Origin of the sequence: Pseudomonas cichorii (genome assembly GCF_015471405.1) — a bacterium.
Classification (GTDB): Bacteria; Pseudomonadota; Gammaproteobacteria; order Pseudomonadales; family Pseudomonadaceae; genus Aquipseudomonas; species Aquipseudomonas serbiensis.
Genome location: NZ_BLVZ01000007.1, coordinates 284,137 through 341,807 on the forward strand (window position 1 = coordinate 284,137; position 57,671 = coordinate 341,807).

49 protein-coding genes and 1 pseudogene (2 of these 50 only partly in view) are annotated in these 57,671 nt (G+C 57.6%); 33 read left to right on the forward strand and 17 right to left on the reverse strand.

From position 1 onward, the window contains the following. The 5 genes and pseudogenes from JL015_RS13205 to JL015_RS13225 all read left to right on the forward strand — a co-directional run. Positions 1–7,303 (forward strand): annotated as a pseudogene (locus JL015_RS13205) (calcium-binding protein); its annotated part reaches 5,744 nt to the left of the window's first position; the annotation flags it as partial. A 141-nt stretch (positions 7,304–7,444) separates the two neighbouring features. After that, the gene (locus JL015_RS13210; RefSeq protein WP_201018753.1) at positions 7,445–7,624 is read left to right on the forward strand and encodes a hypothetical protein; all 180 of its coding nucleotides are present in this window, start codon (positions 7,445–7,447) and stop codon (positions 7,622–7,624) included. 398 nt (positions 7,625–8,022) lie between these two features. Further along, entirely contained in the window at positions 8,023–8,652 is a 630-nt protein-coding gene (locus JL015_RS13215; protein WP_201018754.1) for a hypothetical protein, read from the forward strand. Positions 8,653–9,263: 611 nt separating this feature from the next. After that, complete coding sequence (locus JL015_RS13220) at positions 9,264–11,147, forward strand: methyl-accepting chemotaxis protein (protein ID WP_201018755.1); 1,884 nt, start codon at positions 9,264–9,266, stop codon at positions 11,145–11,147. A gap of 202 nt (positions 11,148–11,349) precedes the next feature. Beyond that, entirely contained in the window at positions 11,350–11,817 is a 468-nt protein-coding gene (locus JL015_RS13225) for a hypothetical protein (RefSeq protein ID WP_201005866.1), read from the forward strand. Here the strand turns inward: JL015_RS13225 and yacG are convergent. Genes yacG through pilB form a run of 5 tightly spaced genes read right to left on the reverse strand, consistent with a single transcriptional unit; the run spans position 11,811 to position 16,428 of the window. Further along, positions 11,811–12,020, reverse strand: a complete 210-nt coding sequence (gene yacG / locus JL015_RS13230; protein WP_095067745.1) for a DNA gyrase inhibitor YacG — start codon at positions 12,018–12,020, stop codon at positions 11,811–11,813. The genes JL015_RS13225 and yacG overlap by 7 nt on opposite strands. After that, entirely contained in the window at positions 12,017–12,640 is a 624-nt protein-coding gene (gene coaE / locus JL015_RS13235) for a dephospho-CoA kinase (protein ID WP_201018756.1), read from the reverse strand. Before coaE ends, yacG begins: the two co-directional genes overlap by 4 nt. Further along, positions 12,637–13,509: a prepilin peptidase gene (locus JL015_RS13240; RefSeq protein WP_201018757.1), complete on the reverse strand. Its 873-nt coding sequence runs from the start codon at positions 13,507–13,509 to the stop codon at positions 12,637–12,639. The genes coaE and JL015_RS13240 overlap by 4 nt, the downstream gene beginning before the upstream one ends. Position 13,510: 1 nt before the next feature. After that, positions 13,511–14,728 carry a type II secretion system F family protein gene (locus JL015_RS13245; protein WP_201005863.1) on the reverse strand — a complete coding sequence of 406 codons (1,218 nt, stop codon included), beginning with the start codon at positions 14,726–14,728 and terminating at the stop codon, positions 13,511–13,513. 2 nt (positions 14,729–14,730) lie between these two features. After that, on the reverse strand, positions 14,731–16,428 hold the full coding sequence (pilB, locus tag JL015_RS13250; protein WP_201018758.1) for a type IV-A pilus assembly ATPase PilB: 1,698 nt from the start codon (positions 16,426–16,428) through the stop codon (positions 14,731–14,733). Positions 16,429–16,654: 226 nt separating this feature from the next. Between pilB and JL015_RS13255 the strand changes: the two genes are divergently transcribed. Both JL015_RS13255 and JL015_RS13260 read left to right on the forward strand, forming a co-directional pair. Beyond that, positions 16,655–17,047: a pilin gene (locus tag JL015_RS13255; RefSeq protein ID WP_201018759.1), complete on the forward strand. Its 393-nt coding sequence runs from the start codon at positions 16,655–16,657 to the stop codon at positions 17,045–17,047. Between the two features lie 35 nt (positions 17,048–17,082). Further along, positions 17,083–18,522, forward strand: coding sequence for an O-antigen ligase family protein (locus JL015_RS13260; protein WP_201018810.1), 1,440 nt, complete (start codon positions 17,083–17,085; stop codon positions 18,520–18,522). A gap of 6 nt (positions 18,523–18,528) precedes the next feature. On the opposite strand, the gene JL015_RS13265 is transcribed toward JL015_RS13260, so the two are convergent. Beyond that, positions 18,529–19,077 carry a DUF1523 family protein gene (locus JL015_RS13265; protein WP_201018760.1) on the reverse strand — a complete coding sequence of 183 codons (549 nt, stop codon included), beginning with the start codon at positions 19,075–19,077 and terminating at the stop codon, positions 18,529–18,531. Between the two features lie 122 nt (positions 19,078–19,199). Between JL015_RS13265 and JL015_RS13270 the strand changes: the two genes are divergently transcribed. From JL015_RS13270 to JL015_RS13330, 13 genes are all read left to right on the forward strand, one after another. Then, entirely contained in the window at positions 19,200–20,198 is a 999-nt protein-coding gene (locus tag JL015_RS13270; protein WP_201018761.1) for an ATP-grasp domain-containing protein, read from the forward strand. Positions 20,199–20,250: 52 nt separating this feature from the next. Continuing rightward, on the forward strand, positions 20,251–21,387 hold the full coding sequence (locus JL015_RS13275) for a trypsin-like peptidase domain-containing protein (protein WP_201018762.1): 1,137 nt from the start codon (positions 20,251–20,253) through the stop codon (positions 21,385–21,387). A gap of 68 nt (positions 21,388–21,455) precedes the next feature. After that, entirely contained in the window at positions 21,456–22,589 is a 1,134-nt protein-coding gene (locus JL015_RS13280) for a phosphoribosyltransferase domain-containing protein (RefSeq protein WP_201018763.1), read from the forward strand. Further along, positions 22,582–23,340: an HAD family hydrolase gene (locus tag JL015_RS13285; protein ID WP_201018764.1), complete on the forward strand. Its 759-nt coding sequence runs from the start codon at positions 22,582–22,584 to the stop codon at positions 23,338–23,340. The genes JL015_RS13280 and JL015_RS13285 overlap by 8 nt, the downstream gene beginning before the upstream one ends. Then, complete coding sequence (locus JL015_RS13290; RefSeq protein ID WP_201018765.1) at positions 23,333–24,427, forward strand: cysteine protease StiP domain-containing protein; 1,095 nt, start codon at positions 23,333–23,335, stop codon at positions 24,425–24,427. Before JL015_RS13285 ends, JL015_RS13290 begins: the two co-directional genes overlap by 8 nt. After that, the gene (locus JL015_RS13295; RefSeq protein ID WP_201005848.1) at positions 24,427–25,377 is read left to right on the forward strand and encodes an HpcH/HpaI aldolase/citrate lyase family protein; all 951 of its coding nucleotides are present in this window, start codon (positions 24,427–24,429) and stop codon (positions 25,375–25,377) included. Before JL015_RS13290 ends, JL015_RS13295 begins: the two co-directional genes overlap by 1 nt. Further along, positions 25,378–26,082, forward strand: coding sequence for an HAD-IB family hydrolase (locus JL015_RS13300; RefSeq protein WP_201018766.1), 705 nt, complete (start codon positions 25,378–25,380; stop codon positions 26,080–26,082). 47 nt (positions 26,083–26,129) lie between these two features. Then, positions 26,130–26,723: a TerD family protein gene (locus tag JL015_RS13305; protein ID WP_201018767.1), complete on the forward strand. Its 594-nt coding sequence runs from the start codon at positions 26,130–26,132 to the stop codon at positions 26,721–26,723. Beyond that, complete coding sequence (locus JL015_RS13310) at positions 26,720–27,904, forward strand: TerD family protein (RefSeq protein ID WP_201018768.1); 1,185 nt, start codon at positions 26,720–26,722, stop codon at positions 27,902–27,904. The genes JL015_RS13305 and JL015_RS13310 overlap by 4 nt, the downstream gene beginning before the upstream one ends. Before the next feature lie 52 nt (positions 27,905–27,956). Next, positions 27,957–28,406: a tellurite resistance TerB family protein gene (locus JL015_RS13315; RefSeq protein ID WP_201005840.1), complete on the forward strand. Its 450-nt coding sequence runs from the start codon at positions 27,957–27,959 to the stop codon at positions 28,404–28,406. 29 nt (positions 28,407–28,435) lie between these two features. Beyond that, a complete protein-coding gene (locus tag JL015_RS13320; protein ID WP_201018769.1) occupies positions 28,436–29,470 on the forward strand; it encodes a TerC/Alx family metal homeostasis membrane protein in 1,035 nt (344 codons plus the stop codon). A 27-nt stretch (positions 29,471–29,497) separates the two neighbouring features. Further along, a complete protein-coding gene (locus tag JL015_RS13325) occupies positions 29,498–30,073 on the forward strand; it encodes a TerD family protein (protein WP_201005834.1) in 576 nt (191 codons plus the stop codon). Between the two features lie 39 nt (positions 30,074–30,112). Further along, positions 30,113–30,691 (forward strand): TerD family protein, encoded by a 579-nt coding sequence (locus tag JL015_RS13330; RefSeq protein ID WP_201005832.1) that lies wholly within the window; start codon positions 30,113–30,115, stop codon positions 30,689–30,691. Between the two features lie 167 nt (positions 30,692–30,858). On the opposite strand, the gene JL015_RS13335 is transcribed toward JL015_RS13330, so the two are convergent. From JL015_RS13335 to nadC, 3 genes are read right to left on the reverse strand one after another with little or no spacing between them, the layout of a single operon-like run. Then, a complete protein-coding gene (locus JL015_RS13335; protein WP_201018770.1) occupies positions 30,859–32,091 on the reverse strand; it encodes a VWA domain-containing protein in 1,233 nt (410 codons plus the stop codon). A 46-nt stretch (positions 32,092–32,137) separates the two neighbouring features. Continuing rightward, complete coding sequence (locus JL015_RS13340) at positions 32,138–33,214, reverse strand: TIGR00266 family protein (protein WP_201018771.1); 1,077 nt, start codon at positions 33,212–33,214, stop codon at positions 32,138–32,140. Between the two features lie 32 nt (positions 33,215–33,246). After that, positions 33,247–34,095: a carboxylating nicotinate-nucleotide diphosphorylase gene (gene nadC / locus JL015_RS13345; protein WP_201018772.1), complete on the reverse strand. Its 849-nt coding sequence runs from the start codon at positions 34,093–34,095 to the stop codon at positions 33,247–33,249. A 345-nt stretch (positions 34,096–34,440) separates the two neighbouring features. Here nadC and JL015_RS13350 point away from each other — a divergent pair, with 345 nt between their 5' ends. From JL015_RS13350 to ampE, 3 genes are all read left to right on the forward strand, one after another. Next, positions 34,441–36,696 carry a DUF1631 domain-containing protein gene (locus tag JL015_RS13350; protein ID WP_201018773.1) on the forward strand — a complete coding sequence of 752 codons (2,256 nt, stop codon included), beginning with the start codon at positions 34,441–34,443 and terminating at the stop codon, positions 36,694–36,696. A gap of 132 nt (positions 36,697–36,828) precedes the next feature. Further along, a complete protein-coding gene (gene ampD, locus JL015_RS13355) occupies positions 36,829–37,377 on the forward strand; it encodes a 1,6-anhydro-N-acetylmuramyl-L-alanine amidase AmpD (protein WP_201018774.1) in 549 nt (182 codons plus the stop codon). Positions 37,378–37,393: 16 nt separating this feature from the next. Then, positions 37,394–38,230 carry a regulatory signaling modulator protein AmpE gene (gene ampE / locus JL015_RS13360; RefSeq protein ID WP_201018775.1) on the forward strand — a complete coding sequence of 279 codons (837 nt, stop codon included), beginning with the start codon at positions 37,394–37,396 and terminating at the stop codon, positions 38,228–38,230. 6 nt (positions 38,231–38,236) lie between these two features. On the opposite strand, the gene JL015_RS13365 is transcribed toward ampE, so the two are convergent. Both JL015_RS13365 and cra read right to left on the reverse strand, forming a co-directional pair. Beyond that, positions 38,237–39,031: a TatD family hydrolase gene (locus JL015_RS13365; RefSeq protein ID WP_201018811.1), complete on the reverse strand. Its 795-nt coding sequence runs from the start codon at positions 39,029–39,031 to the stop codon at positions 38,237–38,239. Further along, the gene (gene cra / locus JL015_RS13370; RefSeq protein WP_201018776.1) at positions 39,028–40,023 is read right to left on the reverse strand and encodes a catabolite repressor/activator; all 996 of its coding nucleotides are present in this window, start codon (positions 40,021–40,023) and stop codon (positions 39,028–39,030) included. Before cra ends, JL015_RS13365 begins: the two co-directional genes overlap by 4 nt. A 337-nt stretch (positions 40,024–40,360) precedes the next feature. On the opposite strand from cra, the gene ptsP reads away from it, so the two are divergent. The 5 genes from ptsP to JL015_RS13395 all read left to right on the forward strand — a co-directional run bounded on the left by ptsP (position 40,361) and on the right by JL015_RS13395 (position 48,709). Further along, positions 40,361–43,228, forward strand: coding sequence for a phosphoenolpyruvate--protein phosphotransferase (gene ptsP, locus JL015_RS13375; RefSeq protein WP_201018777.1), 2,868 nt, complete (start codon positions 40,361–40,363; stop codon positions 43,226–43,228). Then, entirely contained in the window at positions 43,228–44,169 is a 942-nt protein-coding gene (pfkB, locus tag JL015_RS13380; protein ID WP_201018778.1) for a 1-phosphofructokinase, read from the forward strand. The genes ptsP and pfkB overlap by 1 nt, the downstream gene beginning before the upstream one ends. A gap of 12 nt (positions 44,170–44,181) precedes the next feature. Continuing rightward, positions 44,182–45,921 carry a PTS fructose-like transporter subunit IIB gene (locus JL015_RS13385; RefSeq protein WP_201018779.1) on the forward strand — a complete coding sequence of 580 codons (1,740 nt, stop codon included), beginning with the start codon at positions 44,182–44,184 and terminating at the stop codon, positions 45,919–45,921. 80 nt (positions 45,922–46,001) lie between these two features. After that, complete coding sequence (locus JL015_RS13390; protein WP_201018780.1) at positions 46,002–47,558, forward strand: alkaline phosphatase D family protein; 1,557 nt, start codon at positions 46,002–46,004, stop codon at positions 47,556–47,558. A gap of 209 nt (positions 47,559–47,767) precedes the next feature. Further along, positions 47,768–48,709: an AEC family transporter gene (locus tag JL015_RS13395; protein WP_201018781.1), complete on the forward strand. Its 942-nt coding sequence runs from the start codon at positions 47,768–47,770 to the stop codon at positions 48,707–48,709. Here JL015_RS13395 and JL015_RS13400 read toward each other — a convergent pair. The 6 genes from JL015_RS13400 to gatC all read right to left on the reverse strand — a co-directional run bounded on the left by JL015_RS13400 (position 48,706) and on the right by gatC (position 53,872). Continuing rightward, positions 48,706–49,089, reverse strand: a complete 384-nt coding sequence (locus JL015_RS13400) for a carboxymuconolactone decarboxylase family protein (protein ID WP_201005813.1) — start codon at positions 49,087–49,089, stop codon at positions 48,706–48,708. The genes JL015_RS13395 and JL015_RS13400 overlap by 4 nt on opposite strands. Positions 49,090–49,105: 16 nt before the next feature. Beyond that, positions 49,106–50,137, reverse strand: a complete 1,032-nt coding sequence (locus JL015_RS13405; protein WP_201018812.1) for a calcium/sodium antiporter — start codon at positions 50,135–50,137, stop codon at positions 49,106–49,108. Between the two features lie 53 nt (positions 50,138–50,190). After that, complete coding sequence (locus JL015_RS13410) at positions 50,191–50,559, reverse strand: septal ring lytic transglycosylase RlpA family protein (protein ID WP_201018782.1); 369 nt, start codon at positions 50,557–50,559, stop codon at positions 50,191–50,193. Between the two features lie 101 nt (positions 50,560–50,660). Next, positions 50,661–52,106: an Asp-tRNA(Asn)/Glu-tRNA(Gln) amidotransferase subunit GatB gene (gene gatB, locus JL015_RS13415; protein WP_201005811.1), complete on the reverse strand. Its 1,446-nt coding sequence runs from the start codon at positions 52,104–52,106 to the stop codon at positions 50,661–50,663. Between the two features lie 12 nt (positions 52,107–52,118). Next, a complete protein-coding gene (gene gatA / locus JL015_RS13420; RefSeq protein WP_201018783.1) occupies positions 52,119–53,570 on the reverse strand; it encodes an Asp-tRNA(Asn)/Glu-tRNA(Gln) amidotransferase subunit GatA in 1,452 nt (483 codons plus the stop codon). Between the two features lie 14 nt (positions 53,571–53,584). Further along, complete coding sequence (gene gatC, locus JL015_RS13425; RefSeq protein ID WP_201005809.1) at positions 53,585–53,872, reverse strand: Asp-tRNA(Asn)/Glu-tRNA(Gln) amidotransferase subunit GatC; 288 nt, start codon at positions 53,870–53,872, stop codon at positions 53,585–53,587. A gap of 208 nt (positions 53,873–54,080) precedes the next feature. On the opposite strand from gatC, the gene mreB reads away from it, so the two are divergent. The 5 genes from mreB to rng all read left to right on the forward strand — a co-directional run. Continuing rightward, positions 54,081–55,118: a rod shape-determining protein MreB gene (mreB, locus tag JL015_RS13430; protein ID WP_002555108.1), complete on the forward strand. Its 1,038-nt coding sequence runs from the start codon at positions 54,081–54,083 to the stop codon at positions 55,116–55,118. Between the two features lie 184 nt (positions 55,119–55,302). Further along, on the forward strand, positions 55,303–56,424 hold the full coding sequence (mreC, locus tag JL015_RS13435) for a rod shape-determining protein MreC (protein WP_201018813.1): 1,122 nt from the start codon (positions 55,303–55,305) through the stop codon (positions 56,422–56,424). Further along, positions 56,417–56,908 carry a rod shape-determining protein MreD gene (mreD, locus tag JL015_RS13440; protein WP_201005807.1) on the forward strand — a complete coding sequence of 164 codons (492 nt, stop codon included), beginning with the start codon at positions 56,417–56,419 and terminating at the stop codon, positions 56,906–56,908. Before mreC ends, mreD begins: the two co-directional genes overlap by 8 nt. 63 nt (positions 56,909–56,971) lie before the next feature. Next, the gene (locus JL015_RS13445; RefSeq protein WP_201018784.1) at positions 56,972–57,571 is read left to right on the forward strand and encodes a Maf family protein; all 600 of its coding nucleotides are present in this window, start codon (positions 56,972–56,974) and stop codon (positions 57,569–57,571) included. Beyond that, a protein-coding gene (gene rng, locus JL015_RS13450) for a ribonuclease G (RefSeq protein ID WP_201005803.1) crosses the window boundary here: on the forward strand, positions 57,568–57,671 show its 5' end (the start). Its footprint extends 1,354 nt past the window's final position; the window shows 104 of its 1,458 coding nt (coding positions 1–104); it begins with the start codon at positions 57,568–57,570; its stop codon lies off the right edge, out of view. The genes JL015_RS13445 and rng overlap by 4 nt, the downstream gene beginning before the upstream one ends.

Genomic DNA, 57,671 nt, shown 5'->3' on the forward strand with positions numbered 1-57,671 from the left:
TGCAGGCAATGACACGCTGACTGGCGGTTATGGCAACGACACCTTGGACGGCGGTATCGGTAACGACTCGCTGGACGGTGGCTATGGCTCCGACACTTACGTGTTCCGCAAGGGCTCGGGCCAGGACACCATCAGCAACTACGCCTACAACGACACCGCGGCCAACAAACTGGACGTGATTCGTCTGGAAGGCCTGAATGCTGCCGATGTGGTGATGCGCCGTGAGTCCGATGACCTGATCATCCAGATCAAGGACGGCGGTGAAACCCTGCGGGTCAGCTCGCACTTCAGCACCAGCGTTCTCTACGGCTATAACATTGACCAGATTCAGTTTGCCGATGGCACGACGCTGAGCAACGAACAGATTCGTACGGCTCTGCTGACCGGTACCGAAGTTGATGAGACCGTTACAGGTTACGAGTCGGCAGACAATCTGTTCGGCCTGTCGGGCAACGACACCCTGAATGGTCGTGCCGGTGACGATATCCTCGACGGCGGCGATGGCAATGACACCCTCAATGGTGGAGATGGCAACGACACTCTGGATGGAGGCAGTGGCAATGACTTGTTGAGTGGTGACTACGGCTCCGACACCTACGTATTCCGCAAGGGCTCGGGCCAGGACACCATCAGCAACTACGCCTACAACGACACCACCGCCAACAAACTGGACGTGATCCGTCTGGAGGGCCTGAACGCTGCCGATGTTGTGATGCGCCGTGAGTCCGATGACCTGATCATCCAGATCAAGGACAGCGGTGAAACCCTGCGGGTCAGCTCGCATTTCAGCACCAGCGCTCTCTACGGCTATAACATTGATCAGGTGCAGTTTGCCGATGGTACGGTGCTGAGCAATGAGCAGATTCGTACAGCGCTGCTGACCGGTACGGAAGTCGATGAGACCCTGACAGGGTACGAGTCGGCAGACAGTCTGTTTGGCCTGTCGGGCAACGACACCCTGAATGGCCGTGCCGGTGATGACATTCTCAACGGTGGTGATGGCCGTGACACCCTCAATGGTGGGGATGGCAACGACACTCTGGATGGAGGCAGTGGCAATGACTCGTTGAGTGGTGACTATGGCTCCGACACTTATGTGTTCCGCAAGGGCTCGGGCCAGGACACCATCAATAACTATTCCTACAACGACACCACGGCCAACAAGCAGGACGTGATTCGCCTGGAAGGCCTGAATGCTGCCGATGTGGTGCTGCGCCGTGAGTCTGATGATCTGATCATTCAGATCACGAGCAGCGGTGAAACCCTGCGGGTCAGCTCGCACTTCTACAGCAGTGCCATCTATGGCTATGGCATTGATCAGGTGCAATTTGCCGATGGGGTGATCTGGAACAAGGAAGACATCAGCGCCAATCTGTTCACACCTGCAGTGGTCAGTGCATTGACTGTCTCCGGCACGGAAGGAAGCGAAACCCTCACCGGTGGTGCCGGTAACGATACGCTCTACGGTTATGGTGGCGACGATGTGCTAGACGGTGGTGCCGGTAATGACCGTCTGGACGGTGGTTCTGGCAATGACACCTATCTGTTTGGCGCAGGTTCAGGCCAGGATACTGTCTCGGCTTATGATCCAGCGCAGAACAAGGTCGATACCGTCAGGCTGGTCGGGCTCAACAGCAGCGATGTCACTGTGACTCGCGAAAGTAATGACCTGGTGATCAAGGTAATCGGTACCACGGACATCCTCCGAGTCAGCAGCCACTTTGTCAGCGATGCGACTTATGGTTATCAGATCAGCCAGATCCAGTTTGCAGATGGCAGCATCTGGGATCAGCAGGCCATCAAGACCCAGGTGCTACAGGGCAGTGATGTCGACCAGTCTCTGTGGGGCTACGCCAGTGATGACCAGATCGATGGTGGTGCTGGTGACGATACCCTCAGCGGTGGTGCTGGCAACGACAGTCTGGTCGGTGGTTCCGGTGCCGATACCCTGAACGGTGAAGAGGGTAATGATCTGCTGCAAGGTGGTGCCGGTAATGACACCCTCAACGGTGGTGTCGGCAACGATGTGCTTGATGGCGGTGCGGGCAATGACCGTCTGGATGGCGGTGCCGGTGATGACACCTACCTGTTCGGCAAGGGCTCGGGCCAGGACATTGTCTCGGCTTATGATTCAACGCAGAACAAGGTCGATACCGTCAGGCTGGTCGGGCTGAACAGCAGCGATGTGATTGTTTCCCGGGAAAGCAATGACCTGGTGATCAGGGTGATCGGTACCACGGACAGCATTCGAGTCAGCAGCCACTTCGTGAGCGATGCGACCTATGGTTATCAGATCAGCCAGATCCAGTTCGCAGATGGCACTGTCTGGGATCAGCAGGCCATCAAGACCCAGGTGCTGAAGGGGCGTGATGCCGATCAGTCTATGTGGGGCTACGCCAGCGATGATCTGATCGAAGGTGGTGCCGGTGCCGATACCCTGAATGGTGAAGAGGGTAACGATCTGCTGCAAGGCGGTGCCGGTAATGACACCCTCAACGGTGGCGCCGGTAACGATGTACTTGATGGTGGTGCGGGCAATGACCGTCTGGATGGCGGTGCCGGTAATGATACCTACTTGTTCGGCAAGGGCTCAGGCCAGGATATTGTCTCGGCTTATGATTCAACGCAGAACAAGGTCGATACCGTCCAACTGGTCGGGCTGAACAGCAGCGATGTGATCGTCTCCCGTGAAAGCAGTGACCTTGTGATCAGGGTGATCGGTACCACGGACAGCATTCGAGTCAGCAATCACTTCATCAACGATGCGACCTATGGCTATCAGATCAACCAGATCCAGTTTGCCGATGGTAGCGTCTGGGATCTGCAGGCCATCAAGACCCAGGTTCTGGAAGGGCGTGATGCCGATCAGTCTCTGTGGGGTTACGCCAGCGATGATCTGATCGAGGGCGGTGCCGGTGACGACTCCCTCAGTGGTGCTGCTGGCAACGACAACCTGTCCGGTGGTTCCGGTGCCGATACCCTGAACGGCGACGAGGGCAATGACCTGCTGCAAGGCGGGGCGGGCAATGACGTCCTTAATGGCGGGTCAGGCAATGACATCCTCGATGGTGGAGCGGGTAATGACCGTCTTGACGGTGGTGTCGGTGACGATACCTACCTGTTCGGTAAGGGCTCGGGTCAGGACACCATCTACTACGCCAATGAAAGTCGTGCAGGCAAGCTTGATCAGGTCAAACTGGTTGATCTGAATGCTGCCGATGTTAGCGTGGCGCGTGACGGTTATGACCTGGTTATTCGTATCAACGGCACGACCGATACCCTGCGCGTCGTTTATCACTTCATGGGTGATGCGACCTCCGGTTATCAGATCGACCGCATCCAGTTTGCCGATGGCAGCGCCTGGGATCAGGACGCGATCAAGACTCAGGTACTGCAAGGCAATGATGCCGACCAGTCTCTGGCGGGTTACGCCACCGATGATCTGATCGAAGCGGGTGCCGGCGACGACACCATCAGCGGTGGTGCTGGCAACGACAGCCTGGCCGGTGGTTCGGGTGCCGATACCCTGAACGGTGAAGAGGGTAATGATCTGCTGCAAGGTGGGTCGGGCAATGACACCCTCAACGGCGGTGCTGGCAACGATGTACTCGATGGCGGTGCGGGTAATGATCGCCTGGATGGTGGTGCCGGTGACGATACCTACCTGTTCGGCAAGGGCTCGGGCCAGGATACCATCTACTACGCCAACGAAAGTCGTGTCGGCAAGGTCGATACCATCAAACTGGTTGACCTGAATGCAGCAGATGTCAGCGTCGCACGCGATGGTTATGACCTGGTTGTTCGTATCAACAACACGACCGACAGCTTGCGCGTTGTCTATCACTTCATGAGCGACGCCACGGCTGGTTATCAGATCGATCGTATCGAGTTTGCCGACGGCAGCTTCTGGGATCAGAGCGCAATAAAAGTACAAGTGCTGACCAGCAGCCCTGCTGATCAGACACTGGCCGGTTTTGCCAGCGATGATCTGATCGATGGCGGCGCAGGCGACGACACCCTCAGTGGCGCAGCAGGCAACGACAGCCTGTTGGGAGGCGATGGTGCCGATACCCTGAACGGCGACGAGGGTAACGACCTGCTGCAAGGCGGATCGGGCAACGACATCCTCTACGGTGGCAGCGGCAATGACATCCTCGATGGCGGTGCTGGTAATGATCGCCTGGATGGCGGTGCCGGTGACGATACCTATCTGTTCGGTAAAGGCTCGGGCCAGGACACCATCTACTACGCCAATGAAAGCCGCGCAGGCAAGGTCGATCAGGTGAAACTGGTTGATCTCAATGCCGCCGATGTCAGCGTGGCGCGTGATGGTTATGACCTGGTGATCCGTATCAACGGCACGACCGACACCTTGCGCGTTGTCTATCACTTCATGAGCGATGCCACTGCGGGTTATCAGATCGACCAGATTGCGTTTGCTGATGGCAGCTTCTGGGATCAAACCGCGATCAAGGCGCAAGTGCTGCAAGGCACTGAGGCGGATGAAACTCTGGCCGGTACGAGCAGTGATGACACCATCAATGCCGCTGCGGGTGACGATGTCATCAACGGTGGCAGCGGCAACGACACCCTTTCGGGCGGTAGCGGTACCGACACCTTGAATGGCGAGGATGGCAATGATGTGCTGAACGGGGGCGACGGTAAGGACACTCTCAACGGCGGCAATGGCAACGACCAACTCGATGGTGGTGCTGGCAATGACATGCTGGACGGCGGAAATGGCGACGACATTTACCTGTTCGGCAAAGGCTCGGGTCAGGACAGTATCTACTACGCCTATGAGGGGCGCTCAGACAAGCTCGATACAGTGAAGCTGATCGACTTGAATGCGGTGGATGTGAGCGTGCGTCGCGAGGGTAACGACTTGCTCATTCGCGTGCTGGGCACCACCGACAGCCTGCGCGTGGTGAGCCACTTCACCAATGACGCAACCTATGGTTACCAGATCGACCAGATCCAGTTCGCTGACGGTAGCACCTGGAATCAGGCCGCGATCAAGTCCGCCGTTCTGCAAGGTACCGATGCCGATGAGACGCTGGCGGGTACCGCCACTAATGACAGCATTGATGCAGGCGCCGGTGACGACACCGTCAATGGTGGCAGCGGCAACGATACGCTGTCAGGCAGCAAGGGCGCAGATACTCTCAATGGTGAAGCCGGAGATGATCTGTTGCTGGGCGGTCTGGGTAACGACACCCTTAATGGCGGTCTTGGTAACGATATCCTTGATGGCGGTGCGGGTAACGATCGTCTCGATGGCGGAGATGGCGACGATACCTATCTGTTTGCCAAGGGATCCGGTCAGGACACCATTTACTACGCCTATGAAAGCCGTGCTGGCAAGCTCGATACCGTCAAGTTGGTTGACCTGAATGCCGCAGATGTCAGCGTGCGTCGTGATGGTAGCGACCTGCTCATTCGTGTGCTGGGCAGCACTGATAGCCTGCGTGTGGTTTATCACTTCCAGAGTGACGCCACGGGTGGTTATCAAATCGACCGTATCCAGTTCGCCGATGGAAGCTTCTGGGATCAGGCAGCTATCAAGAACCAGGTCCTGCAGGGCAGTGAAGCTGAAGAAACCCTGTCGGGTACCAGTGGTGACGATGTCATCGATGCGGGAGCGGGTGATGACATCATCAATGGTGCAGCCGGTAACGATACTCTGGCCGGCAATGCGGGTGCCGATACCCTGAACGGCAACGAAGGCAATGACCTGCTGCAGGGCGGTTCGGGCAACGACACGCTCAATGGCGGCATCGGCGATGACATCCTTGATGGCGGCTTGGGCAACGATCAACTCGACGGTGGCGAGGGCAACGATACGTATCTGTTCGGCAAGGGGGCGGGTCAAGACACGATTTACTACGCCTATGAAAATCGTGAGGGCAAGCTCGACACCATCAAGCTCACCGACCTCAATGCCTCTGATGTCAGCGTGCGCCGTGATGGTAACGACCTGATCATCCGGGTGCTGGGCAGCACCGACAGTCTGCGAGTGGTCTACCACTTCCAGGGCGACGCCGCTGGCGGTTATCAAATCGACCGTATCCAGTTTGCCGATGGCAGTTTCTGGGATCAGAACCAGATCAAGTTCCAGGTACTGCAAGGCTCGGGCATCGATGAAACCCTCTCGGGAACGTCCAGCAATGACGTGATCGACGCAGGTGCTGGCGACGATACGGTCAACGGCGGCGGTGGCAACGACACCTTGTCCGGCAGTGCTGGTGCTGACACGCTTAACGGCGATGCTGGCGATGACTTGCTGCAGGGTGGTGTCGGAAATGACACGCTCTACGGCGGAGACGGCAATGATGTTCTGGACGGCGGTGCAGGCAACGATCAACTGAACGGCGGTAACGGCGACGATACTTACCTGTTCGGTAAAGGCGCAGGCCAGGACACCATCTACTACGCCCACGAAGGCCGTATCGGCAAGCTCGATACCGTGAAGCTTGCTGATCTCAACGCGACCGATGTCAGCATCGTTCGTGAGAGCAATGATCTGATCATTCGCGTGAATGGTACGACCGACAGCCTGCGAGTGATGAGCCACTTCTCTGAGGACGCAGCGGGTGGCTATCAGATCGACCAACTGCAATTTGCCGATGGCACGATCTGGAACCAGTCGCTCATCAAGTCGCAAGTATTGCTCGGCAGTGCATCCGACCAGACCCTGCGTGGCTACACCAGTGACGATGTCATCAGCGCTGGCGACGGCGATGACAGTCTCTTTGGTGATGCCGGGAATGACAACCTGTTCGGCGGCACTGGCACCGATACGCTATATGGCGACGCAGGCAACGATAACCTCTTCGGCGATGCCGGCAACGACACGCTCTATGGTGGGACGGGCAATGACGTGCTCAATGGCGGCGCTGGCAATGACTACCTCAGTGGTGGTGATGGCAGTGACACCTACGAGTTCGGCATCGGTTCGGGTAGAGACACCATCAGCAACTACGACACCGGCAGCAGCACGGATGTACTGCAGTTCGGCGCCGATGTAAGCCTGGAAGACCTGTGGTTCCGTCGCAGTGGCAACGATCTGGAAGTCAGCGTCATCGACACCAACGACAAGGTGTTGGTAAGCAATTGGTATGCAGCCAACGACTACCAGGTGGATCAGTTCAAAACGGCCGATGGCAAAACCCTGCTCGACAGCCAGGTACAAAACCTGGTCGACAGCATGGCGTCATTCGGAGTCGATGCAGGAGCAGAGAGAAACCTGACGGCTGCGCAACAAACGCAACTGGAGGCAGTGCTGGCTGCTAACTGGCAGTAAGTCTGGGGGGAAGAGGTGTGCCGGTAACGGTGCCCCTCTTTTTTGCGTAAAATTTGTGTGGCTGTGCAATGGCGTAAGGTTTTTTGAGCTTGCGACCTTGTTGGGGCTTGTTGTTTTGCTGAATTTTAGTGAGGTGAACGTGTGTTGGATTTTTTGTTAGAGATTTTAGTTCATAAGATTTTTTATAAGATTGGATTTGCAATTCTTTATGTCGTGACTGGCGGGCGGTATAAAGGGGATGGCGGTTGGCTTGTCTATCTCGTTGCTGGGGTGGGAGCGTTGTTGTTATTCGCTCCTTTAATTATTGTTGTTTACTTGTGAAGAAGTTGTCATGGCGTTGAGTAGCACTCAAAAGGGGGACGCGCAATTGTAAATGGAATAGGTTAGGCAAAAGTTGCTGGTTTGGGAGCTGTTGGGCATGTTTCATCTTTGGGGGGATACATTAATCCAGATAATATCAGCGGCTTTTCTTATAATCCATCTAGCGGCCAGTGGTGGGGTATTACCCCTTCTAGGCTAGGGGCGCTTTCTTATCCCGCTGACTCTTATACTGAGAAAAGAAATTCATAATGCATCATACGGTTTCTCTACTGAGAAAAGGTGTGGCTAAATCCATGGGATTTACTTTTGCTGTCTCGGATGGCTCATGTTTTTTGATTTTTGGTGCCAATGAAACGGCAAAGGAAAAATGTAAGCTCAGTGGAGTAGGGGGATGAGTTTTGATTAGATTTATTTTTGTTGTTCTGGCTTTTTTAATACTTGTTTTTTCTTTTGTTTTTTGCGGGCTTTTGTTCAGATATAGACGTTGGCGTGCATTTTCGATATGCTTTTTTGTCGCTGTTGCCGCGATTATTATTTTGCCTGAATGGTATGCAGACATTGAGTGGAAAAAATTATGCAGGCTTTCGGGACTTATTGTTTATCAAAAAAATCAGGTTGATGGATTCTATGATCGTCGAAATATCATGCCAGAGCGTAGCGCTCACGAATACCTGAAAGCAGGATATAAATTTGTAGAGGTCGACTCATCTGACCTTGTGAAAGGTAAATATAAGCGCTATGAGCTTGTAGAAGGGCAGTTGAGGCATGCATATAGTAGTGAGCTGAAAAGTGAATATGTAGTCGAGTACAAAGAGTTTCGTGACTCGCAGGTTGATGGGTCTGAATATAAAATATTTAGAAATTCTGATGATGAAGTGGTCGGTACTTATAGGGTTTATTATCTGCGTGGTGGTTTTTTATATCGTTATCTAACCAAAGATAGTCATGATTCGTCATCTATTGGGTACTGTGCTTTTGAAGGGGGGAGCTCAGATTATATTCTGCAAGTAATACCGCCTCGTAATTGATTGGATTAAGGGAGCTGTGAAGATGTCTGATTTGGCAACATGTTCTGTTTTGGCTGATGCTGTTTATTCTGATTTTAATTATTAGCTAGCCCGAAAACCTTGAAAGTTCTGTTGGTATCATCATTGGACGGTAGTTATGCCATCCCCATCTGATCCGCATTTTTCTCCAACACCTGAATCTGTACCGCAACCCACCTCCACCCCACAATACCCACACCGCAGCCCCCAGAGGAGCCTGCCCTCGCTGTATCGCAAACCTGTTCTGTAGGAGGCCTGAGATGGCTAAGCTTGCATTGTTCCTGATCGGTTTTTTGATTCTGACCATCGGCATTGGTCTGCTTGGCACCATTTCTCCTGTCTAAGCGGGGGAATTCCGGGACGGCGCCGGGTGTGATGTAAAAGAGATTATCTGCATGCCAATCACCTGTAACAGGCAGATTCTGTCGCTGATGAATATATTCTGTCGTGCATGGGCATGATTTTTCGTATTCATGAAATAGATAGTCACAAATAGGCGAAGTGTAAAAAGTCTGTGCAATCAAACGTTTGATTGCACATAGCCATTATCCTGTTTACGATCAATCTTCTTTCTAAACGCACGGAGCGACTTGATGAAGATTGTCCATAAAGCTGGCCTGGCTGCGGCTTTCGTACTGTTCTGTACCACCAGTTTGTTGTCGGTGACGCAGGTCAGCAAGGTTCGTGACTCTCTTCACAAGCAGGTTTCGGCAAGCATTGCCGAGTCGAGCAATACATTGGCCAGGCAGATCGAGAACTGGCTGAACTCCAAGCTCAAGCTCATGGATCTGCTGAGCCAGAATATCGACAGCAATTACAGCGCCGAGAACCTTCAGCACTTGATTGGCAGCCCGCTGCTCAAGGATGAGTTCATTCTGGTTTTTGGTGCCTTGCAGAGCGATGGCAAGCCGATCAAGAACCTGGACTCCTGGAAACCAAAACCTGAATGGGATGGCCGCACGCGCCCTTGGTATGCAACTGGCAAGGCGACCGGGCAGGCAGTGCTCACCGAGCCCTATGTCGACTCCACAACCGGAGAGACGCTGATTTCTGCCGTTACGCCGCTGCGCAATGCCGGCGAGTTTCTTGGCGTGATCGGCGGAGATGTCCGGTTGAAAAGCGTATCCGATGCGATTAACACCATGGACTTCAATGGTGCCGGTTACGCTTTTCTGATGAGTAGTAGCGGCAACATCATTTCTCACCCGAACAGCGGGTTGAATGGCAAGAGCTACAGCGAGCTGTTCGAGGGCAAGAGCCCGGTTCTGGAAAACAGGCTGCAACCGGTCAGCGCCTCAGGCAAGGACCTGCTGGTGTCTTTCACTCCGCTGTCCAACCTCAAGGGCATGAACTGGTACATCGGCGTTGTACTGGATAACAGTATCGTCATGGCTGAGGCCAACAGCCTGAGCTGGCGAGCTGCGATTGCAACTTTGCTGGGCGTTCTCATCAGTCTGATTGTGTTGGGTGCTCTGATGAAGCGCTTGCTCAAGCCGCTTGATCTCTTGCATACCTCCTTGCGTGAAATGAATAACGGTGAAGGTGACCTGACACGTCGTCTGCCTGATTCCGGCAATGATGAAATTGCCCTGCTGTCCCGCGAATTCAATCGCTTCATGGAGAGCCTGCAAACCTTGATCGTTCAGGTTATGGGCAGCTCGAAGCAGGTTCACGAAAGCACCAACCGGACTTCCGGCGAAGCCAATCAGGCCGATGGCCGCCTGCAACGACAATTGCAGGAACTCGATCAACTGGCTACGGCGATGCAGGAGATGGCTTCCACTGCCGAAGAGGTGGCGCGTAACGCTCAGGCTGCGGCTCAGGCGGCGCTCTCTGCCAATGAAGAAGTCGACAGTGGTGTGCGTGTGGTGTCGCGTTCGACCGATGCGATCAAGAGTCTGGCTGTGGAAATGGATGAGGCCAGCCAGGCGATTACCGAGCTGGCCAGGCTCAGCCAGAATATCGAATCGATTCTGTCGGTGATCAACAGCATTGCCGAGCAGACCAACCTGTTGGCCTTGAACGCAGCAATCGAAGCAGCGCGTGCGGGTGAGTCCGGGCGTGGTTTTGCGGTGGTTGCCGATGAAGTTCGCTCGCTGGCGTCGCGTACTCAGCAATCGACCCAGGAAATTCGTCAGATGATCGATCAGTTGCAGACCGGCGTTAAACAAGCCGAGTCGCGTATGCAACTGAACCGCGACAGTGCCAGCAAGACCGCTGAAGAGGCGGGTGCGGCCAATGAAATGCTGACGGATATCCGTCAGGCAATCATCCGCATCAATGACATGAACATGCAGATCGCCACTGCCGCAGAACAGCAGAGCGCGACCACTGAAGAGATCAACCTCAATACCACCAATATCCGCGACATCAGCCATGAAGTTGCGGCCAGCGCCGAAGTTCAGGTACGTCAATGTGCTTTGATGGTGGAGCAGGTGGATCAGCAGGATCGCTTGCTGAGACGCTTCAATGTCTGAGTTTTTTAGAGTCGTGATGTCAAAAAACGGGTAGTTTGGCTCACAACCCGTGGGAGGGGCCTTGGCCGCGACAGCCAGTTTGAAGGCGATGAAAATGTGTTGCCTTCAAGCGGGTCGTCGCGGCCAAGGCCCTTCCCGCTTTATGAGGCATGTCTGTGAAAGCATTCATGCCCACTGTCACTCATGCTCAAGGACTCGCACATTGAAATTTTTGCCCATCCTGCTTCTGGCTTTATTGCCACTGACCGCCCAGGCTTTGCAAGTCGGTGACCAGCTGACGCCGTGGACGCTGCTCGACCAGCACGATCAGCCTTATACCCTGAACAACCAGACCCAGACGCTATTGGTCGCTCGCAGCATGGATGCGGCCAAACTGGTCAACGTTGCGCTCAAGGACAAGCCCAAGGGCTTTCTGGAGTCTCGGCAAACCGTGTTTTTGGCCGATATCCAGAAGATGCCCAGTGTGATTGCCAGCCTGTTTGCGATCCCCAAGATGCGTAACTATTCCTACCGCGTCATCCTAGACCGTGATGCGCGCGTCGTACCACAATATGCTGGCGATGAAGACAAGGTGCTGTGGTTGCAATTGCGAGACGGGCAGCTGGTTAGCCAGCAGCAGTTCAGCAGTGCCGAGCAGTTACTGTCGGCACTTGATCGACAAGGTCAGTGATCGCGTAGCGGTCGGTCAAGATCGCCGGAGAACAGCTCGTCTTCGGCATCCGGGCTGACCGGAATCGCATGTTCTTCGGATGCCCATGCGCCCAGGTCGATCAGCTTGCAGCGATCTGAGCAGAACGGGCGGGCCGGACTGGCGGCGCTCCATTCCACCGGGGCGCCACAGGTCGGGCATTGGACGGTTGTTGGTTGGCTCACGATTGGCCTCCGGGCAAAGTAAGAAAAAAGTGATGCAGCCGCTCGACTTCGCTTTTCAGCCACGCCGGGTCGCGATCATTGGTCAGCACATTGTCGGCATGTCGCAGCCGCTCTTCGCGTTGCGCCTGGACCTTCAGAATGGCCTGGACCTGCTCCTGGCTGGAGCCGTCACGCTGCATGGTGCGTTCTATTTGCAGGTTTTCGGGAGCATCGATCACCAGAATCCGCTGCACCATCTTGTATTGCCCTGACTCGATCAGCAGCGGTGAAACCAGAATCGCGTAAGGCGATTGAGCCTGAGCCAGATAGCTGACGATCTCCTGATTGATCAGCGGATGCAGCAAGGCTTCCAGCCAGCGTCGTTCTTCAGGGTGCTGGAAAATCCGCGCACGCAGAGCGCCACGATCAAGTTCGCCACTGGCTTGAAGCACGTCAGCGCCGAAGTGTTCGGCAATCTGCGCCAGTGCCGGACGTCCGGGTTCGACCACCCAACGTGCGACATGGTCGGCATCCACGGTATGGACACCCAGGTCGATAAAGCACTGTGCCGCTGCACTTTTACCGCTACCGATGCCGCCGGTCAGGCCAAGAATCCAGGGTTTGAAAGCAGGGTTGGTCATTTGAAACCGGCAAACTGCAAATAGGAGTCGGTTATTTGACCACCCCAGAGCAAAGCGATCCACCCCGCGATGGCCAGATAAGGACCGAAGGGAATCGGTGTTCCCGCCTCGACCTGGCGAATGCGCATCAGGATCACGCCCAGCACAGCGCCCACCAGCGACGATAAAAGGATCGTCAACGGCAGAATCTGCCAGCCGCCCCAGGCCCCGAGCATGCCGAGCAACTTGAAGTCACCGTAACCCATGCCTTCTTTGCCTGTGAGCAATTTGAACAGCCAGAACACCGACCATAGCGCCAGATAGCCGGCCACCGCTCCCCACATGGCATCGCTGAGGGAGCTGAACAAGCCGAAGGCATTGACGATAAGCCCCAGCCATAACAATGGCAGCACCAGAGAGTCCGGCAGCAACTGGTGATCGGCATCGATCAGGCTCATGGCCAACAAACCCCAGCTCAGCACCAGCATCGCCGCAGCCTGCCAGCCAAAACCGAAATGCCAGGCGATATAGCCTGACACTATCCCGCAGGCCAGCTCGACCAGCGGGTAGCGCTTGCTGATCGGAGCCTTGCAGTTCGAGCATTTTCCGCCAAGGGCCAGATAACTGATGACCGGCAGGTTTTCCCACGGACGAATCCGATGGTTGCATTGCGTGCAACTGGAATGCGGAAGGATCAGGTTGAAGGTGTCCGGCTTGGGTTCGGCGGGCAAGCCAAGTACTTCCCGGGCCTGAATCTTCCAGTCGCGCTCCATCATCTTGGGCAGTCGATAAACCACCACATTGAGGAAGCTCCCAACCAACAGGCCTAAAACAAAAGTGGAAATAACGAAGGCCAGCACGGAGCTGGCCAGGAAATCGAGGAGAGTCATGTCAGACGACGTTTCCGAGTTTGAAGATAGGCAAGTACATGGCAAGCACCAGACCACCCACGATAACGCCGAGTACTGCCATGATCATCGGCTCCATCAGGCTGGTCAGGCTGTCGACCATATTGTCTACCTCGTCCTCATAGTAAGTCGCAACCTTGTCGAGCATGGAATCCAGAGCACCGGACTCTTCTCCAATAGCAGTCATTTGAATGGCCAGGCTCGGGAAGACATTCACTGAGCGCATGGAGAAGTTCAACTGCATACCGGTTGAAACGTCTTGCTTGATCTTGTTGACCGCATTCTTGAACACCACATTGCCGGTTGCGCCAGCCACGGAGTCCAGCGCTTCCACCAGTGGAACACCAGCAGCAAAAGTTGTTGCCAGGGTTCGTGAATAACGAGCTACCGACGATTTGAAAATCAACGGCCCTATGATCGGGACTTTCAGCAGGAATCTATCGATACGGTCGCGAAAGTTCTGAGACTGCTTATAGGCTCGTTTGAACATGAAAAAGCTGACAATAAAAAGACCGACGATGGCCAGCCACCAATTTTGCACAATCTCTGATAGCCCGATGACCATCAAGGTAAAGGCGGGTAATTCAGCGTTAAAACCTGCAAATACCGACTGAAATTGCGGAACGACCTTGATCAGCAAAATACCCGAAACAATCACCGCTACAACCATGACCGCGATAGGGTAGGTCATTGCCTTCTTGATCTTGGACTTGAGTGCTTCGGTTTTTTCCTTATAGGTCGCAACTCGATCCAACAGACTTTCAAGCGCACCGGCCTGCTCACCGGCATCCACCAGGTTGCAGTACAGATCGTCGAAGTACTCGGGCTTTTGCCGCAAGGCCGTTGCCAGGCTGTTACCCGCCGATACTTCCTGCTTCAGGAAGTCCACCAGTGCGCGCATGTTCGGATTTTCGGCACCTTCGCTGATGATGTCGAACGATTGCAGCAGTGGAACTCCCGCTTTCATCATCGTTGCCATTTGCCGTGAGAAAAAGGCGATATCCAGCGGTTTGATCTTCTTGCCGTTACCGAATATCGAGACGGACTTTTTACGTACCTTGGTTGGGTTGATACCTTGCTTGCGCAGTTGGGCCTTGATGAGCGCCGGATTATGGCCGCTCAGCTCCCCACTCATTTTCGAGCCTTTCTTGTCCAGGCCTTCCCACGTGTAAACAGTGACTTTGACTGCCTTGCTAGCCATGTTTAATCCTTGGTCACGCGGTTGACTTCTTCAAGACTGGTAATGCCCTGCATGGCTTTGTGCAAGCCTGAAGTGCGCAAGTCATTGAAGCCGTCCTTGCGCATCTGTTTTGAAATGTCCAATGCGTTGCCTTCTTCCATGATGATGCGTTCCAGCTCCGGTGTTTTCTTGACCACTTCGTAAATACCGACCCGGCCTCTATAGCCGCCATTACAGTGATCGCAGCCAACAGGCCCATAGATCTTGAACTTGCCGATTTCCGATTCCGGGAAGCCTTCCTTGAGCAGTGTTTCCCGTGGCACATCGATCTCTTTCTTGCAATGAGGGCAGAGTTTACGGGCCAGTCGCTGGGCAATGATCAGGTTGATGGCCGTGGCAATGTTAAAGGCCGCGACCCCCATATGATGCAGTCGAGTCAGTGTTTCCGCTGCGCTATTGGTGTGCAGGGTAGAGAGCACCATATGGCCGGTCTGCGAAGCCTTGATGGCGATTTCGGCGGTTTCCAGATCGCGGATCTCACCCACCATGATCACGTCCGGGTCCTGACGCAGAAAGGCCCGCAGCGCCTGGGAAAAGTCCATGCCCTGGCGCGGGTTGACGTTGACCTGATTAATGCCTTCCAGGTTGATCTCCACCGGGTCTTCTGCGGTAGAGATATTGATATCCACGGTATTGAGGATATTCAGGCCGGTATAGAGCGAAACGGTTTTACCCGAGCCGGTGGGGCCGGTGACCAGGATCATCCCTTGCGGTTGCTTTAGAGCTTCCAGATAAAGAGCCTTTTGCTCCGGCTCATACCCCAGCGCATCAATGCCCATCTGTGCGCTGGTGGGGTCGAGGATCCGCATCACGATCTTTTCGCCCCACAGCGTCGGCAGGGTGTTCATACGAAAATCGATGGCCTTGCTTTTGGATACGCGCAGTTTGACCCGACCATCCTGAGGTTTGCGCCGCTCCGAGATATCCAGGCTGGCCATGACTTTCAGGCGTGCGGCAATCCGGCTGGCCAGATGTATAGGTGGCCTGGCGGCCTCGTGCAAAATGCCATCGGTACGAAAGCGCACGCGAAAGACCTTTTCATAAGGCTCGAAGTGCAAGTCTGAAGAGCCCATACGTATGGCATCCATCAGCATCTTGTTGACGAAGCGCACGACTGGCGCGTCGTCGGCATCGTCTTTCCCGGATATCGAGGTTTCTTTGGTGTTCTCGGCCTGTTCGATATCCAGTCCCAGGTCGACATCGGCCATTTCCCCCAGGCCCATACCTGTGTCGAACAGCTTTTCAATGGCATCGCTGAGCTTGTCGTCTTCGACCAGAATCGCTTCGGTATTGAGGCCTGTACTGAACTGGATATCGGTAACGGCCTGATGGTTGGTGGGGTCCGATACGCCCACGAACAGCTTGTTGCCGCGTCGCCATAAAGGCAGTGCATGGTGCTGGCGTACCAGCTTTTCACTGACCAGGCCTTTGGGCTGGCTTTCCTTGTCCAGGCAGTTGAGGTCAAGGAAGGGGACACCGAACTGATCGGATGCCAGCTCTGCCAGTACCAGACTTTTGACCAGCTTGTTCTGCACCAGATAGCTGACCAGCGAAATCTTGTCGCGCCGTGCCTGTTGGTAAGCCTGCTGCGCAGTTTTTTCAGTAAGAAGCTCGGCTTCGACCAATTGCTTGGCCAGACCGGTGAGGACGACATCAGACATAAAACCACCAGACACAGACAGTGTGAGGTTTATAGCGCAGTCGGGCTTTGCTGCCAAATGGCAGTATGGGATGTGACGAAAATTGTCAGTTTCTGATGATTTCGGTGGTCGCAAAGAGCGCTTATGGTTGATTTTGGTCAATCAATTGTGCGGTATCTGGATTTGGCATGGCCTGTGCTTTTATTCCTGCAAGGCACCACCTCATTGACGCCTTGGAGATGTATCCATGCAAACACAAAAAGGTTTTACGCTGATCGAGCTGATGATCGTGGTTGCGATTGTCGGTATTCTGGCCGCAGTAGCCATTCCGTCCTATCAAAATTACACCTTGCGCGCGCAGGCCTCTGCTCTGCTCGCGACGCTGGACTCCGCCAAGATTGCGGTAGCAGAGAACTGGAGCAATGGCCTCACTGGCACTGCTCTTTGTGGTACGGGGGCTACTGCTATTACAGGCTGCTCAGGCAGTGGTACATTAACGGCTACCCGTTCTCCTGTTACCGTTATCCTGGCTCCAACACCACCTCCTACTACTGGTGCTGGAAGCGTAGGCGGAAGTATCACTTGGACATGTACTGTTAGCCCGACGAACGCCTCTCCTGCAACATGTACCGGCTCGTAATAGCTTGAAAGAAAGGCGCTTCGGCGCCTTTTTTGATGTCGGAGGTCTGGAGTCTCCAAGTGTTATCTACAGCAAAAAACCATATTTTTTTCTTCTTCTGTTGCATCACGCTTTTTATCTGCGCTGGCACCTTTGAGTTTTCCGGCCACAACTTCCAGAGACTGGCACAGTTTCTTATTGGCACCCTCTCCGTATTGACCCTTTGTCTGTATTCGATCAAGGGTTTGAATGCCAGTGTGTTTCAATCTGGTATCAAGGCTGTTTTTTCATGTGTGTTGCTGGGTGGAGTCATTTCCAGCCTGACAGCCCATCAACCCCTCTGGGCATTGATCGAGTTATCGGTCTTGTTGCTGTGTTGCGCCATCGCCAGTGCATTTGCCCAACAGCGACGAATTCATGGTGCTCAGCTTGATCGGTTTTTCATTGGTTTCGCTGTCTTCATTTGTTCTATCAAAACACTTCAGTTTCTTTCGGCAACTGCTGCAGCCTTCCTCAGCTTTCCCTCTTCGCTGGACACAGACCTGCTGTTGGAAGGTTTTTCCAACAAGCGTTTCTATGGCCAGTTTCAGACGTTCACCTTACCGTTGCTTGCATTGCCACTGCTTCTTGTTTCGGCACGGCGCTCTATCAAGGTCTCAATCTTTGTCTTGCTGAGCCTCTGGTGGATGATCGCCGTGACTGGTGGTACGCGAGGTACATGGCTGGGTATGGGAACTGCCGTGATCGTAGCTTCTTGTCTCGGACGTGCTGGCCGCTACTGGGCAGGCTGGCAACTGGCAGCCGCTTTTGTGGGGGTATTGCAGTTTCTTCTTCTTTTCAGTCTGTTACCGGCCTGGCTGGGCATTGAAGTCGCCAACTTTGCAGGTGAGCGGCTGAATACTTCGCTGTCTGCCCGTGAGCTTTTGTGGCAGCAGGCATGGACCATGATCAAGGAGCGTCCGCTGCTGGGTTTTGGGCCGATGCATTTTGCTGATATCTGGAACCCGTATGGCGCGCATCCGCATCAGGCGATCCTGCAGTGGGCAAGCGAGTGGGGAATACCTTCCGCATTGTGCGTCGCCGGGCTGGCTTTGTATGGAGGCGTGGTCACAGGGCTCTTGTTACTCAAGCAGGCTCACTCTCTAGAGCCTGTCGATCTGCTACGGCTTTGCCTGTTCGCAAGTCTGGTTGGTGCGCTGACACAGGCGATGGTCGATGGTGTCATTGTCATGCCGTACTCGCAGTTATGGCTGGCAATCATTGTTGGCTGGTTATTGGCCCTGCATGAATGGCAGGTCACACCGGCTTCGCGCAACCTGATTCTTGATCGGTTATGGATGGCCTGTCTCGTTCTGGCAACAGGCCTGATTTTCTATACGATCGTTCGCGACTTTCCCTATCTTGAGACTCTTCAGCAGCAGTCCGGGCAGAGTTTTGGAGGTCCTTCTCTGCCTCGTTTCTGGCTGCGGGGGAGCATCGCGCATCCCCCCGAATAAATTCGCCTAACCTCTCACAACCCCATCCACACGCGGCTGCTTGCGAAACCGGCGCTTGACCACAATCACCACGACCAGCACCAGCAGAATCAGCACGCTGAAGAAGATCGCGTTGAAGATCGGGAACGGTTGGTCGCGGTTGCTGGTAATTTCGATCTCGGTGATGTTGGGGAACATCGACAGGATCTGGATGCGCCAGCCGTAGTAGCGGATCAGTGCCAGTTGCTGCGAGTCACGGGAATAGCCCTGGGCCTTGGCCTGGATATCTGCCGAGTCGAACTTGAAGTACCACGGGAAGCTCCAGCCGGTGTCTTCGTTGCGGTAGACCACGACTTTCTTGGTGTCCGGGTCTTCGGTGTTGATGAAGTAGACATCGCGGGTCGGGCCGTCGGCCACGTTGTCGGCGTTGATCACGCCGTCTGCGTCCATTCTTTTTACTTCCACACCCGTGACCATCACGACATCATGACGCGGCAAGACGTAGTAGAGGCTGAGTGCGCCGATCCCGAATGCAACGAAAACCAAAAGCCAAATCGACCGCTTGAGCCACTTCATGTCATTGTCCCCTAGTGAAAAATGGCGTGACTTTGCCCTAATCCGAACATTTTGAAGCAAAACAGTTATTACAAAATTCGACAAAGCTGCTTAGAAAGCTGCTTTGTCTTCTGGAGAGTCACATGATTTGGTTCCTTGAAGGGCAGTCCAGCCAACGCGAAGTCATCATGGGCGCGCGTGATGCCTTGCCGGCATCGGTGCGGATTATCGCTTCCCATCGCCAGGATCGCTCGGAAATTACCGGGCAGGCCGACGTTGCCTTGCAGGAGCCCCGCAATAACGCTGAGCGCATTGACTGGGTTCTTGAGACGGCCCGTGAACTGGGTGTCAAAGTCATTATCGCCGGGCGTGTCGGCAGTTTTTATGAGGCGCATCGTGAGCGTTTCGTGGCCGAGGGTTTTGACCTGGTTACCGGCGGTACCAGCATGCAGACCTTTCTCAATGTAGACGACAAAAGCCTTTTTACTGCCGCCGCCGAGCAGGCCGGGCTGGCCTGCATACCGGGGATCAGTGCAAACAATACCGAAGAATTGCTGGCAGCCTACGAAACACTGTCCCGCACAGGTGAGGTCTGCATCAAGCCGACGGTAGGAATTTTCGGGCATGGTTTCTGGCGCTTCAAGGCCGGTGTCGATGACTTCCGTTGCTTCGCCAATCCTGACGCTCGGGAAACCAGCTTCGAGGCTTATCTGAACGCCTATCGCCAATCGGATGACAGGCCGCCCATGCTGCTCATGCCGTATATGCCGGGCAGTGAATGTTCGGTGGATATGGTCTGTGAGCATGGCAAGGCCGTGGCCTTCGTCGGTCGGCGCAAGCAGGGCATGAACCAGACTTTCGAGCGCGACAGCGAAGCTGTCCGGCTGGCCGTGCAGGCGGCCGAGCATTTTGGCTGCGACGGCCTGATCAACGTGCAGACTCGTGACGATGCCGACGGCAAGCCGCACCTGCTTGAAATCAATCCTCGCTACTCGGGCGGTATTGGTTACACACGGGAAACGGGTGTCAATCTGCCGGGAATTTTCGCAACTCGTCGGCTTGGGCTGAAAGAACCGGAAACACATTGGCTGGATAATATCCGGGTCAAGGCGATAACCGTGGCTGTACTGGCTTCGGTTTGATCGGGATAATAGTTTTTTGCTATTAAATTGCTCTTATCAGGGAGGATTGGGCATGAAAGTGTTGGCACCGGGCGCAAATACAGCAATTGCGAATGCACATTGCACGTGGTTGCTGGAAAGCGGAAAGGCTTCGGTATTCGGCGAATACGTCGCGGTAGCCTTGCTGCCGGTTGACGAAAAACGTCAGCCCAAGGGCGAACCGGCATTGCTGCACCGCGAACAGAACTGGATGGAGTGGAGCGACGGACCAGAACGTGTCGGTTGCTCGCTCAAGCTGGATCGCCTGCCCGCTGGCAGTGATCGTGTTCTGGTGATGGTTTACGTCTATGCCGCCACCGGGCCAATTCGCGATATTTCCAGCTTGCGACTGGTGATCGACAAGGAAATCGAAGTCCAGGCAGATCTGCGGGACAACGGTGAGGCTTCGATCATCATCGGTGAGTTTTACCAGCGTAACGATCAATGGAAGTTTCGAGCGCTGCATGAAGGTTCTGCCTACGGACTGGCAGCGTTTGGACGCAAGATAGGCCTGGACGTCAATGATCATCATCCTCGGCGCAGTTCCATCAACTCTCCGGGCGGTCATCATCAGTCGGCTACAGGCACCGCGTTTGTGGTCGGGCCTTCCCATGTGATGACGTGTGCCCATGTCATTGAAGACATGAGCGTGCTGTATATCAGTTCGCTGGAAGGGCGCTTCAAGGTCGAGCCAGTGGTGGTCGATCGTCGAAACGACATCGCATTGCTGCGGGTGCAAGGTGCTTCGCCGCTCAAGCCGGTCACGTTTCGTGAGGGGCAGGGTGCCGAGCCGGGCGATACGGTGGTGGCGCTGGGTTATCCACTGGCTTCGATTTCCGGTGGTAGCCTGCAAGTGACTCAAGGCGGGATATCCGGCCTGTTCGGCTTGCACAGCGATGCCAGCCTGTTTCAGTTCACGGCGCCCATTCAGCCGGGCTCCAGTGGCAGTCCACTGTTCGACAACGGTGGCGCGGTTATCGGGATGGTGACCTCAAGTGTGCCGGATGCACAGAACATGAATTTCGCGGTGAAGTCGGCATTGCTTCTGTCTTTTCTGGAAGCCTGTCGCGTAACGGCATCCCATGCCCGTCCCGAGAGGGCGTACACCACGACTGAAATTACACGCTCTGCCCAGTCGGCGCTCTGGCTTCTTGAGGCCTCGCGCGCATAACGACCGCTTCCCTTCGGGATACGGGGCAGGCGCCAGGGGCATTGGCCCCGTTAACCAGGAATCTATCGATGGACAGCAGCTCAGCTCTTTCAACCCCTACAAGGCTTCGCGCTGATCTGCTTCGTGGTCGTCTCGACGTGATGGTCGATTCGTCTACCATTGCTCCGGACTCACTGTTCGGCTTTGCCGAGCGACGCAATCCCAAGCGGGCGTTTCTCTTTGTTTCCCGAGTGCTGGGGCGACATATTCCGGTGCGTCCTGGTGTCATGCTCAAAAGCTTTCAGGACCTTGCGCACAAGATCCCAGCTGATCTCCCGGGCCCGGTGCTGGTCATCGGCATGGCCGAGACGGCAGTCGGGCTTGGGGCAGGCGTGCATCGTGCCTATAGCGAATCGCGCCCGGACTCACTGTATCTGGTCAGTACCCGTCACCCGACCGGCACCGAGCTGTTCGCCCGTTTCGAGGAGGAGCACAGCCACGCCAGTGCCCACCTGATTCACTTGCCCACCGACCCTGCGCTGCGCGAAATGATGCTTGGCGCTCGTTCGCTGGTACTGGTCGATGACGAAGCCTCCACCGGCAAGACATTCATCAATCTGTACAGGGCGCTGGTCGAGGCCGGGCTGAGCAAGGTCGAGCGTGTCGTGACCTGTGTATTGACCGACTGGTCGGCCGGTGCGGTCAGTACCACGATGGGCAATGTGGCCGAGCAGGTTTCGCTGCTGCAGGGTTCCTACTCCTTCGCCGAGGATCTGGCTGCGCCACTGCCGGACATGCCGGAAGTCGGCACTGTTGCCATGGGTGACTGGCCATTGGTTACCGACAATGACTGGGGGCGTCTTGGTGTGCGCTCCGTGGCCGACACCCTGGCGCCGGGTATTCAGGTCGCCAAGGGCGAGCGTGTGCTGGTGGTCGGTACCAGCGAGTTCGTCTGGCGCCCATTCCTGTTGGCCGAACGTCTGGAAAAGGCCGGTGCGGATGTGCATTTCAGCTCCACCAGTCGTTCACCCATTGCCTTGGGGCATGCCATCGATCATGCACTGTCATTCTCCGACAACTACGGGCTGGGTATTCCCAATTTTCTCTACAACGTACGGCCCGGTCAGTTCGATCGTGTACTGATCTGCACCGAAACCCCTCAGCAGGCGGTGCCTGCCGAACTGGTCGAAGCGCTGAATGCCGAGGTCATCTGTGATGAGTAACGAACGCCCGCTGATATTCGTGGATCTGGACGACACCCTGTTCCAGACCGCCCGCAAGACAGCTCCCGGTATCGAGAAGCATGTCGCGACCGTTGACCTCACAGGCAATGCCAATGGCTACATGACCAATGTGCAGAAGTCCTTCGTGAACTGGCTGCTGGCCCATTCCGATGTAGTGCCGGTCACGGCGCGCAGTGTCGAGGCCTATAGCCGGGTGAAGTTGCCCTTCAGTGTTGGCGCCATCTGCTCACATGGCGGTGTGATGCTCGATGCTGGCGGCCGCCTGGACAGCGACTGGAATGCACAGATGAAACAGACCCTGGCCGCTTATCAGGGGCGTTTGCATGAACTGAGCGCTGCCACCTTGGCCATTGGTCAGGAAATGGGCGTTTCGTTGCGCGGCTGGGTAGTGGAGGAGGCGAATCTTTTCCATTATGTAGTGACCAAGCATAACGAAAGCGATGACAGCATCCTGACTCGCGTGCTGGCCGAAGTGCAGGCACGTGGCCTGCTCGATGACATGCATGTGCATGGCAACGGCAACAATCTGGCGTTCCTGCCCAACGGGTTGGCCAAGCGTTACGCCGTTCAGGAATGGTTACGTCGCGATCAGGCCGTCAATGGCGAGCGCCCGGTGCTGGGCTTTGGTGACAGCATCACCGACCTGGGTTTCATGGACGAGTGTCACTGGTGGGCAACGCCTGCCCGCAGTCAGTTGGCCAGGATGTTCGCCGGTGCTGCGCATGAGTAATCCCGTTCACGGGCTCGATACGGTGGGCAGCGGTAGCTATCTCGCGGATGACGTGCATTTTCTGCTGCGCGGCATCGAGATGGACACCACCGATGTCGAAGAAAAAGAACGTCTGATCCAGACGAAGCAAAAGCATTATTCGGAAATGATCAGCCAGGAGTCCGCGCCCGGCGAGGCTCACTGTGCCTTGTTCGAGCGTGCGCTGATGCAGAACGGCGTGCGCATGGCGACCGACGTGCAGGCGTTGGCGCTGGCTCTTGATCAGGCTTGTCAGGGGCCTGAAATCATTCTGGTGTCATTCGTACGTGCCGGTTTGCCGTTGGGAGTCTTGTTGCGTCGGGCCTTGATCGAACTGGGGCGTGAAACGCATCACTATGGCATCAGCATCATTCGTGACCGTGGGATCGACTCGGTTGCGCTTGAGGCCATCATTCAGGCCCATGGTGCCCAGAACATTGTTTTCGTGGATGGCTGGACCGGCAAGGGCGCGATTTCCGGAGAGATCAAACGCAGTCTGGCGGGCGATGTCCGGTTCCCTGAAGAGCCGCGTCTGGTTGTGTTGGCCGACCCGTGCGGCAGTGCGTGGCTGGCGGCGTCCTCGGAGGACTGGGTCATACCGTCCGGCATTCTGGGCGCCACGGTGTCCGGGCTGGTGTCGCGCTCCATATGGCCTGCTGATGGCGGGCTGCATGGGTGTGTCGTTTACGATCACTTGCAGGAACATGACGTGACCCGCTCGTTCATCGAACGGATCGAAAGCCAGCGCCGGGGCTTGAGCAGCGTGACCCCGGCTCTGCCCTGGGCTCCCGGCCAGCGTATCGAACTCAAGACCGCAGCCCGGCAGGTTGTCGACAGCCTGGCCGAGCGGTTCGGGGTCAATAACCTCAATCGTGTGAAACCCGGGATTGCCGAGGCGACCCGTGCTGTCATGCGCCGGGTGCCCGATCATGTGCTGGTGCGCAATACCACTGACAGCGATGTGCAATTACTCATGCACCTGACCGAAAAAGCGGGCATCCCTGTCGAAGAAGCCGGAAATGCCCTGGGGCCCTATCGGGCGGTAACCATCATTCGGAGTCTCAGCTAATGGCCATACCTTCGCCTTATGCTTTGGGTGCAACGCTGTATATGCCTGCAACCCGCGACGACATTCTCGATGTGGTATTCGGAGAGAAGATCCCCGAATTGCGCTCGCTGGTCGTATGTCTGGAAGATGCCGTCGCCCTTATCGATGTCGAGACCGCGCTGGTCAACCTGCGCAATGTGCTGACGCGCATCCAGGATCGTGGCGGTCGGCCAGACAATGGCCCGCTGCTGTTCGTGCGCCCTCGCGATGCGGCAATGGCGAAGATTCTCAATGACTGGCCGCTTATGGCCCACGTCGACGGGTTCGTTGTTCCCAAGCTCTCGCTGCAAAGTCTGACAAGCTGGGAGGATGCTGTTACCAATCCAGACCTGGCTTTGATGCCTACACTGGAGACGCCTGAAGTGTTCAACCCGACGGCCATGGTCGAACTGGGGCAGGCACTCAAGGTCAATCTGGGCGAGCGGATCATCGCCTTGCGCATTGGTGGCAACGATCTGATGGGCTGTCTCGGGCTGCGCCGCAATCCGGCCATGACGCTGTATGGCACGCCGATGGGGTATGTCATTCCGATGCTGGCCGGGGTGATGGGGTCGCAGGGGTTCGCCTTGACGGCTCCCGTCTTCGAGCAACTGGCGACGCCCGACATCATGGAGCAGGAACTGGTGCTGGATATCTCCAACGGTATGGTGGGCAAGACAGCAATCCACCCCTCGCAGGTCAATATCATTCAGAATGCGTTTCGGGTGAGCCTGGAAGACCTGAATTGCGCACGGATGATTTTGAACTCTGTCGCTCCGGCGGTGTTCAAGTACAACGATGCGATGTGTGAACCGGCCACTCATTACAAATGGGCAACCCACATCATGGAGCGCGCCAAATGGCACGGAGTCCTGCCGACTCCCGCTTCGATCGTGGATGCCAGCATTCGACTCGCTGAGGCAGTTAGCTAGATGATAGAGCCTGATCTTGAAGTGGAAGTGGAGCAACGCCTGTTGGCGGTGTTCGATTTTGACGGGACACTGACCCGCCATGACAGCTTTGTCCCATTTCTCAAATTCGCTTTTGGGCAGCGTGCCTTTTCCATCCGCATGGCCAGGCTGGTTCTGCCGAGCCTGGGCTATCTGGCCAAGCGTGTGACACGAGATGAGCTCAAGGGCCGTCTGATCAAGGCCTTTCTGACCGGCGTGGACGCGCAATGGCTGCAACAGAAGGCTGAAGCGTTCTGTGAGCTGTACTGGACACGCCTGATGCGCCCTGCGGCGCTGGAGTCCGTTGCTGCGGAAATCGAAAAGGGCGCCATTGTCACGCTATGTTCAGCATCGCCTGCTATGGTCCTGCAACCTTTCGCAAATCGCCTGAAAGTCGAGCTGATTGGCACCAATCTGGAAGTGATCGACGGCAAGCTCACCGGCCTGATCGAGGGCAGCAACTGTCGCTGCGACTCCAAGGTGATGCGTCTTGAGGGTGTTTATGGTCCCCTTTCTCAGTTCCGGGTGCGGGCCTGGGGCGATACGCGCGGCGACCATGAATTACTGGCGGCAGCACAGGATGCGCACTGGCGTTTGTTCCATCCAGCGTGGCGTCGAGGCCGCTATAAAGGCCCTGTTAACGCCAAGTTACATAATCGGGATGGCATTGATGGCCCATCGCGGTAAGGCTGTAACACTTTTATCCGAATTCCGTAGTTCACATGGAGCGAAAAATGGCACTCTCGTTGGCAAAAAACCAGACGATTTCTCTTGAGAAAACCGCTGGTACAGGCCTCAAAAAAGTCAGCATGGGCCTGGGATGGGACCCTGAAAAGCCGAGCGGTTTCTTCGGTAAACTGCTGGGCGGCGGTGGCGGTGATATCGACCTGGACGCTTCCTGCATCATGCTCGATGCCGACAAGAAGCCTCTCGATCTGGTCTGGTTCCGTCAGTTGCAATCGCGTGACGGTGCCATCCACCACTCCGGCGACAACCGTACCGGTGAAGGCGCGGGCGATGACGAAACCATCAGCGTAGATCTGGAAAAACTGCCAGCAGCCGTGAAATATCTGGTGTTCACCGTCAACTCGTTTACCGGTCAGAACTTTGAAAAAGTCGCCAATGCCTACTGCCGTATCGTTGATCTCGGTACCCGCAATGAGCTGGGCCGTTTCGACCTGTCTGAAAAAGGCCAGCACACTGGCGTGGTGATGTCCTATCTGTCACGTACTTCCAGCGGCTGGGATTTCACCGCTGTAGGTCAGGCCACCAATGGCCGCACTGCAGACGATCTGGTCGATCTGGCCATTGGAGCAGTACGCGCATGACTCAACTTGTCCCAGGCGCAAATGCGCCAGTAGCTGCTGGCCCATTGACGGTCGACGTCAGCTATTCCCCTCTAGCGGGCGCGGACATCGATGTCTCCGCGTTCCTGCTGACCAGTTCCGGCAAGGTCCGCGGCGATCAGGACATGTGTTTCTTCGGTCAGAAGAGCGTGAGTGGCGGTGCGGTTCAGTTGACGGAAGCGTCGTCTGGCCGTGCCGTATTCAGCCTTGATCCGGGCCGCCTGGATGCTGCCATCGAGAAGGTCGCGCTCACTGCGACCATCTATGAAAACAAGGCCAGCTTCGACAGCGTGTCGCGTCTGGCCCTGACGATCACAGGTGGCATCGAATCGGTCATTCCTACCAGTGGCATGAAGGAAACCGCGCTTATTCTCGGCGAGTTCTATCTGCGTCAGGGCGTATGGAAGTTCCGTTGTGTTGCCCAGGGCTTTGCCGGTGGCCTTGAGCCTCTGGCCAAGAACTTCGGTGTTGAAGTCGCGGCGCCGCAAGCCGAGCCTCCTGCACCTGCACCTGCACCTGCACCTGCAGCCGCTCCCGCGCCCAAGCCCACGGTCAACCTCAGCAAGATCACTCTGGACAAGACACGTGCTTCCGTCAGTCTGGAAAAAACCAGTGCCGGCTTCGGCGAGATCAGGGTCAACCTGAACTGGAACCGCCGTAGCGAGAGCAAGGGCGGTGGCTTCTTTTCGATGAAAAAGAGCAATGCGATCGACCTTGATGTAGGCTGCCTGTTCGAGTTACAGGACGGTTACAAAGGCGCAGTCCAGGCTTTGGGTAATTCGTTCGGATCGCTCAACACCGAGCCTTTCATCAAGTTGATGGGTGATGACCGTACAGGCTCCGTCAGTGATGGCGAGTGGTTGCATATCAACGGTGCGCACTGGGGCAAGATTCGTCGCATTCTGGTTTACGCATTCATCTATGAAGGTGCGCCGAACTGGAAGGAGACCGACGGTGTTGTCACCATCCACGCTCCGGGCCAGCCACCTATCGAGGTTCGCCTCAACGAGGAAGGCGGTCGTCAGGGCATGTGTGCAATCGCGCTGCTGGAAAACGACAACGGTGCCGTCAAGGTGACACGCCGTGTGGACTTCCACAACGGTCACAGCAACATGGACAAGGCTTACAGCTGGGGCATGCGCTGGGCCGCGGGTTCCAAGTAAACAACACGATTGATTTTTCTGAGGCGGCCTGGCTGCCTCGTAGGGGATTGAAATGCTGGACTGGTTGAAAACAAACGCAACAGCAGCTCGTGACAAGCTTGCTTCCGAAGTCTCGAAGTTCAAGAATCGTGAGTTCATGGATGCAGTGGTTTCAGGTTGTGCCCTGGTATCTGCAGCCGATGGCGATATCAGCTCCAGTGAAAAACAGAAAATGGCTGGCTTCATTCAGAACTCTCAGGAACTGAAAGTTTTTGACATGAAAGACGTCATCCAGGCTTTTCAGGAGGCATGCGCCAAGTTCGACTTCGATGTCGAGATCGGCCGTGCCGAAGCGCTGAAAACCATCGGCAAGATCAAGAAAAAAGAAGATGCTGCCCGTTTGCTGGTACGTGTCTGCTGTGCCATCGGTGGTGCAGATGGCAGCTTCGACGAGAAGGAACGTGCAGTTTGCCGTTCTATCTGTAACGAGCTTGGCCTGAACCCGTCCGATTTCGACCTGTAATTTTTACCCCCTTTGAGGAACGCAGTTAAATGGAAAGCACCGCTCTAGGCTTCCCTCCACTTACCATGGCCGTTTTTATCGGCCTGGCCATCTCGGCCTTGGCCGTCGACATGTTTTCTCACCGGGGAAACAAGCCGATCACATTGACCCAGGCATCGGCCTGGTCGATTTTCTGGGTGGCCATCTCGCTGGCATTCGCCGGTTTCCTGTACGTTCAGCACGGCTCTGAAGTCGCCACGCTGTTCGTGACCGGTTATGCACTGGAAAAAGTCCTGAGCGTCGATAACCTCTTCGTGTTCATGGCCTTGTTCGCCTGGTTCAAGATCCCGGATGGCCTGCGCCATCGCGTTCTGTACTGGGGCATCATCGGTGCCATCGTCTTCCGCGGCATTTTCGTCGCCATCGGTACAGGCCTTCTGGCTCTGGGCCCGTGGGTCGAAGTGGTGTTTGCGGTAATCGTTGCCTGGACAGCCATCATGATGCTCAGGGCTGGCGATAACGACGACGAAGAAATCGACTACTCCCAGCACATGGCGTATCGCTTCGCCAAGAAACTGTTCCCGGTGTGGCCAAAGCTGCACGGCAACAATTTCTTCGTAAGGCGCTCAGTCCTGGAAGAGGAAATCAAGAAGCCCGAGAACAGTGGCATCACCCTGGCTGCCAAGGGCGCGATCTTTGCGACCCCTCTGTTCCTGTGTCTGGTCGTGGCTGAAATCTCCGACGTACTGTTCGCATTCGACTCCGTACCGGCAATCATCGCCGTGAGCCGCGAGCCGCTGATCGTATTCTCGGCCATGCTGTTCGCGATTCTGGGTCTGCGTACCCTGTACTTCGTACTTGAAGCTCTGAAGCGCTATCTGGTCCACCTGGAGAAAGCGGTTATCGCACTGCTGTTCTTCATCGCGATCAAGCTGGGCCTGAACGCAACTGACCACTTGTTCCACCATGGATACAGCATCAGCGCCAACACCAGCCTGCTGGTTGTGATGGTGGTGTTGGTAATCGGTATTGTCGCTAGCCTGCTCTTCCCGGGAAAAGACGAGTCGGCTGAAGAAAAAGCGTAAACACTGGAAAAAGGAGATAAACGAATCATGGCTTTGACTCTGCAAAAAGGTGGCAACCTTTCGCTGTCCAAAACCGACCCGACCTTGACCAATGTATTGATCGGCCTGGGCTGGGACCCGCGTGCCACTGACGGCCAGGAGTTTGACCTGGACGCCAGCGCATTCCTGCTGGGCGCCAACGGTAAAGTTCGCAGCGAAGCCGACTTCATTTTCTACAACCAGCTCAAGAGCGCCGATGGCTCCGTGGAGCATGCCGGTGACAACCGTACCGGCGCTGGCGATGGTGATGATGAAGTCGTGAAGGTCGATCTGACCCGCGTGCCTGCCGACGTCGAGAAAATCGTATTCGTCGTGACCATTCACGACGCTGACAGCCGCAAGCAGAACTTCGGTCAGGTGGGTGGTTCTTTCATCCGCGTACTGAACGAGAAGTCCAGCGCTGAAATCGTTCGCTATGATCTGGCCGAAGATGCTTCGACCGAAACCGCGATGATCTTTGCCGAGCTGTATCGCAATAACGGTGAGTGGAAATTCCGCGCCGTAGGCCAGGGTTACGCAGGTGGCCTGAAGGCTGTGGCCAACGCTCACGGTATGAATTTCTGATTCATACCCTTACTACTTCTTTAGAAAAGGATTACGCACATGGCTGTAAGTCTGAGTAAAGGCGGTAACGTTTCCCTGTCCAAAGAGGCCCCGGGCCTGACCGAAATCACCGTAGGCCTGGGCTGGGACCCTCGCGTGACCGACGGTACCGAATTCGACCTGGATGCTTCTGTTTTCATCGTGGGTGAGAACGGCAAGGTTCTGGATGACAGCGGCTTCATTTTCTACAACAACAAGAAGTCGGCTGACGGTTCGGTCGAGCACCTGGGCGACAACCGCTCCGGCGCTGGCGACGGCGACGACGAGTCTGTTCTGGTCAAGCTGCCAACCCTGAACGCTGCTGTGAAGAAGCTGGTTTTCGGCGTCACCATCCACTCGGCTGACGAGCGCAAGCAAAGCTTCGGTCAAGTGGCCAACGCCTACATCCGCGTTCTGAACAAGGCTGACGGCAAGGAAATCGCTCGTTACGACCTGTCGGAAGACGCATCGACTGAAACCGCGATGATCTTCGGCGAGCTGTATCGTCATGGCGACGAGTTCAAGTTCAAGGCCATCGGCCAAGGCTTCGCAGGCGGCTTGAAGCCTCTGGCAGAAGCACACGGCGTATCGATCGGCTAAACCCGGTCAGCGTCATGAAAAACCCTGTCAGCGATGGCAGGGTTTTTTATTTGTGGAACACTTTGATGTGGGAGGGGCCTTGGCCGCGACAGCATGTACAGGCGCTGAAAATGTATTGCCTGTGAGCATGTCGTCGCGGCCAAGGCCCCACCCTCTGTCTGGAAAACTTACAGAATCCCGGCACCCTTGGCGGCCTTGAGCCAGTCCGGGAACTCTTCCATCAGCAAGTCGTAAAGTTTCTCTTCCGGGACTTCATCCAGTCTGTCCAGAGCGAAGAAGTTGCAGTTATCCACAGTCCGTCCGGTCATGTCGTCGAGCTTTTCCAGGATTCCGTAACCGCGTCCGCCCAGGCCCACGAATTGCCAGAAGATAGGCAGTTTTGCCGCCTCGATCATCAGTCTGGTGATTTCCCTGTCCTGATGAACGCCGCCATCGCTGATGAACAGGATGTAGATCGGCGTCTTGTCGCCTGACTTCTTGTAGTAGTCGATGACCATGCGCATGGCTTTGGGCTCATCATTCACCCGCGCGCCCAACTCCCAGTTTTTCCAGCCACCGTTGTCGGTCTGGATAAAGTCCTTGAAGTTGCTCAGCGACACCGACGACAACTGACAAGGCCGGGCACCGAAGGCCCAGCAGTCCAGTGCGCCGTCATCGTCGAAATGCACCGCCAGAGGAATCAGGCGGTTGACGACTTCCTGTACATGGCCACGGCTGTATTGCGCGTTCATGGAGCCGGAAGCATCCAGTACCAGCCCGACACGAGCCTTGGTGTCGGTCAGTCTGGCTTTCTCCAGACTGACCTGAGCCTTTTTCGCCAGGCTGACCAGTTGAGGCGCGGCCTCGGCGATTTTCTTCTCCAGTGAAACCTTGGCTGGCGCAGGAGCAGGCGCCTCCGAGACTTCCCCTCCGAAGTGCACCACCAGTGCATCCAGACCGGCGTTGTAGCCTTGCAGGTTTGATGCAATGCGCCATTCACCGTTCTTGCGGTAGATATCGGTGACCATGATTGCTTTCTCGGCAGCAAAGGTTGCGCCAGAGAACTCGCTGCGAGCGACTTCGCGGCCTGCGTCCTTGATGCTGAAATGGCTGGCCTGAATGTCGCTCATCGCTCCTGCGCCATCGATGGATGCAGTGAACACAAGCCGGTCGATAGAGGCGGGCAGCCCGGCGAGGGCAATCTGAAAGTCACCGCCGTTTACCTGCCTGACACTGTTGCAAGGGCTGTTGGGTTGATTGAAGAAGATCATGTAGCGGTCATCCGACAGCTTGCCCTGGGCGTCGACACCGAAGCAGACGTAATCGATCACGTGGGAGGACTTGATGTCGATGGACAGGGTGAGATCCGAGCCTTGAATCAGGCTGGAAAGCGGGACTCGTTGGCCTTGGGTGATTTGCATGTCTCGTCCTTGTGCATTCCGGGCCGCAAACCGGCCCGGGGATTATTCAGCGCTCGCTTCGTGCCACTCCTGCCGGGCTCGCCGCCAGCATGCGTCCGGCCAGACGTGAGAAGGGCAGGCTTTGCAGCCATACCGTGCCGGGGCCGGTCAGTTTGGCGAAAAATACGCCTTCACCGCCAAACAGCATCGACTTGATGCCACCGACCATACGGATGTCGTAATCGACGCCTTGGGTCATGGCTGCGAGGCAGCCGGTATCCACATCCAGCGACTCGCCCGCTGCCAGTTCGATCTTGCGAACGGTGCCGCCCATGTGAACGAACACCCAGCCGTCGCCTTCGAGTTTTTGCAACACAAAGCCCTCACCACCAAACAGGCCGGTAAGGATTTTCTTCTGGAACTGAATGCCGATGGAGACACCTTTGGCACCTGCCAGAAAGCTGTCCTTCTGGCAGATCAACTTGCCACCGAAGTCACGCAGGCGCAGAGGCAGGATGGTGCCGGGGTAGGGTGCAGCGAATGCGACGCGACCTTTGCCGGAGCCTTGTTGCGAGAACACGGTAGTGAACAGGCTTTCGCCGGTGAGCATGCGTTTGCCCGCGCCGAAGAGCGAACCCAGCAGCCCTGAAGACTGGCTGCTGCCGTCGCCGAAGATGGTTTCCATCTGCACGTCGCAGGTCTTGTACATCATCGAGCCTGCTTCGGCCACGGCGCTCTCGCCTCGGTCCAGCTCAAGTTCGACGAATTGCGTTTCGGTGCCGTACAGCTTGAAATCCACGCCATCGGTGGCCTGCCCGGAGCCAAAACCGCTTGAACTGTTTGGATCGGGAGTGAACGAAGGTCGTCTAATCGCTGGAGCTGGAGCTGGAGCTGGAGCTGGAGCTGCATGCGCAGGCAGGGCTGAGGGCCGGGGCTGGATCATGTCGGGCGTCGGGTCCGGAAAGGGCGTGATGCCGTCTTTCTTCATGGCCCGGACTTCCTGCACCTGATAAATCGGCTGCCAGTCCGGCATGCCCTGCTTCCAGCACCATGCGCCCGGCGCCTCACGAGCAATGAGGCGAGCCGCTGCTGCATCCATGGGGCCGAGTTGCTTGCCCGCATTCACTACAAACCATTGATCCAAGATGACGACTCCTCTGTCGACCTGTGGATAAATCAGAGGCTCAAGCGCATGGACAAGTCCACAGCCTTCACGTCCTTGGTCATCGCGCCGATCGAGATATAGTCCACGCCGGTTTCAGCGATCACTCGCAAGGTATCGTCATTGATGCCGCCGCTGGCTTCAAGCTTGGCGCGTCCTGCGGTCAGGCGTACGGCCTCGCGCATGTCATCCAGGCTCAGTTCGTCGAGCATGATGATGTCGGCACCGGCATCGAGCGCCTGCTTGAGTTCACTCAGGCTTTCAACTTCGACTTCCACTGGCTTGCCTGGCGCAATCTTGTGCGCGGCGGCCACGGCCTGGGCAATGCCGCCACAGGCTGCAATGTGGTTTTCCTTGATCAGGAAGGCGTCGTACAGACCGATGCGGTGGTTATGGCAGCCGCCACAGGTCACGGCATATTTCTGCGCCAGACGCAGGCCGGGCAGGGTCTTGCGGGTATCGAGCAGCTTGACCTGAGTGTCGCTCACGATGTCTGCATAGTGCTGCGCACGGGTGGCAACGCCTGACAGCAATTGCAGAAAGTTGAGTGCGCTACGTTCTCCGGTCAGCAGGGAGCGAGCCGGGCCTTCCAGATGGAACAACGCCTGATTGGGGCTTACGCGGTCACCATCGGCCACTTGCCAGTGAACGGCGACCCGTGGGTCCAGTTGACGAAAAACCGTATCGACCCATGCGGCACCTGCGATCACCGCCGCATCGCGGGAAATGATCGTTGCCTTGGCCAGCCGCTCGGCAGGGATCAATTGAGCGGTGATATCGCCACTGCCGACATCTTCAAGCAATGCGCGCCGCACATTGGCTTCGATTTCAGCTGTCAGGTCGGCGAGTCGTAAATTCGGCATAGCGGGCTCCACTAACAAAGTCGCACGAGTATAAGGCACGCCACCTTTGTAACCCACCTGTACGGCCGGCCATGCGCGCAAAGTGTGCTGTTGGTCGGTTTTGTAAATTCCTTTGCGATATATGTCGATTGGCGTTGTCTATCGCAGCACATCCTCTTTGTGTATTGCGCCTGTTACAGAGCGAAATACTTTGCTGGCGTTCGATACAAGTTTTGAAAGATAATCCGACTTGTATTTGACGTCATAGCTTTGACGTAGCGCAAAGACCAAGTGGATCGCTTCACAGGCGAGGGTTGCAAGCCGCGTTTGTGATGGGATTTAAGCCGTTTCCTGTCAGGGGGTTTGATGCAAAACGACGAAAACGTTGTGCCGTTGAGCAAGGGAATCCCTGCGCAGGGTACAAGTACGCCTTTGGCCCGGCTGCCCGTCGTGTTGTTGCAGGTGCGTGATAAAGCCGCACAGCAGCTCAAGGATGCCTTGCAAGCGTTGTTCGATAACGCTGACGACACCCTTTTTGAAATGGCTGATCGCGCCATCAGCAATACCGAACAGAACACCTTTTTCGAGGCCATGCGTGATTTGCGCCTCAAGCGCAAAAGCATCGAGCGTGCCTTTCTCGACAAGTTCTACGAGTCTTTCCTGGCGTTGGGTCAGTATCAGATCACCGAGCCGGTGCTGCCGGCGGCGGTCGCTTTCGACAAGCTGTCACTGGTGCCCAACGACGAGCTGGAAAAAACCGTGGCCGTCGACTCGATGGTGGCCAAGGTCATGAGCCGCGATGGCGTTGCCTTGAGCCAGTTGACCGCGCGCTTGAACGAGCTGCTTCCCCAATCCATTACAGTCGATGCCAACCCCATGGGGCCGGCAATGCTGTGCAATTTCTTTCTCCAGGCCAAGCGCAGCCTGGGGGTCGAGATCAAGGTCAAGCTGATCATTCTCAAGCTGTTCGAGAAATACATCCTGGCCAACACCGATCATTTGTATAGCGAAGCCAACCAGTTGCTGATCGCTACCGGCATCCTGCCTGAAATGAAAGCCTTGCCGGCCCGTCGCTCATCCGATCGCGCAGCTCCCAGGAAGCGTGCCAGCGAACTGTCCGACCCAGCTCTGGCGCAGGCCGCTGATAAGCTCGACAAGGGCGTGCTCGAAGTGTTTTCGGCGCTGCAGGAATTGTTGCTGCAAGTCAGGGGCAATCTGACGCCTCGTCATGGTCCAGGCTCCGAAGTCCGCCCGATTTCCAGCAAGGATCTCCTGCGCCTGCTCTCGCATCTTCAGCAGTACGTACCGGCCTCGGATGCTCCGGAAGATTTCGACCTGCGTAACCAGTTGGAGCAACTGCTGACCCGCGTCAGCGTAAAGAGCGGCAAGTCTCGCGGCGTTGGTGCAGGCGACGAAGATGTGATCAACCTGATCGCCATGCTCTTTGAATTCATTCTCGACGATCGCAACCTGCCTCACTCTCTGCGGGCGTTGATCGGGCGGTTGCAGATCCCGATGCTGAAAGTCGCAGTGATCGACAAGAGTTTCTTCAGTCGTGGCAGCCATCCTGCCCGTCGTCTGCTCAACGAAATTGCCACTGCTGCACTGGGCTGGGGCGGGCGCGATGATTATCAGCGCGACTCGCTGTACATGCGTGTCGACCAGATCGTGCAGCGTCTGCTCAACGATTTTGTCGATGACCCGGCGATTTTCTCCGAACTGCTGGCTGACTTCCTGGCTTTCACCAGCGACGAGCGCCGTCGTAGCGAACTGCTTGAGCAGCGTACTCGGGATGCCGAAGAGGGCCGCACCCGTGCCGAGCTGGCGCGTCAGTTGGTTCAGCATGAATTGAACCAGCGCTTGCTGGGTAAAACTCTGCCCGAAGCTGTGGTGCGTCTGCTGGAGCAGGCCTGGAGCAAGGTGCTGCTGCTGACCTGCCTCAAGCATGGCGAAGGTTCGAGCGAGTGGCTGGCCGGTTTGCAGGCCATGGACGATCTGGTCTGGAGTGTCGAACTGCACGAAGACCCGGAATCACGGCAGAAGCTGCTCGAACTGGTGCCGGGGCTGCTCAAGTCACTGCGCGAGGGTCTGACCAGCGCCGCTTTTGACCCGTTCGCCACCAGTGAATTCTTCAGTCAGCTGGAAGTTCTGCATGTCCAGGCTTTCCAGCATTTCTCACGCCTTCAGGATGTTCAGGGCGAGGAGCTTCAAAGCTCTGTAGCACTGGCTGAAGCCGAGCCTGCTGAAGGCCCGGCAATGATGGTCGTGATGGAGGAGATCGTTCTGACTGCGCCTGACGAGCCTTTGAGCAATGAAAGTGTCCTGCAATTGCCCAATGACGATGCAGGCCTGCAGATGGTCGACAAGCTGCGCGTTGGCAATTGGGTCGAGATCCAGGAAGACGAGGAGAACAAGCTGCGCTGCAAGCTCACGGCTATCGTCGAGCCTTCCGGGCGTTACGTGTTCGTCAATCGTACCGGCATGAAGGTTCTGGAGAAGTCCCGCATGGGGCTGGCAATCGAATTGCGTCGCGGCACCATCCGCATTCTCGACGATGCCTTGCTGTTCGACCGTGCGCTGGAGTCGGTGATCAGCAGCCTGCGCAAGCTCAAGGGCGCATAAAACCTGATATGGGAGAGGGCCCGGCCCACGAAGATCCATCGCCTGAAATACCTTCGCGAATGAATTCGCTCCTACCGGCGATGCTGTTTGGGCATACTTGTGCCTATCGACCCCTCTCTCCAAGGAGCCTTCATGCAGTTGGACCCCGCCAGCGGTTGGTGTGACGGCGTGCAGCATTGCCCTTCACCCAATTTCAATGCGCGACCTGAGGGCGAAATCTCGCTACTGGTGATCCACAACATCAGCCTGCCGCCTGCCCAGTTCAAGACGGGCAAGGTCCAGTGTTTTTTTCAGAATCAGCTGGATATCACCGAGCATCCCTATTTCGAGGGCATTGCCGACTTGCGCGTTTCGGCGCATTTTCTGATCGAGCGTGATGGCGAGGTCACTCAATTCGTCTCATGTCTTGACCGCGCCTGGCATGCTGGCGTTTCCTGTTTCCAGGGGCGCGAAGCCTGTAATGACTTTTCCATCGGTATCGAGCTGGAAGGCACGGATGACCAGCCCTTTACCGATGCGCAATATGCCGCCTTGATCGATCTGACGCGCCAGTTGCGTCAGGCGTTTGTGGCAATTACGCCTGAGCGCATCTGTGGGCACAGCGATATCGCTCCGGGACGCAAGACCGATCCGGGGCCGTGTTTCGACTGGGCCCGTTTTCAAGCCGCTTTGCAGGACTGAAGTGAGGGATTAAGCAATGAGTTTTCTGGTGTTGCTGCTGGCAGTCTGGGTCGAAAAATTCTCGGCACTGCGTCAGCGTGTACAACGTGACGGGGCTTGGCTGAAGGAGTTGGCCAGGCTTGAATCAAGTCCGCGAACCGCCTCTCGCCCGTGGGTCATCCTGGCCCTGCTGATCCTGCTGCCGCTTCTGATATTGCAACTGGCGCTGACCATCGTCGGCTCGGTTGCTTACGGCTGGCTGGCATTGCCGATCCACCTTCTGGTGCTGATCTACAGCCTTGGCCGTGGCGATCTGCTTGCTGCGTTGGGACCCTTTCGTGATGCCTGCCGGCGTGGCGACGAACAGGCCGCCGTGCATGTGGCTGAAAGAGACATGGGCGTGTTGGCGGACAATGGCGAGCAACTGCTGGAGGGCGTTCAAAGTTACATGCTCTGGCAGGCTTACCAGAGTTTCTTCGTGGTGATCTTCTGGTACTTCCTGCTGGGGCCTGTTGCTGCACTGGCTTACCGCTTGCTGGCGCTGGCGGCCGAAAATGGCAAGACCCAGGCCTTGGTAGAGCGGGCGACACAATTGCGGCATGCCTTTGACTGGATACCGGTCAGGTTGCTGGCGGCCAGTTTCGCACTGGTGGGCAACTTCGTTGCAGTCAGCCGGGTGATGCTGCATGAACTGCTCAACTGGAACATCAGCGCCGCACAACTGATTACCCGTATCGGCCGCGTTGCCAGCGAGGTCCCGGCACCCGTCATGGGCGCTGATGGCGTGACCAGCCTCGATCTGCTCTGGGAGTTGCTGATACGCGCCGCAGTGGTCTGGTATGCGGGTTTTGCGCTGTGGACATTGTTGATCTGAGTCAGCTCATTCGCGAGCAGGCCACCCGAACAACTCACAGGCATTGCGCGTACTCACTTGCGCTAACTGCTCCGGGCTGACTTTCAACAGCCCGGCCAGCGCCCGGGATATTTCCGGCAAATGCTCTGGACTATTGCGCTGATTCGGATACATCGCCGGAGCCATGTCCGGTGAGTCGGTTTCCAGCACAATGCTTTCCAGTGGTAACTCGGCGATGACCCGATGCATGCGTAACGCCTGTGGCCAGGTCGCTGCACCGCCAAGGCCGAGCTTGAAACCCAGCCTGATATATTCCCGAGCCTCCTCTCGACTGCCGGCAAATGCATGGATGATCCCGCTGCGTTTGAGCTTGTGACGCTTGAGTGTCGCGATCACATCGGCGTGGCTGCGTCGCACATGCAACAGCGCTGGCAGATCGAAATCAGCGGCCAGTTGCAGCTGCGCCTCGAAGACTTGCTGCTGGCTGTGGCGGTCCAGGTTTTCAACGTAGTAATCCAGACCGATCTCGCCCACCGCGCACAACCGGGAATTGCCCTTCAGGCGCGTCAACCAGTCGCCCAGTTCGTTCAAGTGCTCGGGGCGATGCTCGTCGATGTAGATAGGGTGCAGGCCGAACGCCGCATACAACTCTGGATGCTCTTGGGTCAAATCCCACAAACGTTGCCAGTTACGCTGATAAACCCCCAGAACCACCATGCGCTCCACGCCCAATACGCGGCAGTTATCCAGAACCTGAGCCCGATCGGCGTCGAAGTCCGGAAAGTCCAGGTGGGTGTGGGTGTCGATCAGCGTCACCGTCAGGCCTCGTGAATGCGTTGCTTGAAGGTTCGCACGATGGCATGCACGCCGGGTTGATATTGGTTGTTCTCGATGGCGGCCAGTGCCAGTTGCAGGGCTTTTTCGGCAATCAACTGATGCTGCTGGGCCATGGCATTGACCGGCAACGGCAGGAAGTCCAGCAACTGGGTATCACCGAATGTGCCCAGATGCAGTTGCGCCGGGTTGAGTTCCTGGCTTTGCAGCACATCGAAAACCCCCTGCAGCAACACGTAGGATGTTGTGATCAGCGCATTGGGCAGGTGACCCAGGCGTTGCAGCATGTCGTTCATCAAACGCTGGCCGCACTCGCGGCTGAAGGACTGGCCATGTTCAATCGTGGTCGTGCCGGTAAAGCCATCGAGCGCATGCCGGAACCCCTCCGCGCGTGCCTGGCTGACACTCAGCTCAGGTCGTGCTCCGAGCAAGGCGATATGTTCGGGATGGGTCTGGAGCAGGCTGCGGGTCAGTTGCAGGCTGGCGTCGTGGTCGTCGCTGACCACCGAGCAGAAGAACTCGGGGTTCATTTCCCGGTCAATGGCGATGATTGGCAAGCCTTTGTTCTGCAATTCCCGGTAACTGTCGTCACTGGCGGGCAGGCAACTGGCGACCAGCAACGCATCGCAGCGGCGGGCACGGAAGACTTGCAGCAGTTGTTGCTCACTGATGGGGTCGTCGTCGGAACTGGCGATCAGTAACTGATAGCCATGGGCGCGGGCTCCTTGCTCCAGCAACTTGGCGATACGGGCGTAACTGGGGTTTTCCAGATCCGGCAGGATGAACCCCAGGGTGCGGCTGTGACGGCTGCGCAAGCCTGCGGCTTGAGGGTTGGGGCGAAAGTCATGTTGTTCGACCACCGCCTTTACACGCTCGACGGTCGCAGGGCTGATGCGTTGTTGTTCGGCCTTGCCATTGATTACGTAACTGGCCGTGGTGACGGAAACACCTGCCAGACGCGCAATATCGCTGAGTTTCACGCGAAAAGTTCCTTTTCGTGGTTGTCTCGAATCAGCGAGGATTTTCGCTGATCGCAGAGCATCTTTACAGCAGACCATAGGGGATGCCCAAGTGCTCGGTCTATTTTACGACGTCTCCTACAGCTATCGGACCGACCGGGCTTCAATGAAAGCCCATAATCGAGTAACGTGCCGTCCAATTGTAGATTAAACGATTCAGCAGGCTGATATTTGCTGCAAATCAAGATGAAAGTGATATCCGACAGGCAGCACTTTCATCACCTAAGCTGTCGATCTCTCATGGTCGTCATTAAAACAAGAATCAGGTAGCGCTCTGGCGCTGCACAGGAGTCAAGGCATGCTCGAACTCTCTCTGGAGCAAATATCCATGGGCCGCTCGGCGGTGGATAAGTCTGGCGCATTGCAACTGATCGCAGACCATCTGGTCGCTGACGGTCTGGTTGCAGAGGGTTATCTCAACGGACTGATGAACCGCGAGCAGCAAGGTTCGACCTTCCTCGGCCAGGGTATCGCGATCCCCCATGGCACGCCTGAAACCCGCGACCTGGTATTCACTACCGGCGTGCGCCTGATGCAATTTCCCGAAGGCGTGGACTGGGGCGACGGGCAAATCGTCTATCTGGCCATCGGTATTGCAGCCAAGTCGGACGAACATCTGCGACTTCTGCAACTGCTGACCCGTGCATTGGGCGAAGCGGACCTTGGTCAGGCTCTGCGCGAGGCGAAAACGCCGGAAGACCTGCTCCGGCTGTTGCAGGGCGCGCCTCAGGAGCTGGCCCTCGATGCCCAGATGATCAGCCTCGGCGTGTCGGCCGATGATTTTGAAGAACTGGTCTGGCGTGGTGCTCGCCTGTTGCGTCGGGCTGATTGCGTCAACAACGGTTTTGCCGCGATTCTCCAGCAGGTCGAGGCCTTGTCGCTGGGTGATGGCCTGTGGTGGCTGCACAGCGAGCAGACGGTCAAGCGTCCCGGCCTGGCCTTTGTGACACCGGACAAACCCTTGCGCTATCTGGGGCAGCCGCTGACCGGGCTGTTCTGCCTGGCCAGCCTGGGAGAAGGGCACCAGGCATTGCTTGAGCGCCTGTGCTCGCTGTTGATCGAAGGCCGTGGCCACGAATTGGGCCATGCCACCAACAGCCGCGTCATCCTCCAGGCTCTGGGCGGTGAATTGCCTGCCGAGTGGCCGACCCGGCAGATCGCTCTGGCTAACGCCCATGGCCTGCATGCCCGCCCGGCCAAGGTGCTGGCGCAACTGGCCAAGGAGTTTGAAGGCGAGATTCGCGTGCGTGTGCTGGAAACCGGCGAAACCGCAGTGTCGGCCAAGAGCTTGAGCAAGCTGCTCAGCCTCGGCGCACGTCGCGGGCAGACGCTGGAATTCATCGCTGAACCGAGCATCGCGCAAGACGCTTTGCCTGCCTTGTTGGCGGCGGTGGAGCAAGGTCTGGGCGAAGAGGTCGAGCCATTGCCGGTCGCGACCGAGCCGCAACCGGCTCCCCAGAAATCCGCTGTGGCCAAGGCCGTGGTTGCGCCCCTCGATGGCGCCGTGTTGCAGGCTGTCTCGGCTTCGCCGGGCATTGCCATGGGGCCTGCGCATGTTCAAGTGCTGCAAGCATTCGATTATCCGCAGCAAGGCGAATCGGTTGCCGCCGAGCGTGAGCGTCTGCAACAGGCTCTGGTCGAAGTACGCGAGGATATCGAAAGCCTGATCCAGCGGAGCAAGGCCAAGGCCATCCGCGAAATCTTCATTACCCACCAGGAAATGCTCGATGACCCGGAGCTGGGCAACGAAGCCGAACTGCGTCTGAACAAGGGCGAAAGTGCTGCCGCTGCCTGGGCTGGAGTGATCGATGCTGCTGCATCCCGGCAGGAGCAATTGAATGATGTGCTGCTGGCCGAGCGTGCAGCGGACCTGCGGGATGTGGGGCGTCGTGTGCTGGCGCAAATCTGCGGTGTCGAAACCGTGGCGGCTCCGGACGAGCCTTACATCCTGGTGATGGACGAAGTCGGCCCGTCCGACGTGGCACGACTGGACCCGGCGCATGTCGCGGGTATTCTCACTGCGCGTGGCGGCGCAACGGCGCACAGCGCTATCGTGGCTCGCGCCCTTGGTATTCCGGCGCTGGTGGGGGCAGGTGACGAAGTATTGCAGCTCAAGCCAGGCACTGTTCTGCTGCTCGACTGCCAGCGCGGTCGTTTGACTGTCGCACCGGACGAGTCGACCTTGCAGCGTGCGGTTCAGGATCGCGATGCCCGCGAGCAGCGCCTCAAGGCCGCTGCGGCCTTGCGCATGGAACCTGCCGTGACCCGCGATGGCCATGCCGTCGAAGTCTTCGCCAACATCGGCGACAGCACCGGCACGCCAGCGGCGGTAGAGCAGGGCGCCGAAGGCATTGGCCTGCTGCGCACCGAATTGCTGTTCATGGCCCATTCACAGGCGCCTGACGAGGCTACCCAGGAAGCTGAATACCGCCGCGTGCTCACCGACTTGGGTGGCCGGCCTTTGGTGGTCCGTACTCTGGACGTCGGCGGTGACAAGCCGCTGCCGTACTGGCCTATCGACAAGGAAGAAAACCCGTTCCTCGGTGTGCGTGGCATTCGCCTGACCCTGCAACGTCCCGACGTGATGGAAAGCCAGTTGCGTGCCTTGTTGCGCTCAGCCGACAGCGGCCCGCTGCGGATCATGTTTCCCATGATCGGCACTGTTGAGGAGTGGCGTCAGGCGCGTGACATGACTCAGCGTCTGCGAGAGGAGATCCCGGTCAGCGACCTGCAACTGGGGATCATGATCGAAGTGCCTTCGGCCGCCTTGCTGGCACCGGTACTGGCCAGGGAAGTGGACTTCTTCAGCGTCGGCACCAACGACCTGACGCAATACACCATGGCCATCGACCGTGGCCATCCGACCCTTTCCGCTCAGGCTGACGGTTTGCACCCAAGCGTGCTGCAACTGATCGACATGACCGTGCGCGCCGCCCATGCCAATGGCAAGTGGGTGGGCGTTTGCGGCGAACTGGCGGCGGACCCGCTGGCTGTCCCGGTACTGGTCGGGCTGGGTGTGGATGAGTTGAGTGTTTCGGCGCGCAGCATTGGCGAGGTCAAGGCGTGCGTGCGGGAGCTGGAACTGAGTACTGCTCAAAAACTGGCGCAACAGGCGCTGACGGCAGCTAGCGCCGCCGAAGTGCGTGCGCTTGTGGAGGCTTTGTAATGGCGAAGATTCTAACCCTGACCATGAACCCGGCGCTGGACCTGACTGTGCAGTTGGGCAAGCTGGAACTCGGGCAGGTCAATCGCAGCGATGCCATGCTCAGCCATGCGGCAGGCAAGGGCCTGAACGTGGCTCAAGTGCTGGCCGATCTGGGGCATGAGCTGACCGTGGCCGGATTTCTCGGCATCGACAATCAGCAGCCGTTCGAGGCTCTGTTTACCCGGCGAGGTTTTGTCGACGAGTTCGTTCGTGTGCCGGGAGAAACCCGCAGCAATATCAAACTGGCCGAAGGCAGTGGCCGTATCACTGACCTGAACGGTCCCGGCCCGCAGGTCAGCGACGAGGCTCAACAAGCCCTGTTCGCCAGAGTCGAGCAGATCGCTTCCGGTTTTGATGCCGTGGTAGTCGCAGGCAGCCTGCCTCGTGGCGTTACGCCCGAGTGGCTGCAAAAGCTCTTGCTCATGCTCAAGAGTCTTGGCCTCAAAGTGGCGCTGGACAGCAGCGGTCTGGCTCTGCGTGCCGGTCTTGCCGCAGGACCTTGGCTGATCAAACCCAATACCGAAGAGCTGGCCGATGCGCTCGATGCTCCGATCATCTCCATCGCCGCTCAGGCCGAAGCGGCAACGCGCCTGCGTGCGCAAGGCATCGAGCATGTGGTGATTTCCCAGGGCTCCGAGGGCGTTCACTGGTTCAGCACCGGCACCGCGTTACATTCCCTGCCGCCGAAAGTCACCGTCGCCAGCACCGTGGGTGCCGGGGATTCTTTGCTGGCGGGCATGGTTCACGGTTTGCTCAGCGGTCATGAACCTCAGAAAACCTTGCGCACGGCGACGGCGATTGCCGCCATGGCAGTGACCCAGATCGGTTTCGGCATTACCGATGCCGCCCAACTCAAACGGCTTGAAGGCGGCGTTACTGTGCGCAGCCTGACAGAACAATAAGAGAGGCTCGTGATGAAGTTAGCCATTGTAACGGCCTGCCCGAACGGCAAGGTCAGCAGCGTCCTCAGCGCACGATTGCTTGAAGCGGCAGCTCAGCGTCAGGGCTGGGAAACCAGCGTTGAAATCGTGGATCCGAACAAGTCCGAACAGCACCTTTCGGTGCTGGATATCGAAGCCGCCGATCTGGTGCTGGTGGTCAACACCGGTCCGCTGGACCTGAGCCGTTTTGTCGGCAAGCGCCTGTTTCAGGACACGCCCGCCCATGCCTTGCAGGATGTGGATGCTTTCCTGAAGCGTGCCGTCGATGAGGCCCAAGTCTATGCTGCGCCTGCGGCCGGTGAGGGTGTTGCAGTCACTTCGGGCAGTCAGCCGCGCATCGTCGCCATTACCGCTTGCCCGACCGGCGTTGCTCACACCTTCATGGCGGCCGAGGCGATTCAGCAGGCTGCCAAACGCCTGAACTACGAGCTGCAAGTGGAAACCCAGGGGTCGGTCGGCGCTCGCAACCCGCTTAGCCCGCAAGCCATTGCCGATGCGGACGTGGTGCTGCTGGCGACGGATATCGAGGTCAACACCGACCGGTTCGCAGGCAAGAAGATTTACCGCTGCGGCACCGGCATCGCTCTCAAACAGTCCGAGGCGACCCTGAAAAAGGCCTTGGCCGAGGGGCAGGTCGAATCTGCGGGCGAGGCGACCAGGTCGCCGTCCAAAAAAGAAGGGACTGGCGTCTACAAGCACTTGCTGACCGGTGTGTCGTTCATGCTGCCGATGGTGGTGGCCGGTGGTTTGTTGATTGCGTTGTCGTTCGTGTTCGGCATCACCGCGTTCAAGGAAGAGGGCACGTTGGCTGCGGCCTTGATGCAGATCGGCGGCGAGGCTGCATTCAAACTGATGGTGCCGTTGTTGGCCGGCTACATCGCCTACTCCATTGCAGACCGTCCGGGGTTGGCACCAGGCATGATCGGTGGCTTGCTGGCCAGTACGCTGGGTGCCGGTTTCATCGGCGGTATCGTGGCCGGTTTCCTGGCCGGTTACAGCGCGCAGTTGATCAACCGCTATGCGCGCTTGCCAGCGAGTGTCGAAGCGCTCAAGCCGATCCTGATCATTCCATTGCTGGCGAGTCTGTTCACCGGATTAGTGATGATCTATGTGGTGGGCAAGCCGGTTGCGGGCATGCTCGCCAGCCTGACCACTTTCCTGGACAGCATGGGCACCACCAACGCGATTCTGCTGGGCGTGCTGCTCGGTGCGATGATGTGCGTGGATTTGGGTGGGCCGATCAACAAGGCTTCCTATGCGTTTTCCGTAGGTTTGCTGGCGTCCCAGAGTTACGCCCCCATGGCGGCTGCCATGGCCGCCGGTATGGTGCCGCCGATCGGCATGGGCATCGCCACGATCCTGGCGCGCCGCAAGTTCGCACAAAGCGAGCGCGAGGCAGGCAAGGCCGCGTTCGTGCTGGGGCTGTGTTTCATTTCCGAGGGCGCGATCCCCTTTGCTGCCAAGGACCCACTGCGCGTGATTCCTGCCAGTGTTATCGGCGGTGCGTTGACCGGTGCTTTGTCGATGTACTTCGGTTGCAAGCTGATGGCTCCGCATGGCGGCCTGTTCGTGATGCTGATCCCCAACGCCATCAATCATGCCTTGTTGTATCTGCTGGCGATTGTCGTCGGCAGCGTGGCGACCGGTGTGATCTATGCGCTGCTCAAGCGGCCTGAAGTGGTGGAGATGGAACTGACCAAAGCCACCGCCTGATAGCTGTTGGAGCGGGTTGTCATCTCTCTCCAACATTCCCCTGCTAGGTTTCCCCTTTCCCATCTTGAAAGGGGTTAACCATGAGCCAGTTCGATCTCAAGCGTCGTCGTGTCATTCAGGCTGTTGGCGCAGGTTTCCTGTTGCCAGGTCTGGCCCCCGCAGTCATTGCCTCGGTGCAGGATCGCCCGAAGATGACCGACGGCGTGCAGTCCGGGGATCTGCTGGGGGATCGGGCGATGGTCTGGAGCCGCAGCGACCGGCCATCGCGCATGGTGGTGGAGTGGGACACCCGCAGCATGTTCACCAACCCGCGGCGGCTGGTGTCGGCGTTGGCCGATCAGCGTACCGACTTCACGGCTCGGGTCGAGTTGAGCGGCTTGCCTGTGGATCAGGCGATTTTCTACCGCGTTTATTTCGAGGATGCCCAGTCGGGTGTCGCCAGCGAACCCTGGTTCGGGCATTTGCGGAGCATGCCGCAACAACGCCGTGACATCCGTTTTGTGTGGAGTGGCGACACCGTCGGCCAAGGCTTCGGCATCAACCCGGACATTGGTGGCATGCGTATCTATGAAGCCATGCGCTTGCGTTTGCCTGACTTCTTTATCCACAGCGGCGACACCATTTACGCCGACGGTCCGATCCCGGAGCAGATCACGACCGAGGGCGGGCGCATCTGGCGCAACATCACCAGCGAAGCGAAAAGCAAGGTCGCAGAGACGCTGGACGAGTATCGCGGCAATTACCGCTACAACCTGATGGACGAAAACCTGCGCCGCTTCAATGCCGAGGTGCCGCAGATCTGGCAATGGGATGACCATGAGGTCACCAACAACTGGTCGCCCAGCAAACAGCTGGATGATCGTTACAAGGTCAAGGACATCCAGTTGCTGTCAGCTCGCGGGCGGCAGGCCTTTCTGGAGTACGCGCCCATGCGTTTGCAACAGGCCGATAACGGCGGTCGCATCTACCGAAAGATTCCTTACGGCCCGATGCTCGATGTGTTCGTGCTGGACATGCGCAGTTATCGCGATGGCAACGATGCGAACCTGGCAGGCAAGCCGGGGCCGACCACCGCTTTTCTGGGGCGTGAGCAACTGGACTGGCTCAAGCGCGAACTCAAGGCCTCCAATGCGCAATGGAAAGTCATCGCGGCAGACATGCCTATCGGTCTTGGTGTCCCGGATGGGGAAGTCAGCCCCGGTGTGGCACGTTGGGAAGCCATCGCCAACGGCAACGATGGCCCGGCCTCGGGGCGTGAGCTGGAAGTCGCCGAACTGCTTGCCTTTCTTCGTGCGCAAAAGGTCCGCGATTGCGTCTGGCTGACCGCCGATGTCCACTACTGCGCGGCGCACCACTATCAACCTGACCGCGCCGTGTTCCAGGATTTCGACCCGTTCTGGGAGTTCGTGGCCGGCCCGCTCAACGCCGGCAGCTTCGGCCCCAACCCGCTGGACAAGACCTTCGGCCCGGAACTGGTCTTCCAGAAAGCCCCGCCCGCACAGAACACCTCACCCTTTGCCGGCTTCCAGTTTTTCGGGGAAGTGAACATCGACGGCCAGACCGCAGAAATGACCGTGACCCTGAGAGATCTGGATGGTGTGTCGGTGTTTGAGCGCAAGTTGCAGCCTGTGGTTTAGTTTTTCGTTGTCCTGTGCTTTCGTGGGAGGGGCCTTGGCCGCGACGACTTGCTTACAGGCAACACATTTTCAGCGCCTGAAACATTGCTGTCGCGGCCAAGGCCCCTCCCACAATGTGCGTGGTAAGCCAGGAACTGAAATTCCTTGCAACACCTTTCCCCCTGCTGGCTTATGATGAGGTCACCTTACGACAGGACCGGGTCTGCGGCATGCTGGCTATTTTTCTTGAAACCCTGAACATTACCGCGCCTGTGTTTGCCATGTTGTTCCTGGGTGTGGTCCTCAAGCGTATCCATGCGATCAATGATGGTTTCATCGTTGTGGCGTCGAGCCTGGTGTTTAACGTCACCATGCCTGCTCTGCTGTTTCTGGGGATCATTCACGCCAATCTGAACGAGGCACTGCAACCCAAGCTGCTGGTTTTCTTCAGCCTCGCGACTCTGTTGAGCTTCGCAGCTACGTGGGGCTGGGCGATCTGGCGTTGCCCTCGGGAGGATCGGGGCGTTTACGTTCAAGGTGCGTTTCGCGGTAACAATGGTGTGGTGGGGCTGGCGCTGGCCGCCAGTATGTATGGCGCATACGGTATTTCGCTGGGTGCGATTCTCGCGGCCTTGGTCATTGTGTTCTACAACGCACTCTCGACCATCGTGCTGGCGGTCTACAGCCCGGTCATCAAGTCCGATCCGTGGAGTGTGTTCAAGAGTGTTTTGGCCAATCCACTGATCATCAGTGTCATCGTCGCTTCGCCTTTCGCCTATTTCAGCATCGGCCTGCCCAAGTGGCTGGAAACCTCCGGCAGCTATCTGGCGCAGATGACTCTGCCGCTGGCGCTGATCTGTATCGGTGGCACGCTGTCGCTGGCGTCCTTGCGCAAAAGCGGCGCGCTGGCGATCAGTGCAAGCATGGTGAAAATGGTCTGGCTGCCATTGATCTGCACTTTTGCAGCGTGGCTGGTGGGCTTTCGCGGTGCTGAGCTGGGGATTCTGTTCCTGTACTTCGGCAGCCCGACGGCGGCAGCCAGCTACATCATGGCTCGCACCGCCAATGGCAATTACGAGCTGGCCGCCGCGATTATCGTCATCACCACCCTGGCGGCGGCGGTGACGACCAATATCGGGATTTTCCTGTTGCAGTGGGGCGGCTGGATCTAGTCGGCTTTCTGATAGGCGTCTATCACTTCCTGTGCCGAGCGGAACGCTTCGATAGCGGCGGGCACCCCGGCATACACAGCGCAATGCAGCAGGGCTTCGCGAATTTCTTCCACGGTGCAGCCGTTGTTCAGGGCACCACGCACATGACCTTTGAGTTCCTGTGAGCACTTGAGCGCAGTCAGCGTCGCCAAGGTAATCAGGCTGCGGGTTTTCAGGTCCAGACCTTCGCGTTGCCAGACGCTACCCCAGGCGTGTTCGTTGACGAAATCCTGCAGTGGCTGACTGAACTCGGTGGCGTTGCCCAGCGCACGGTCGACGAATACATCGCCCATGACCTGACGCCGCATCTGTTCGCCCTTGCCGATTGTCTTGTCTGTCATGGCGTTTCCCCCTGGGTCAATGTTGGCGCCGCCAGGCCTTCACGATGCCGAAGGCAACCGCGGTGCCGAGCAGCGGCAGGATGAACTGGATCATCAGGTGTTCAAGCCTTTCAGCCAGCAGCATGCCGGTACTGAACGACACGATATGCAGCCCGTAGGTCAGATACAACGCCAACAGCAGCAGCCCCTCAAGGCGGGTGATGCGATAACCGGCGTAAAACAGCGGCAGGCAGAGCACGGCGACGCCGAGCATGATCGGCAGGTCGAAAACCAGCGCGTTGGGAGATATCGTCAATGGCACAGGCGAGATCAGGGCAGTCAGGCCCAGTACGCCCAGCAGGTTGAACAGGTTGCTGCCGATCACATTGCCCACTGCGATATCCCGCTCGCCGCGCAGTGCGGCGATCAGGGAAGTCATCAGGGCTGGCAGCGAGGTAACGATGGCGATCAGTGTCAGGCCGATGATGCGCTCGGACAGCCCCAGATTGATCGCGACCACCACCGCCGCATCCACCAGCAGATGGCCGCCAGACGCCAGCAACAGCAGGCCGCAGACCAGCAGGGCAATGCAAGTCAGTGAACGGGGTTTTTCGGTGCTGTGCGTATGGCCATGACGTGCGCCATGACTGGCCTGGCGCAGGACGATAACAAGACAGGCCAGCAGGGCACCCAACAGCAACACGCCATCGAACTTGCTGAACTCGCCATTCCAGGACAGACCGATGACCAGCAGGCTGGCCCCGATCATCAGCGGGATATCGATGCGCAAGACCTGGCGGGCGACCCGCAGCGGAATGATCAGGGCGCACAGCCCCAGCGTCACCAGCACATTGAAGATATTGCTGCCTATGACACTGCCTACGCCAATGTCGGTGCTGTCGGAAAACGCGGCTTGCAGGCTGACTGCCATCTGCGGCGCGCTACTGCCCAGGGCGACAACGGTCAGGCCGATGATCAGCGGGCGAATATTGAGGATGGAGGCCATGCGTACGGCGGCGCGTACTGACAGCTCGGCGCCGATCAGTAAAAGTAGAAGACCACTCACCAGCTGGATGAGTGCGGGGGCGGGAAGGTTCGATAGCTGGATAATTCCGGGTGTCCTCAGTCGAGGCTCTGGATGCGCACTGGCGCGGTTCCGCTGCGCAGCATGCCCAGTTGCTCGGCCGCTTCGCGGGATACATCGATCAGCCGCCCTCGAATGTGAGGACCACGATCGTTGATACGCAAGACAACGCTCTTGTCGTTGTCCAGATTGGTGACTTTGACGCGCGTGCCGAAAGGCAGCTCGCGATGAGCGGCGGTCAAGGCATTCTGATTGAAAGGTTCGCCACTGGCGGTACGTTTGCCGTGATGCCTGGCGCCGTAGTACGAGGCCCGGCCGGTTTCGTCGTAGCCGTGAGGATCGATGTCATGACTGGCGCAACCGGCCAGCAGTGTGAGCAGGGAGCAGGCAGTGAGAAGTCGGCGCATCGGTCAGATCCTGTGATGCCTGTTTAACCATGTAGGAGCGGATTCATCCGCGAAAGCCCGGAATAAGACTTTCGCGAATAAATTCGCTCCTACGGCTTGAGTTAGCCTTCGAGCTTGGCCTTCAGCAGTTCGTTCACTTGCTGCGGGTTGGCCTTGCCTTTGGAGGCTTTCATCGCCTGACCAACGAAGAAACCGAACATCTTGCCGCGCTTGGCTTCGTCTGCGGCGCGGTACTGTTCGACCTGCTCGGCATTGGCGGCGAGCATTTCGTCGAGCATCGATTCGATGGCACCGCTGTCGGTAACCTGCTTCAGGCCACGCTTCTCGATGACTTCGTCGGCGCTGCCTTCACCATTGGCCATGGCCTCGAACACCATCTTGGCGATCTTGCCGGAGATTGTGTTGTCCAGGATGCGCTTGAGCATGCCCCCCAGTTGCTCGGCGCTGACCGGCGACTCTTCGATTTCCAGGCCTTGCTTGTTCAGCAGGCTGCCCAGTTCGACCATGACCCAGTTGGCCGCCAGCTTGGCGTCGCCGCCGATGCTGACCACTTGCTCGAAGTAGTCGGCTTGCTCGCGGCTGGAAGCCAGCACGCTGGCATCGTAGGCCGACAGGCCGAACTGGCTCTGGAAGCGTTCGCGTTTCTGCGGTGGCAATTCCGGCAGGGTGGCGCGGGTTTCGTCGAGGAACGAGTCTTCGATGATGACCGGCAACAGGTCCGGATCGGGGAAGTAACGGTAGTCGTTGGCTTCCTCCTTGCTGCGCATGGCACGGGTTTCGTTGGTGTTCGGGTCGTACAGGCGAGTCTGCTGGATGACCTTGCCACCGTCTTCGATCAGGTCGATCTGGCGCTGGATCTCGCTGTTGATCGCCTTCTCGATGAAGCGGAACGAGTTGACGTTCTTGATCTCGCAGCGAGTACCGAATTCGGCCTGGCCCTTGGGGCGAACCGACACGTTGCAGTCGCAACGCAGCGAGCCTTCGGCCATGTTGCCGTCGCAGATGCCCAGGTAGCGAACCAGCGCATGGATTGCCTTGACGTAAGCCACGGCTTCCTTGGCGCTGCGCATGTCCGGTTCGGACACGATTTCCAGCAGCGGAGTACCGGCGCGGTTCAGGTCGATGCCGGTCATGCCGCTGTAGTCTTCGTGCAGGCTCTTGCCCGCATCTTCTTCCAGGTGAGCGCGGGTAATGCCGATGCGCTTGACCGTGCCGTCTTCAAGGGTGATGTCCATATGGCCCTTGCCGACGATCGGCAATTCCATCTGGCTGATCTGGTAACCCTTGGGCAGGTCCGGGTAGAAGTAGTTCTTGCGGGCGAACACGTTGTGCTGACCGATTTCGGCATTGACCGCCAGGCCGAACTTGACGGCCATGCGCACGGCTTCCTTGTTGAGCACCGGCAACACGCCCGGCATGCCCAGATCCACAAGGCTGGCCTGGGTGTTGGGCTCGGAGCCGAACGTGGTGGCGCTACCGGAGAAAATCTTCGATTGGGTCGAAAGCTGGGTGTGAATCTCCAGCCCGATGACGACTTCCCATTGCATATTAATTGCTCCTCAGAAGCCTTCAGGTGTGCGTGTGTGCCAGTCAGTGACTTGCTGATACTGATGGGCCACGTTCAGCAGACGGCCTTCCTGGAAATACGGCGCAAGCAATTGCACACCGACCGGCAGGCCGTCGACGAAACCTGCTGGCATGGACAAGCCCGGCAGACCCGCAAGGTTGGCGGTGATGGTGTAGAAGTCTTCCAGATATGCAGAGACCGGGTCGTTGTTCTTGGCACCGATCTTCCAGGCCGGGTTTGGCGTGGTCGGGCCGAGAATCACGTCGACTTCGGCGAAGGCGTTCATGAAGTCGTTCTTGATCAGGCGACGGATTTTCTGCGCTTGCAGGTAGTAGGCGTCGTAGTAGCCAGCCGAGAGCGCATAGGCACCGACCATGATGCGACGCTGTACTTCAGGGCCGAAGCCTTCGGCGCGGGAGCGCTTGTACAGATCGGTCAGGTCCTTGGGCTCTTCGCAGCGATAGCCGAAACGTACGCCGTCGAAGCGCGACAGGTTGGATGAAGCTTCTGCCGGAGCGATGACGTAATAGGCTGGAATCGCATGCAGGTTGTTCGGCAGGCTGATTTCCTTGACGATCGCGCCGAGCTTTTCCAGCTCCTTGACGCTTTCGTGTACCAGTTGCGCGATGCGTGGGTCGAGGCCGGCGCTGAAGTATTCCTTCGGCAAACCGACACGCAGGCCCTTGAGCGAGGTGTTGAGGCTGGCGGAGTAATCCGGCACAGGCTCATCGATACTGGTGGAATCCTGCGGATCGAAGCCGGCCATGCCTTGCAGCAGCAGGGCGCAGTCTTCGGCGGTGCGCGCCATTGGGCCTGCCTGATCGAGGCTGGAAGCGTAGGCGATCATGCCCCAGCGGGAAACACGGCCATAGGTCGGTTTCAGGCCGGTGAGGTTGGTCAGTGCAGCGGGCTGGCGAATCGAACCGCCGGTGTCGGTGCCGGTGGCAGCAGGCAGCAGGCGTGCAGCAACTGCCGCAGCCGAGCCGCCGGACGAACCGCCTGGTACGTGTTCCAGGGCCCAGGGGTTTTTCACCGCGCCGTAGTAGCTGGACTCGTTGGCCGAACCCATGGCGAATTCGTCCATGTTGGTCTTGCCAAGTGTCACGGTGCCCGCGGCCGCCAGTCGGGCAACCACGGTTGCGTCATACGGTGCCTTGAAGTTGTCGAGCATGCGCGAGGCGCAACTGGTGCGGATACCCTGGGTGCAGAACAGGTCTTTGTGTGCCAGAGGCGCGCCCAGCAAGGCGCCATTCTCACCGGCAGCGCGGCGTGCGTCTGCGGCCTGGGCCTGAGTGATGGCCAGGTCTTCGGTCAGGGTGATGAAGCTGTTGAGCTGAGGGTCGAGCTGCGCGATGCGCGCCAGCAGGACACGGGTCAGTTCTTCGGAAGAAAACTTTTTATCGGCGAGTCCGCGGGCGATCTCGGCCAGAGTCATTTGATGCATGCAGGCTCTTTCCCTTACTCGATGACTTTCGGAACCAGATAAAGCCCGTCCTGGACCGCTGGTGCGATGACTTGGTAAGTATCGCGACGATTGTGCTCTGTAACGGCGTCTTCGCGCAGGCGCTGGGAGGCTTCCAGCGGGTGAGCCAGCGGCTCGATGCCTGTGGTATCGACCGCTTGCATCTGATCGACCAGCCCAAGAATGCTGTTAAGTGCTTCGGTAGTACGCGGGATATCGGCGTCATCCAGGCCCAGTCGGGCCAGATGGGCGATCTTTTCCACGTCGGAGCGTTCAAGCGCCATGGGGTATCTCCAGTGGAATGCTGACGAATCGGGTCTGTCAGCAAATTGCGGAACACCACCGCGTTTGTGCGGTCTTAAAGCCGCAAACGTCGGGGGGCGTGTTCAGAAAACCGCCAATTTAACATATTGGCTCCTTGCCCAAAATCCCTGTCGTTGTTAGAGTTTGCCGCACTTTTTTACCCACGCGTTCCCTAGGGTCCCATATCCCATGTTCAAGAAACTGCGTGGCATGTTTTCCAGTGATCTTTCCATCGACCTGGGCACTGCCAACACCCTTATTTACGTGCGTGAGCGCGGTATCGTTCTGAATGAACCCTCTGTTGTTGCCATTCGTACCCACGGCAACCAGAAAAGTGTCGTGGCTGTCGGTACCGAAGCCAAACGTATGCTGGGCCGTACTCCAGGCAACATCGCAGCCATTCGTCCGATGAAAGACGGCGTTATTGCCGACTTCAGCGTCTGCGAGAAGATGCTTCAGTATTTCATCAACAAGGTTCATGAAAACAGCTTTCTGCAGCCCAGCCCTCGTGTGCTGATCTGCGTGCCGTGCAAGTCCACTCAGGTCGAGCGTCGCGCAATCCGCGAATCGGCTCTGGGCGCTGGTGCCCGTGAAGTATTCCTGATCGAAGAGCCAATGGCCGCTGCCATCGGTGCCGGTCTGCCGGTCGAAGAAGCCCGTGGCTCGATGGTCGTCGATATCGGTGGTGGTACCACTGAAATCGCCCTGATCTCGCTCAACGGTGTTGTCTATGCCGAATCCGTTCGTGTCGGCGGCGACCGTTTCGACGAAGCGATCATCACTTACGTGCGTCGCAACTACGGCAGCCTGATCGGTGAATCCACCGCAGAGCGCATCAAGCAGGAAATCGGTACAGCCTATCCAGGCGGCGAAGTCCGTGAAGTCGACGTGCGCGGCCGTAATCTGGCCGAAGGCGTTCCACGTGCCTTCACCCTGAACTCCAACGAAGTGCTCGAAGCCCTTCAGGAGTCTCTGGCAACTATCGTTCAGGCTGTCAAAAGTGCTCTGGAGCAATCTCCGCCGGAGCTGGCTTCCGATATCGCCGAACGTGGTCTGGTGCTGACCGGTGGCGGCGCGCTGCTGCGTGACCTGGACAAACTGCTGGCTCAGGAAACCGGTTTGCCGGTCATCGTTGCCGAAGACCCGCTGACCTGTGTGGCGCGTGGTGGTGGTCGTGCGCTGGAAATGATGGATAAGCACACCATGGACCTGCTCTCCAGCGAGTAATTCGCCGGGGCGCTGTTCATAGGGGTCTTTTGTATGCAGGTAGCGCTTGTGCTACCTGTATGCGTTAGGCTGACGCCGAAACAAGGTGCCTATTTCTTTCATCTGTCCAGGCCGGTTCCATACCGCATGAATAACAGCCAATTGAAGCTCGATCCTTTGATCGCATGCCCGGGAGGAGCGGCCTATTAAACCGCTTTTCGCAAAAGGCCCATCGCTGGGCGTACGTCTGCTGGTGCTGGTCGTGCTGTCGGTCGCGCTGATGGTGGTGGACGCACGCTTCTCGCTGCTCAAGCCCGTGCGCAGTCAGATGTCGCTGGTCTTGATGCAGGCCTACTGGATCGTCGATCTGCCGCAACGCATGTTTCAGGGGGTTGCCAGCCAGTTCGGCAGCCGTACCGAGCTGATCGCCGAAAATGAAAAACTCAAGACCGAAACCCTGCTCCTGCAAGGTCGCCTGCAAAAGCTGGCGGCACTGACCGAGCAGAACGTTCGCCTGCGTGAGTTGCTCAACTCCTCGGCGCTGGTCAACGAGAAGGTCGAGGTCGCCGAACTGATCGGCATGGACCCCAACCCCTTCACTCACCGCATCATCATCAACAAGGGCGAGCGCGATGGCGTTGTCCTTGGCCAGCCGGTGCTCGATGCCCGTGGTCTGATGGGGCAGGTGGTCGAATTGATGCCTTACACCTCGCGTGTCCTGCTGCTGACGGACACCACCCACAGCATTCCCGTGCAGGTCAACCGCAACGGCCTGCGAGCCATCGCCAGCGGCACCGGCAACCCGGAGCGTCTGGAACTGCGGCATGTGGCGGATACCGCAGACATCAAGGAAGGTGATCTGTTGGTCAGTTCCGGCCTGGGGCAGCGTTTCCCGGCGGGCTATCCGGTGGCGACGGTCAAGGAGGTCATTCATGACTCCGGGCAGCCATTTGCCATTGTTCGCGCCGTTCCCACTGCGGCCTTGAATCGCAGCCGTTACCTGCTGCTGGTGTTCTCCGATGGCCGTTCGCCGGAAGAGCGTGCCGCCGATGCGGCTCAGGCGCAGGAATCTCTTGAGAAAGGCATCGAGCCGACAGTGGCACCAACGATCCCGCCGCTGTCACCTGCTTTCCCGATGGTGCCGGTACCAGCGATTCCGTCGTTCCCGACCAGCACCAGCCACGCCAGGCCTGCCGCCCACGGTACTTCGGCTCCGGCCGCAGCCCCGGCGACTCAGCAGGCACCGGCACGCCCTGCCGCAAGACCCGCTACGTCTCAGCCCCCGGCGTCTACACCTTCCAACACTCGGGAGCGAATCTATGGTTAGTCATGTCTCCGGGCGCAATGGCTGGGTTGTCTGGCTCACGTTCGCCATTGGTCTGCTGCTGAGCATTTCGCCTCTGCCGCAGTTCATGGAAATCTTTCGCCCGCTGTGGCTGGCGTTGCTCCTGAGCTTCTGGGTCCTGGCTCTGCCACAAAAGGTCGGCATGACCACTGCCTGGCTGCTGGGCCTGATGGAAGATGTGCTATACGGCAATTATCTGGGGCAGAACGCCTTGATCCTGACGCTGATCGCGTTTCTGGTCATGTCTTTGCAGCAACGTCTGCGCATGTTCCCCATGTGGCAGCAATGCCTTGTGCTGCTGGTGGTCTTTGGTCTGGCACAGCTTGCCCAGTTGTGGATCAGCGCCTTGAACGGCAATCGCCAGCCAACGCTGGCTCTTGTCCTGCCCGCATTGGTCAGCGCCTTGTTGTGGCCATGGGTGAGTTATGGGTTACGTGGGTTGCGCAAGCGTTTGAAAATCAACTAAGCGCAGCCTGAGCGCAGACCTGCGTCGTGCTGCGCTCATCGTCACAGACACGGAGATGTCCTTATGCCCTTGCTTTATCTGGCTTCTGGCTCACCGCGCCGCCGTGAACTGCTCACTCAGATCGGTGTGCCTTTCACTGCGCTGAGTGCGCAAATCGACGAAACCCCTCTGATCGATGAAGCCCCGACGGCCTATGTCGAGCGTCTGGCGCTTGGCAAGGCCAAAGCCGGTCTGGCGTTGCTGGACGATGAAGCAGCTTGTGTCCTGGGTGCCGACACCGCCGTAGTGCTCGACGGCCGCATTCTCGGTAAACCAGTCGATGAAGCCGATGCCTTGGCAATGCTGACCGCGCTGTCCGGGCGTGAGCATCAAGTGCTGACGGCCATTGCGCTGGTCAGTCATCAGCGCAGCGAGGCCCGTGTCGTGGCCAGTCGCGTGCGCTTTCGTCCTGTTCAACCCCTTGAAATCCAGGCCTATTGGGCCAGTGGCGAGCCGCAGGACAAGGCGGGCAGTTATGCTATTCAAGGCCTGGCAGCGATCTTCGTCGAAGAGCTGCATGGCAGCTATTCTGGAGTTGTTGGGCTACCTCTGTGCGAAACCGCAGAACTGCTGGGCAGTTTCGGCATACCCTGTTGGCAATGCCTGGAAGGTGAAAAGCCATGAGTGAAGAGATTCTGATCAATATCACCCCGATGGAGTCGCGGGTGGCAGTGGTGGAAAACGGTGTTCTGCAGGAGGTCCATGTCGAGCGGACCCAGCGTCG

Bases quoted from the DNA above. Each gene is read 5' to 3' on its own strand.
- JL015_RS13220 (WP_201018755.1), top strand. From the start codon at position 9,264: ATGAAGATTGTCCATAAAGCTGGCCTGGCTGCGGCTTTCGTACTGTTC.
- coaE (WP_201018756.1), bottom strand. From the start codon at position 12,640: ATGACCAACCCTGCTTTCAAACCCTGGATTCTTGGCCTGACCGGCGGC.
- JL015_RS13240 (WP_201018757.1), bottom strand. From the start codon at position 13,509: ATGACTCTCCTCGATTTCCTGGCCAGCTCCGTGCTGGCCTTCGTTATT.
- JL015_RS13245 (WP_201005863.1), bottom strand. From the start codon at position 14,728: ATGGCTAGCAAGGCAGTCAAAGTCACTGTTTACACGTGGGAAGGCCTG.
- pilB (WP_201018758.1), bottom strand. From the start codon at position 16,428: ATGTCTGATGTCGTCCTCACCGGTCTGGCCAAGCAATTGGTCGAAGCC.
- JL015_RS13255 (WP_201018759.1), top strand. From the start codon at position 16,655: ATGCAAACACAAAAAGGTTTTACGCTGATCGAGCTGATGATCGTGGTT.
- JL015_RS13260 (WP_201018810.1), top strand. From the start codon at position 17,083: ATGTCGGAGGTCTGGAGTCTCCAAGTGTTATCTACAGCAAAAAACCAT.
- JL015_RS13265 (WP_201018760.1), bottom strand. From the start codon at position 19,077: ATGAAGTGGCTCAAGCGGTCGATTTGGCTTTTGGTTTTCGTTGCATTC.
- JL015_RS13270 (WP_201018761.1), top strand. From the start codon at position 19,200: ATGATTTGGTTCCTTGAAGGGCAGTCCAGCCAACGCGAAGTCATCATG.
- JL015_RS13275 (WP_201018762.1), top strand. From the start codon at position 20,251: ATGAAAGTGTTGGCACCGGGCGCAAATACAGCAATTGCGAATGCACAT.
- JL015_RS13280 (WP_201018763.1), top strand. From the start codon at position 21,456: ATGGACAGCAGCTCAGCTCTTTCAACCCCTACAAGGCTTCGCGCTGAT.
- JL015_RS13285 (WP_201018764.1), top strand. From the start codon at position 22,582: ATGAGTAACGAACGCCCGCTGATATTCGTGGATCTGGACGACACCCTG.
- JL015_RS13290 (WP_201018765.1), top strand. From the start codon at position 23,333: ATGAGTAATCCCGTTCACGGGCTCGATACGGTGGGCAGCGGTAGCTAT.
- JL015_RS13295 (WP_201005848.1), top strand. From the start codon at position 24,427: ATGGCCATACCTTCGCCTTATGCTTTGGGTGCAACGCTGTATATGCCT.
- JL015_RS13300 (WP_201018766.1), top strand. From the start codon at position 25,378: ATGATAGAGCCTGATCTTGAAGTGGAAGTGGAGCAACGCCTGTTGGCG.
- JL015_RS13305 (WP_201018767.1), top strand. From the start codon at position 26,130: ATGGCACTCTCGTTGGCAAAAAACCAGACGATTTCTCTTGAGAAAACC.
- JL015_RS13310 (WP_201018768.1), top strand. From the start codon at position 26,720: ATGACTCAACTTGTCCCAGGCGCAAATGCGCCAGTAGCTGCTGGCCCA.
- JL015_RS13315 (WP_201005840.1), top strand. From the start codon at position 27,957: ATGCTGGACTGGTTGAAAACAAACGCAACAGCAGCTCGTGACAAGCTT.
- JL015_RS13320 (WP_201018769.1), top strand. From the start codon at position 28,436: ATGGAAAGCACCGCTCTAGGCTTCCCTCCACTTACCATGGCCGTTTTT.
- JL015_RS13325 (WP_201005834.1), top strand. From the start codon at position 29,498: ATGGCTTTGACTCTGCAAAAAGGTGGCAACCTTTCGCTGTCCAAAACC.
- JL015_RS13330 (WP_201005832.1), top strand. From the start codon at position 30,113: ATGGCTGTAAGTCTGAGTAAAGGCGGTAACGTTTCCCTGTCCAAAGAG.
- JL015_RS13335 (WP_201018770.1), bottom strand. From the start codon at position 32,091: ATGCAAATCACCCAAGGCCAACGAGTCCCGCTTTCCAGCCTGATTCAA.
- nadC (WP_201018772.1), bottom strand. From the start codon at position 34,095: ATGCCGAATTTACGACTCGCCGACCTGACAGCTGAAATCGAAGCCAAT.
- JL015_RS13350 (WP_201018773.1), top strand. From the start codon at position 34,441: ATGCAAAACGACGAAAACGTTGTGCCGTTGAGCAAGGGAATCCCTGCG.
- ampD (WP_201018774.1), top strand. From the start codon at position 36,829: ATGCAGTTGGACCCCGCCAGCGGTTGGTGTGACGGCGTGCAGCATTGC.
- ampE (WP_201018775.1), top strand. From the start codon at position 37,394: ATGAGTTTTCTGGTGTTGCTGCTGGCAGTCTGGGTCGAAAAATTCTCG.
- ptsP (WP_201018777.1), top strand. From the start codon at position 40,361: ATGCTCGAACTCTCTCTGGAGCAAATATCCATGGGCCGCTCGGCGGTG.
- pfkB (WP_201018778.1), top strand. From the start codon at position 43,228: ATGGCGAAGATTCTAACCCTGACCATGAACCCGGCGCTGGACCTGACT.
- JL015_RS13385 (WP_201018779.1), top strand. From the start codon at position 44,182: ATGAAGTTAGCCATTGTAACGGCCTGCCCGAACGGCAAGGTCAGCAGC.
- JL015_RS13390 (WP_201018780.1), top strand. From the start codon at position 46,002: ATGAGCCAGTTCGATCTCAAGCGTCGTCGTGTCATTCAGGCTGTTGGC.
- JL015_RS13395 (WP_201018781.1), top strand. From the start codon at position 47,768: ATGCTGGCTATTTTTCTTGAAACCCTGAACATTACCGCGCCTGTGTTT.
- JL015_RS13400 (WP_201005813.1), bottom strand. From the start codon at position 49,089: ATGACAGACAAGACAATCGGCAAGGGCGAACAGATGCGGCGTCAGGTC.
- JL015_RS13410 (WP_201018782.1), bottom strand. From the start codon at position 50,559: ATGCGCCGACTTCTCACTGCCTGCTCCCTGCTCACACTGCTGGCCGGT.
- gatB (WP_201005811.1), bottom strand. From the start codon at position 52,106: ATGCAATGGGAAGTCGTCATCGGGCTGGAGATTCACACCCAGCTTTCG.
- gatA (WP_201018783.1), bottom strand. From the start codon at position 53,570: ATGCATCAAATGACTCTGGCCGAGATCGCCCGCGGACTCGCCGATAAA.
- gatC (WP_201005809.1), bottom strand. From the start codon at position 53,872: ATGGCGCTTGAACGCTCCGACGTGGAAAAGATCGCCCATCTGGCCCGA.
- mreB (WP_002555108.1), top strand. From the start codon at position 54,081: ATGTTCAAGAAACTGCGTGGCATGTTTTCCAGTGATCTTTCCATCGAC.
- mreD (WP_201005807.1), top strand. From the start codon at position 56,417: ATGGTTAGTCATGTCTCCGGGCGCAATGGCTGGGTTGTCTGGCTCACG.
- JL015_RS13445 (WP_201018784.1), top strand. From the start codon at position 56,972: ATGCCCTTGCTTTATCTGGCTTCTGGCTCACCGCGCCGCCGTGAACTG.